Below are 56690 nucleotides of genomic sequence, written 5' to 3'. Positions count from 1 at the left end.
CCGGCAGTTCATGGATTCGATCGCCTCGGTGGCCAACGGCACCGGAATCGACGAGTTCGCGCCTTCGGTCGATCAGGGTCAGCAGTTCGCATTGTTCTGATATCCCCTTCGCTAGCATCGCCACCTGGGGGGTGATGTCAGTGGAGGACCGCAGGGTCAAGCTGCAATCGGCTTTGCCGATTCTGTCCTCGGCGATCGCCTGCCTTCTCCTCGCCCTCGTGTTCGGTTTCAACTGGGGCGGAGACCACACCGTCCTGATCGTGGACGCCTTGGCCTTTGCCGCCTTCGGCCTCTACGCGGCCGCGTGCTCGACCGTCGCGGCCCGTGCCGCTCACGGACGGAACCGCGCGGCCTGGACCACCATGGCGATCGCGCTATACGCATGGGCGGCCGGAGAATTGACCAGGGCCCTGTACACCCTTGTGTTGAACCGCTCGCTGTTCCCGTCGCCTGCGGACTTCCTGTATCTGGTGTTCGTCGTGCTGATCTGCGTCGCGTTCATCCAGTTTCCGCCCGAACCGACCATGGGCTCCCGCATGCGCGTTCTCTTCGACGCGCTGATCGTCGCGATCTCGTTGTTCATCGTGTTGTGGGTGCTGGTGCTCGGCAACGTGTATCAGGCCACCCGGGTGGACAGCGTCATGCAGGGGCGCGCACTGCTGTACCCGTTGTTCATTCTGTTCATCTTCGTCGCGGCGGTGGTGTTCGTGGTCCGGTCGGGGGCGGGCGACAGCGTCGTGATGTGGCTCCTCATGGGCGCGGTCACGCTCATGGCGTTCTCGGGAGTCACCTTCGCCTTCCTGCAAGGTGCCAATCGCTATCACCCCGGACACCTCACGAGTATTGGCTGGGTGCTTGGGATGTCGTGTTTCGGTGCGGCCGCCCTGCTGAGCCGCCGGCCGCGCTCACCGGTGCCGCCGACGAGTTCGCCGCAATCCTCGCTCGCTTTGTGGCTCCCCTATGTGCCACTGCTGTTGGCCGGCACCATCGGGCCGGCAATCGTGATGACCGGTGTCCTGCGGATCGGTGTCCCGATCCTGATGGCGTTCCTCTGTATCCGCCAGGTGCTCTCCGGGTTGGAGAACCGCCGATTACTGACTGCCGCAGCCGATCAGGCGTTACGTGATCCGTTGACCGGGCTGGCCAACCGCACCCTGTTCCAGGACCGGCTGGCGCACGCGATGGCGCTGCGTCGTCGCGACGACCGCGTGGTGGCGGTGGTGTCGCTGGACCTCGACGATTTCAAGCTGATCAACGACAGCATGGGACATCCCGCCGCAGACAGCCTTTTGATTCGCGTGGGTCAGCGCATCGTCGCCAATGTGCGGCCAGGAGATACCGTCGCGCGGCTTGGCGGCGACGAGTTCGCGTTGCTGCTCGAGGGCGGAGCGGACGAAGCACATCTGGTGTGCGAGCAGGTGATCGCGTCATTCGACACACCGTTCATCGTCGACGGTCACGAAGTGCTGGTGCGTCCGAGCGCTGGCATGGCGGTCACTTTGTTGGCCGAAACAGAGCTCGAGCCAGAGGAATTGGTGAAGCGTGCCGATATCGCGATGTACTTCGCGAAGCGCTCGCGCGATGCGACCGTTCACACGTTCAGCTCGGATATGACGTTGCTCGATCCAGGTGTCGAGGAGGTGACGAACACCGGCGAGAACCGTTCGATCTCCAGTGGTGCGGCGCAGGTGCGCTTGCTCGGTGAACTGCGGCGCACCATCGACCGTGGCGGCCTCGAAATGGTCTATCAGCCCAAGCTGGACCTGAGTACCGGCTACGTCGTGGGCGTGGAAGCGTTGCTGCGGTGGCCCCACCCGAGGCTGAAAGTGCTTCGGCCAGCGGCTTTTTTACCACTGATTCTGCGGCATGGATTGATGCGCCCGGTCACGGATCTGGTATTCACGAAGGTGCTCGACGATGCAGCGCGATGGGTGTCGATGGGGCTGGACGTTCCGGTCGCGGTCAACCTGTTCGCGCCATTGCTCCGGGACGCCTCTCTGCCGCAGGCGGTGGGGAGCTTCCTCCACGAGCGTGGTCTGCCGGCCCAGCTGCTGACCATCGAGATCACCGAGGACCTCGTTCTCGACGAGGTCGGACGGGTGACGGCGGTACTGCAACAGCTGCGCGAAGACGGAATTCGCATCGCGATCGACGACTTCGGCAGTGGCTATTCGGCTTTGAGCTATCTACGCGACCTGCCGATCGACGAGGTGAAATTCGACCGCCATTTCATCGCGGCCGTCGCCACCGATGCGCGGGCCGCCGCCGTGGTCAGCGCGGTGATCGAACTGACCCACAATCTCGGCATCACGGTGGTCGCCGAGGGTGTCGAGGACGCCGAAACCGCGGCATGGTTGCGCGAACATGGCTGTGATATCGGGCAAGGCTATTACTTCAGCAGGCCAGTCCCCGCCGCCGAGATCCCGGACCTGGTGGCCGAATACGCGCAGCGCTCCAAAAGCTGACCCTCACAGCCTGCTGTGCGTCTGACCCGAACAGACTGGGGCCTGCGGACATTCGAATCGAGCGGGCGTAGCGTCGAGTTGGGCCCACCGACTACCCGCTTGGAGAAGGCAGTCCCGACATGAAGAAGATATTCGCCGCCACCGTTGGTGGGGCGGCAATTGCGCTACTCGCAGTGTTCGCCGCGGCCAACGGCGCCAGTGGCTCGGGAACCACCCATGTCACGGCCGATTCCGGTCAGGAGTCGAAATTCCCGACGCCGACGCCACCGTCGCCGGCCATGGTGTCGGGAGCCGTGACGACGACCGCTGCATCGATCAAATAGCCGCAGAGGGCTGGCAGCCACTACGCAAGTAGTACGCTGGCGGTTCTGATGCCGCCAAATCCCGAACGCCGCACCGTCATCCTCGACACCGCGATCGACATCGTGGTCGACGTGGGGATCGGCGGCCTCACGCATCGCCAGGTCGACGACCGTGCCAACCTGCCGGCGGGGACCACCTCGAACTATTTCCGGACCCGCCTGGCGCTGCTGGAAGCCGTCGCCGCTCACGTCGTCGACCTGCACTGGCGGCACGTGGAAACGCTGCAGGCGGCTCTTCCGTCACCGATGAACCGGGCGGGCGTGGCGGCGCTGATGACCCGGATGGTCGCCGATCCCGACGACGCCTCACGGCGACGGACGCTGGCCCGGTTCGAGTTGTTCATCGAGGCGATCCGACGGCCTGAATTGCAGCCGTTCATCTATGAATTGCAGCGTGCCGCCATGAAGACCGCCGGCCTGCTGCTGGCCTCGGCCGGCATCGACGCCTCGCCCGAGCAGATCGACCACATGACCCGGCTGCTCAACGGATTGGCGTTCAGCAACCTCACGATCGATCAACCCGACGGGTATGACCCGGCCGGGCTGATCGATCGCTTGCTCGACGCTGTGTTCGCGACCTAGTTCCGGAGTCGCCAGCTCGCCGAATCTAGCTCAGCGCCTTGGCCTTCAGCGCCTCGAACTCCTGTGCCGAGATGGTCCCGGCATCCAGGAGTTGTTTGGCGTGCTCGATCTCCTGCGCGGGCGAACGTCCGGCGGCTTCGCGGATGTAGGCGTCGGTGTCCTTCTTGGCCGCCATCGCGGCCTCCCGAGCCCGTTCGGTCATTCCTCGTCCGCGCGCGATCAGATAGATCAGCGCGGTCAGCCATGGGAACACGATCAGGAAGATCACCCAGACGGCCTTGATCCAGCCGGACGTCGTGTGATCACGCCAGAAGAGATCCACCAGGATCTGGAACAGCACCAGCAGATAGGCGATCCACGCGAAGATGATCAGGAAGTGCCAGAGGAAATCCCATGTCGAACCCCAGTCCATGACCTACTCCTATGTTGTTGGGATAGCTCCGATTCGGGCTGCCCGGTTCACGGCGGAGACCACCGCCCGCAGCGACGCGGTGGTGATCGACGTCGCGATACCGACACCCCACACTGTGCGTCCACCGATGGAGGCCTCGACGTAGGCGGCGGCGGCGGCCTCCTCGCCGGCTGACATCGCGTGCTCGGAGTAGTCCAGCACGCTCACATCGAAACCGACCGTGCCCAGGGCGTCGACGAACGCCGCCAATGGACCGTTGCCCTGGCCGGTGATCTCGGTTTCGACCCCGTCGATCTTCACGACGGCCTCGATGACATCGGTACCGCCGTCGACCTCCGCGCCGAGCACCTTCTGGCGGATGCGCTCCAAAGGCTTTACGGGTGACAGGTATTCGTCGGCGAACGCGTCCCACATCTCCTTGGGCGACACCTCGCCGCCTTCGCCGTCGGTAATCGCTTGGATCGCTTGGGAGAACTCGATCTGCAGCCTGCGCGGCAGCACCAGACCGTGATCGGCCTTCATGATGTAGGCGACCCCGCCCTTGCCGGACTGCGAGTTGACCCGGATCACGGCCTCGTAGGTGCGGCCCACGTCTTTGGGGTCGATCGGCAGATACGGTACCTGCCACAGGATGTCATCGACGTCCGAATCTGCCTCGTCAGCAGCGACTTTCATCGCATCCAGACCCTTGTTGATGGCGTCCTGATGGCTACCGGAGAAGGCGGTGTAGACCAGGTCGCCGCCGTAGGGGTGCCGTTCGTGAACGGGCAGTTGATTGCAGTACTCGACGGTGCGGCGGATCTCGTCGATGTTGGAGAAGTCGATCTGCGGATCCACACCGCGGGAGAACTGGTTCAAGCCCAGTGTCACCAGACAGACGTTGCCGGTGCGCTCACCGTTGCCGAACAGACAGCCCTCGATCCGGTCGGCCCCGGCAGCAAAGCCCAATTCGGCTGCCGCAACAGCGGTTCCGCGGTCGTTGTGGGGGTGCAAGCTCAGAATGATCGAGTCGCGCGGGGTCAGGTGCCGGTGCATCCACTCGATCGAGTCGGCGTACACGTTCGGAGTCGCCATCTCGACGGTGGCGGGCAGGTTGACGATCAGCGGCACCTCGGGGGTGGGCTTCACGATGTCGGCGACCGCGTTGCAGACCTCGACCGCATACTCCAGTTCGGTGCCCGTGTACGACTCGGGGGAGTATTCGAAACGCCACTGGGTGCCGGGATACTTCTTCGCCTCCTCGACGCACAGGCGCGCGCCGTCGGTGGCGATCTTCTTGACTTCCTCACGGCCGGCGCGGAATACGACCCTGCGCTGCAGGATCGACGTTGAGTTGTAGAAGTGCACGATCGCGCGCGGCGCCCCGGCACATGCCTCGAAGGTGCGAGTGATCAGCTCGGGCCGGCACTGCGTCAGTACCTGGATGGTGACGTCGTCGGGAATGGCGCCCTGCTCGATGATCTCGCGAACGAAGTCGTAGTCGGTTTGGCTGGCCGAGGGGAACCCGACTTCGATCTCCTTGTAACCCATGTTGACCAGCAGGTCGAACATGCGGCGCTTACGGGCCGGGCTCATGGGGTCGATCAGCGCCTGGTTGCCGTCGCGCAGGTCGACCGCGCACCACATCGGTGCGTGCTCGATGACCTTGTCCGGCCAGGTGCGGTCCGGCAGGGTAACCGGCTCGACTTCGGCCGCGAACGACCGGTACCGGTCGACCGGCATCGCCGAGGCGCGCTGGGTGTTCCAGGACGGCTGGCCGTCACGGCGCGGGCCGGCGGGCGTGGTGATGGTGCGGGCAGATACGTAGGCGTCTACAGATTCAAACGACGGCTTCTGGGTGGTCACGATTGGCTCCGGGATGTCTTGGGTTGGACTTCAGACCGGCGCATCGCGAAAACCCGCGACGGGAAGCCAGTCTGGATCAGACCCCGTCGCGGCGTCCGAGAAGGAGCACCCGCTGCACAAGTCCGTACTGTACTCCCGCCGGGCCACCTGGCCAAAAGTCGGGGAGCTGAAATTGTGGGGGCAGCCGGGCAGGCAGTGCCCGTTCTGCGCCCAAGAGTTCGCTGACACGGTAAATTGACGACGTTGCAAGCCGTTGATCGGGGGTTTTTGTGCAACTGAGCGTTCGCTCCATGCTCGCGACCGGGGTCTCGGCGACCCTCACCGCCACCGTCGCCCTGGCGCCACTACCCGCCGAATCGCTGCCATCGACTCGCGCCGCGCCCGTCGCGCTGACCGGTGCCTGGCAGGAGTTGCAGACGAACGTCCAGCAGGATCTGGCGAATCTGGCGTCGTTGATCATCACCTATCCCCCCGCGCCGATCCTGACCCAGATCGGCAAGAACCTGACCACCTATTCACGTTGGGCGGTCGGCCAGGACGGGGGCGACCCCGTGCTGATCGCCCAGACCGTGAGCGAACACGTGGCGGCGGTCGGCGGTGTTCTGGTCACCTTCTCGGTGCTGGCGCCGCTCAGCTTCGTTGGGCCGTTCATCGCGCCCGGCGTCATGTTGATCCGGTTGGTCACCGACACCGCGAAGTATCCGTCGACTCCCCAGACCGTGCTGCAGGCGTTCATCGACGCGCCGGCGGTGTTTCTCAACACCGCGTTCAACTGCTGCTCCTCCCCGCTGTTCACCTTGGCCTTCGGCCTGCTGAACCCCGGGCCACTCGGCTACCTGCTGTCGATAGGGCCGGCGATCGCCAAGGCGCTCCAGATACCGGCCACGCCGGAGCCCGAACCGCCTGCCGGCGCGGCAAAAGCGATCGCGGAGTCGACCGCGCAACCGGCCGGTCCGGCTCCCGCCGCCGGCGTCGCCCAGAGCCGTCGGGCGCATTCGCCGACCACCAGACAGAAGACCGTCACCTCGCGCACCGCCAAGCGGCCGAATGCGCCGCGCAAGGCCGATGCGGGTGCCCGAGAGGTGACGTCGTCGCCCGGCAAGGGGCAGTCGGCTAGACCTGCGAGTCCGGGAACGCGATAACCGACAGGAACCGGATCGGCACCTCGATCAGGTCCGCGGGACCGTGTGCGCCCTCGCCGTCGATCTGCAATGAGTCGCCGGGATGCAGCCGGTAGACCGAGCGGCTGTGTGCGTAGTCCATGACGCCTTCGAGCACGTAGATGAACTCGGTGCCGGGGTGCTGGAACAGCGGGTAGGTCTTGCTCTTCTCGGACAGCGTGACCAGCAGACATTCCAGCCGTTTGTGCTCGCCGCGCAGCGAGCCGAGCAGCTGGTACTCGTGGCCCTCTCGGGTACCGGTGCGCACGATCCGCGCGCCGGTTCCGGCCTTGACGAAGGCCGCAGGCCGTTCGACGTCGGCACCGCGGAACAGCGTGGTCACCGGCACGTCGAAGCCCTTGGCCAGCAGCGCCAGCGTGGACAGGCTGGGCGAGGTCTGGGCGTTCTCGATCTTGCTCATCATCGCCTTGGAGATGCCGACCCGCGCCGCCATATCGGCCACCGACAACCCCAGCTGCTGACGCAGCAGACGCACGTTGTGCGCGATCGCCGCCTCGAACTCCAGCTCGACGACCGGCTCGTGCGGTTCGCGATCACGGGCCGTACCCGACTGGTTGCGGAGCAGATCGGTCACAAGCTTCAGTGTCTATCTCATCTGCCCGGCGCCGACATAGGGATACGGGCTCTTCAACAGCTCGCCCTGCGCGAACCGGGACAACCGGAAGTCGGTTTCCGGTATCCGTGGATCGCTGCTTCGGCCGTCGACGACCAAGTCGGCGACCAGGCGCCCGACGGCCGGTGCGATCTTGAACCCGTGACCGCTGAAGCCGGCGGCCACGAACAGCCCGTCGCGGCCACTGGCGGAGATCACCGGGTTCCAATCCGGGGTGACGTCGTAACAGCCGGCGTAGCTCGTGGTTATCGCCGCCTCGGTGAAGCCGGGAAAGCGGGTGCCCACCTTGTCGACGGTGAGGTCGATGAAGTCTTCGGTGGCGCGGTTCAGGTAGTCGTCGGGATCGGCGGTCACCACATCGGACAGATCGCTGTTGCCGAACAGGACGTCACCTCCGAGTTCGGGACGCACGTATTGCAGCGACACCAGATCGGAGAACACCGGCACCGGGCCGAGTTCGACGCCGGGAGAGATCATCACGATCTGCTCGCGAACCACTCGGATCGGGACGTCGATTCCGTAGGGTCCGAGGAACGGACTCGTCCACACCCCGGTGGCGACGACGACGTTGCCGGCGCTGATCCGGCTGCCGTCGGCCAGTTGCACGCCGGTCACGGTGTCACCGTCGGTGAGCAGCCCGGTCACCGTGGCGCCCTGGCGGATTCGCACACCTGCCGCGCGCGCGGCGACGGCAAACGCCTGAGCCGTCTGGTAGGCGTCGCCGTACCCGCCACGGGCTTCCCAACCGAACGCCGCGAACGGCGACAGGTCGGCGAAGGGCCACAGCCTGGCCACCTCGGTGGCGTCGATCTCCTCGGTCTGCACACCCACGGCGCGTTGTGCGGTCATGCTTCTGCGCAGCGAGTCGACGTTGGGTTCGCCGACGCCGACGACGTATCCGGTCTGCCGGAACCCGATATCGCCGCCGAAGATCTCCTCGGCCTTTTCGAACACCTCCAGCCCGACGGTGGCCATCGCTGCCAACGAGCTCACCCCGTAGTGACAGCGCACGATCCCGCTGGACTTGCCGGTCATGCCCGAGGCCACGGTATTGCGTTCGGCGACAACGACATCAGTGATGCCTCGTTGACTCAACGCCCAGGCGGCGGCACACCCCTCGATCCCGCCGCCGACGATCACCACGTCGGCTGTCTCGCTCACAGGCCCGCCCCGGGAATCCACGACGTGCCGGCCAGTGGGACTCGCGCCATCGCCGCTGCCTCGATGGTGACCGCGACCAGGTCTTCGGGTTCCAGATGTTGCAGATGGGCCTTGCCGCAGGCGCGGGCGATGGTCTGAGCTTCCATGGTCAACACCCGTAGGTAATTGGCCAGCCGTCGCCCCGCGTCCACTGGATCCAGCCGGGCCGCCAGTTCCGGATCCTGGGTGCTGATCCCGGCCGGGTCGCGGCCGTCCTGGAAATCGTCGTAGAAACCGGCTGCGCTGCCGAGCTTTTCGTACTCGGCCGCGTACTTCGGGTTGTTGTCACCCAGCGCGATCAGTGCGGCGGTGCCGATGGCCACCGCGTCGGCGCCCAGGGCCATCGCCTTGGCAACGTCGGCTCCGGTGCGAATCCCACCCGAGACGATCAGCTGAACCCCCTTCCTATGCACGCCCAGCTCCGAGAGTGCCTGCACGGCTTGTGGAACCGCTGCCAGCGTCGGAATGCCGACGTGCTCGATGAACACATCCTGGGTAGCCGCGGTGCCGCCCTGCATTCCGTCGACGACGACGACGTCGGCGCCGGCGGCCACCGCCAGCTTCACGTCGTAGTAGGTGCGGGTGGCGCCGACCTTGACGTAGATCGGCTTCTCCCAGTCGGTGAGCTCACGCAGCTCGTTGATCTTGATGGTGAGGTCGTCGGGGCCGGTCCAGTCGGGGTGCCGGCAGGCCGAGCGCTGGTCGATTCCCTCGGGCAGGGTGCGCATCGAGGCAACCCGCTCGGAGATCTTCTGGCCCAGCAGCATGCCGCCGCCACCCGGCTTTGCGCCCTGACCGAGGACCACCTCGATGGCATCGGCCTTGCGCAGGTCGTCTGGGTTCATCCCGTATCTGGACGGAAGGTATTGGTAAACCAGGTATTTGGACTGCCCGCGTTCTTCCGATGTCATGCCTCCGTCGCCGGTGGTGGTCGACGTGCCGACCTCACTCGCACCACGGCCCAGCGCCTCCTTGGCCGGGCCGGACAGCGCGCCGAACGACATTCCGGCAATGGTGACCGGAATCTCCAGGTGTAGAGGATGTTTGGCGTGTCGACCACCGAGAACGACGTCGGTGCCGCAGCGCTCGCGGTAGCCCTCCAGTGGGTAGCGCGACATCGACGCTCCCAGGAACAGCAGGTCGTCGAAGTGGGGGAGTGGACGTTTGGCGCCCCAGCCCCGGATGTCGTAGATGCCGGTTTCGGCGGCCCGCTGGATGCCGGCGATGGTGGCGCGGTCGAAGGTGGCCGATTCGCGCAGGCCCAGGCGGGCCCGGTCGTCTTGGGTGTATGTCATTTAATAGACCGAGCTGTTGTCGATGTGGAAGTGGTAGAGCTGCCGGGCCGAGCCGTAGCGGGTGTAGGCGCCGGTGTCGTCGTCCTCGAACCCGGCCGCCTTGAGTAGACGCCCCAGTTCCTCGTGGTGTTCGGCGCGCATCTCCTTGGCGACGCAGTCTGCGCCGAGCGATGCGACCTCGCCGCGGACATACAGCCGGGCCTCGTAGATCGAATCGCCCAGCGCTTCACCGGCATCGCCGCGGATCACCATCCGACCGGCCTGTGCCATGAACGCACTCATATGCCCGACGCTGCCTCCCACCACGATGTCGACCCCCTTCATCGAGATACCGCAGCGTGCCGCGGCGTTGCCCTCGATGACGAGCAGGCCGCCATGCGCGGTGGCACCGGCCGACTGGGAGGCATTGCCCTTGACCCAGACCGTGCCGCTCATCATGTTCTCGGCGACCCCGGTGCCGGCGTTGCCGTCGATGATGACTTCGGCCTGCTTGTTCATCCCCGCCGCGTAGTAGCCGACGTGGCCGTCGATTCCGATCCGCACCGGGGCATCGACGCCGACCGCCACGTTGTGGGCCCCGGCGGGATTGGTGATCGCGAACTCACCCGAGAGGCCCGGGGTGTGCAGGGCGGCGTTGACCTCCCGCAGCGGTGTGGTGCTCAGATCGAACGTGGCTAGCGTGTCCATGCGTAGACCACCTCGGGCTCGGGCTCCCAGATGACGGCCTTCTCGACACCGGGAAGTCCTGCCAGCGCTCGGTATTCGCTGCCCATTGCCACCCAGTCGTCGGTCTCGGCGATCACCGCCGGCTTGCAGGCGATCGCGTCGCGCACCACAGCGAACGAATCGTGGTTGGACACCAGCAGGGTGTAGAAGCCATCGAATGTGGCACACAGCTCCTTCAATGCTGATTCCACATCGCGGCCGTTGGCCAGCTGATCGGCCACGAAGCGCGCGCCGACCTCGGTGTCGTTCTCGCTGTCGAATGTGACGCCGGCAGCCCGCAGGTCGCGGCGGATGGTGGCGTGATTGGCGAACGAACCGTTGTGCACCAGGCACTGATCCGGGCCGACCGCATACGGGTGGGCGCCCGCCGGGATCACCGCGGATTCGGTGGCCATCCTGGTGTGGCCCACTCCCTGCCAGCCCTGTGCCTTCGCCAGCCCCCACGCCTCGGTGAGTGCGCGGGGGTGGCCGATGCCCTTGAGCACCGCCACATTTGCGCCGAACCCGGCGATGAGCGCGTGTGGGTAGTGCGCGGTCATCGCGGCGTGCAGAGTCTCGGGCGCGACATCAGCCGACACCAGCAGCGTTTCGTCGACGCGATGTACCGACACCTCGCCCAGCGCCGAGTGCAGAGCTGCGGTCATCTGCTCGGGGCTGTCGTCGACGTCCAGCACCGACACCGTGCCCTTGCCGGGCGGCGACCAGTGCGGGTCCCCGTAGACGGCTACACCGGCGGAATCGCTTCCCCGGTCCGACATTTCGCAGAGCATTCCGGTCAGCAGTTCACCGAGCCGGGGGTAGAGCTCCGGGTTGCGCAGGTGCAGACCCACGATCCCGCACATAGCGTTCCTTCCTGACGAAGTCAGAATGCGGTCAGGTACTGGTCGACTTCCCACGGGCTGACCGCACTGTGGTAAGCGAAGAACTCGTCGCGCTTGAGCCCGGCGAAGTAGGCGGCCACCCCATCGCCGACGGCGTCGAGCACGCCGGTGATCACCGCGTCGCCCTCGAATTCATCGACGGCGTGGAGCAAGGTGGGCGGCAAGGCCTTTCGGCCGTCGGCGCCGCCGATCGTGCCGGGATCCAGGCTGCGCTTGATGCCGTCGATGCCGGCGCCCAGCGCCGCGGCGATAGCCAGATACGGGTTGGCCGATCCGTCACCGCCACGCAGTTCCACCCGCTGCGAATCCGGCACCCGGATGTAATGAGTGCGGTCGTTGCCGCCATAGGTCGGCAGCTTCGGCGCCCACGACGCCCCGGAGGCCGTGGTCAGCGCACCGGTTCGCTTGTAGGAGTTGACGGTTGGGCCGACGACCGCCTGCAGCGCGCAGGCGTGGTCGAGGATACCGCCGATGAACGCATAGGCGCATGCCGACAACCCCAGTCCGCGGTCGTCGGCGTCCTCGGGGAACACCGGGGTGCCGCCGCTGGTCAACGACAGGTGCAGGTGCAGACCGCTTCCGGTCCGATCGGAGAACGGCTTGGGCATGAAGGTGGCGATCATGCCCCGTTCGGCGGCAATCATCGACAGCAGGTAGCGCAGCGTGATCACCCGGTCGGCGGTGGTCAACGCGTCGGCGAACTGGAAGTTCTGCTCGAACTGGCCGTTGCCGTCCTCGTGGTCGTTGGCGTAGTTGGACCACCCGAGGGTGTTCATCGCCGTCGAGATGGCGGTCAGATGGTCGTACATCCGGGTGACGCCGCGGGCGTCGTAACAGGGTTGTGCGGCGGTGTCGGCGGTGTCGGCGGTGGCCAGAGTGCCGTCGGCGGCGCGGGTCAACAGGAAGTATTCGACTTCGGCGCCGACCCAGGGTTCGAAGCCGGCGTCGGCCGCCCGCTGGATCAGCGACTTGAGGATGACCCGCGGCGCGTACGGCCAGGGCAGGCCCTCGACATGCGGATCGCAGTGCACGATCGCAAGACCCTCTTTGATGAACGGGACCGGGGTGAACGATGCGGGGTCGGGGATCGCCATCAGATCCGGGTCTTTGGGCTCTTGGCCCATGGCGCCCACGGCGTATCCGGCGAATCCGACGCCCTCGGTGGCCAGCAGGTCGACGGCCTCGACGGGAACCAGCTTGGCGCAAGGCTTTCCGCGGAGATCGACGAACAGCGCGAGGATGAATTTGGTGGCGGACTTCTCAGCCAACTCGGCGAGGGTGGCAGACATGTTCTCTAACAGACTCTTTCGTGGTGCTGGCGAGAGGTTGAGGGGTCGGGCCGGGCGTGGGAAGGAGGCCACGCCCGGCCCGGGTCACCTCAGGCGTACTCGAGCTCGTACGCCGGGTCGCGGTGCACGTGGGTGTCGATACCCTTCTCCTCCTCCTCGGGGGAGATGCGGATGCCCATCGTCTTCTTGATGCCCCATGCGATCGCGAATGCGATCACGAACGAATAGACCATCACCGCACCGGCTGCGACGGCCTGCCGCCACAGCTGGTCGAAACCGCCGCCGTAGAACAGGCCGTTGACCTTGTTCGGCATGCTGTCGCTGGCCAGGAAGCCGATCAGCAGGGTGCCGACGACACCACCGACGAGGTGCACGCCGACGACGTCGAGCGAATCGTCATAGCCGAACTTCTCCTTGAGACCCACGGCGTAGGGGCAGATGGCGCCCGCGACCAGGCCGAGGACGATGGCGCCGACCGGGGTCACCGAACCACAGGCCGGAGTGATCGCGACCAGCCCGGTGATGGCACCGGCTGCCGCGCCGACGCCGGTGACGTGGCCGTCCTTGATCTTCTCCACCGCCAGCCAGGCCAGCGTGGCAGCGCAGGTGGCGACGAACGTGGTGACCATGACGATGGCGGCCGAGTCGCCCGCGGCCAGTGCCGAGCCGCCGTTGAACGCATACCAGCCAGCCCACAGCAGGCCTGCTCCGAGCAGGGTGAGCGGGACGTTGTGCGGCTTGCGCAGTTTGCCCCAGCTCGCGCCCTTGCCCAGGACGATCGCCACCGCCAGTGCGGCCGCACCGGCGTTGATGTGCACCGCCGTGCCACCGGCGAAGTCAATCGCCTTGAGGTTGTTGGCAATCCAGCCACCGACGGAATTCTCGGTCACCACCCCGTCGAACGCGAACACCCAGTGCGCGACGGGGAAGTAGCACAGCACCGCCCACAGGGTCGCGAAGACCATCCAGGCCGCGAACTTCATCCGGTCGGCGGCCGCACCGGAGATCAGTGCCACGGTGATCGCGGCGAACAGCGCCTGGAACAACGCGAACAAACTGACCGGTAGACCGGAGATGGTGGTCTGCGACTCCAGCAGATCCTTCATTCCGGCGAATTCGGTGAAGCTGCCCACGAACCCGCCGTAGGACGTGCCGAATGTCATGGAGAAGCCGAACAGAATCCACAGCACACCGACGATCGCGACGGCGCCGAACGTCATCATCATCATGTTGGTCGAGCTCTTGACCGAGACCATGCCGCCGTAGAAAAGCGCCAGGCCCGGGATCATCATCGTCAGCCCGATGATGCAACACAGCATGAATGCTGTGGTCCCTGTATCCATCTAATCTCCTGCGAGGTGGGCGGCCCCTCCATGGTTGGGCCGTTCACCGGCAGTGAACTTTGTTTCTGTTACGTAGACCCCCTCGTGGTGTTGCCGACGCGTTAAACGTTGGCCCGCACGGCTACGCTGGCTGACCATGCACCGACGACCACGCTGGGTCCTCACGATCACCGTGGTGGTCATTGCCATCGGCGTCTGGGTGTGGTCGACGTGGTTCGACGGGCCGCCGGAGAAGTGCAAGCCGGTGATCGACTTCCTGGACTTCAGCCGGTCGCAGGCCGCGAAAATCGACTCCAAGGGCAACGAAGGCGTTCCGACGGTCGCCGAGGACGCGGCCTATCAGCAGTGGGCCGACGGGCTGGCGGAACGGTCCCAGAAGGTGACCGATCCCGCGCTGGCGGCGCAGACGACCGAGGTGGCCCAGTTGGCCAATCAGTTCGTCGCCGGGTTGCCGACGTTGCGCGCCCAGACCCAGTCGCGCGCCCCGGGCGCCCCCGCGCCGCCCCAGGTCTACGAGATGTCGCTACTCAACGACCGGATCGTCGCCAAGCTCGGGGAGTTGCGCAAGCAGTGCTCCTGAGCAATTGAGCACTGCCTGCGGCTAGATCAGCGAGATGACCGTGACGACCGTCCGGTAGGGATTGGTCGGCGTTCCGGTGCCGGTGCTGCTGGTTTGGTAGGCCGTGCCGTCGGGGCCGATCTGCGCTGCGCCCACCGGCGTTCCGCTGATGGTGAGGTTGGTGACGGTGCCATCCGGTCTTATGACGGTGACGACGGTCCGGTAGGGGTTGGTTGGCGTACCGCTGCCGGTGCTGATGGTTTGGTACGTGGTGCCGTCCGGTCCTACCTGTGCTGAGCCGGCCGCTTGGCCGGAGGCGGTGGTCGTGGTGGTTGTGCCGCCAGCATGGATCACGGTTGTCGTCGTTTGGTAGAGGTCGAAGAGGGTTCCACTTCCGGCGCTGCTGGTTTGGGCGACGGTCCCGTCGGCGCCGACCTGTACCCAGGGATGCTCCGCCAACGGCGATCCAGGATTGGCAGCGGTGGTGATGGTGCCATCGGGGTGGATAACGGTGAGATTGGTTCGGAACGGGTCGTCTTGGGTGCCCGCGCCGCTGTAACTGGTTTGAGCGGTGGTGCCGTCCGGGCCGATCCTCGCCCCTCCGGACGGAGTGCCGGGGCTGGTGGTGCTGGCAGTGGTGCCATCCGGTCGAATGACGAGAGTCGTGGTGACGGGTTGATATCCGTTACCGCCGACATCGGTGTAGCCGTAGCTCGTTTGGGCTGCCGTGCCGTCTAAACCGGTCTGAACGCGGTCGTACCGTTGGCCCGGAGTGGTGGCTGCGCTGGCCGTCCCGTCGGGATGGACGATGGCGACGGTTGTCGGATAGGGGGCGGCATCACCGGCGTGTGGGTTGGTGGTTTGGTACACCGTGCCGTCAGGACCGACATGGTAGAGGTCGTCGGTGAAGCCCGGGACCGTCGTGGTCGTTGTGTTGCCCCCGGGGTGGACGACATTGACATTGATTTCGCCCGCGCTGCTGGCGGTCGGGACAGCCGTGGTGCCGTCAGCGCCGATGTACATCCCGGCAAACCGGCGACCAATGACGGTCGTGCTCGTGGTCGTGCCGTCGGCGTGGATGACGGTGACGATGGTCCGGAAGGGGTCGTCAACCGCGCCCGTGCCGGTGTCAGTGGCTTGGGCGATGGTGCCGTCCGGTCCGGCCGCGACCGCATCCTCGGGTTGACCGCGGCCGGTTGTCGTCGTCGCCGTGAATGTCCCGTCGGGGTGAATAGCGGTGACCGTGATCTGGAAGGGGGCGTCCACTGTGCCGTTGCCGACATAGCTGGTTTGGTAGACGGTGCCGTCAGCGCCAATCTTGGTCGGGGTCGGTTGACCGGCAGCTGTCACAGTGGTGGTGGTGCCGTCGGGGTGGATGACGGACACGGTCGTATCGAACTGGACGTAGGGATAGCCATCGATATCGGTGCGCACAACGGTGATTTGCGCGGTGGTGCCGTCCGGCCCGACGTGAGCAATCGCCGGGCCGCCGGGATTCGTGATCGTCGTAACGGAGCCGCCGGGGTGAATGACGGTGACGGTGGTTCGGTACGGATCGGCCGCTGTGCCGCTGCCTGTGTAGCTGGTTTGTGCAACGGTGCCGTCCTGGCCGATCTGCACCGTGTCCGCCGGGCGACCGGGGCTGGTGGTGCTGGTGGTGGTGCCGTCCGTGTGGATCACCGTGACGGTGGTTCGGTAGGGATCCCCTACGGTGCCGGTGCCGGTGCCCGTTGTTTGGTATGCGGTGCCGTCTGCGCTGGTCTGTACGCCCACGTACAGGACGGCCGGACTGCCGGAGATGGTGATGGTGTTGCTGATGATCGCGGCGGCATGCGAGGTCACGTTCACCGTCACCGTGTTGGTACTGGTGGCGCCGGCACTGCCGAGCAACCCAAACGTAAGCAGGTTGAGCAGGCCGGAAAAGCCGTGGATGCGAAAGCCGTTGCCGGCATCAGAAGCGGTGACGGTGAAGATGTCGGCGTAGTCGGCGGTGCCGTCCCACTGCGGATCGGCGGTGTACGTGTACGTCCCGCCCGACACGCTCAGCGTTCCCCCGCTGCTGCCCACGCCCTGATTGGCCACCGTGTACGTCAGGACATCGCCGTCAGCATCGGTGCCGGCGAACTCGATCGGCTCGGTCGAGCCGCCCGGGGGCAACTGCGCCGACACATCCTGGGCAGCCAGCCGGGGGGTCGAGTTTGCGAACGTGCGGCGTACCCAGCCGAACAGCGATTCCACCAGTGAGGTCTGCGCCGCACCGACCGGTGTCCGAGTCGGGGCCGACATCGACCGCGGTGCCGCCGACATCACCGGTGGATTACGCTGCGCCACAAGCGCTGCGGGACGACGCATCGATTCCGCAGTCGTTGGACGGCCCGCCGATGGCCGGCCGGTTGCCCGGAGATGGCCCGTCGCACCCACTTGGTGATGAGCGGTCCCGGATGTCCGCGGCTTCGCCGACGCTGTCGTTGGTGCGCTATGGCCGGGAGTGGTGCCACCGGACGCCTCGGGAGCCGCGACGGCCACCCCAGATACGCCCGCTATGGCGCTGCCGATGCCCAGGGCCACCGCCAAGGCGCCTACCCGACCGACAAACCGTGCTGCACTCATCGTGCGGTCCCCCGTCCCGCCTGCCCAAGCCATCGGCAATTTCGCAGACAGATCAAAGATTGGGGCACAAAGCCGCCGGAGCCTTCAGTGGCGAACTACTTAACTTTCGACAGCAAATCCTGACCAGTTGAGCACGATCTCCTCCAGCGGCAGCCGCTCCCGTGGCCGGCCGTCGCGCTCGGCGATCTCCGGGGCCACCCGCGCGTAGTCGCCGAGCGTGCCGACCGCGACCACCGCGAGCGCGCGCACCCCGTCCGGCAGTTCGAACGCCGCCCGGGCACCGTCAACGTCGAAGCCGGCCATCGGATGTGCGATCAGGCCACGGGCCACCGCCTCGACCGACAGATTCGCGATCGCCGCACCCGCATCCACCGCGGAGTAGAGGGCCGTGCGATCGTCTTCGCCCTGGTCAGCACAGACCAGGATCAGCGCGCTCGCGGCGTGGGCGTAGCTGTTGCCGCGGCGCAACAGACCGGCGATGGTGGTGAACGTCTCGTCTGTCCTGGCGCCGACGACATACCGCACCGGCTGCCGGTGCCCCCAGGTCGCGGCCCAGCGAGCCGCCTCCAACAGCGCGATCAGCTCCTCGGAGGTGAGCGTCGCGTCGGGGTCGAACGCGCGCGGACTCCACCGGTCGGCGATCGGCGGGTGAATCGGCACCGCGGTCAGGGCGTGACGGTCGCGGGGTTGGTCGGTCACGGCCGCGACGTTACCGCCGATCGGGGCGGGAAAAGCAGGTGCTTCGACCCCTTATCCTTAGAGCCGACATCCGATCGAAAGGGAAGACAGTGGCGCTCGTCGTGCAGAAGTACGGCGGATCCTCGGTATCTGACGCCGACCGGATCCGGCGCGTCGCCGAGCGCATCGTCGAAACCAAGAAGGCGGGCAACGACGTCGTCGTTGTCGTCTCCGCCATGGGTGACACCACCGACGAACTGCTCGACCTGGCCAAACAGGTCTGCCCCGCGCCGCCGCCGCGCGAGCTCGACATGCTGCTGACCGCCGGTGAGCGCATCTCCAACGCGCTCGTCGCGATGGCCATCGAGTCACTCGGCGCCGAGGCGCGCAGCTTCACCGGTTCGCAGGCCGGCGTCGTCACCACCGGCACCCACGGCAACGCCAAGATCATCGATGTCACTCCGACCCGGTTGCGCTCGGCGCTCGACGAGGGCCAGATCGTCCTGGTGGCCGGCTTCCAGGGGGTCAGCCAGGACACCAAGGACGTCACCACCCTGGGCCGTGGCGGCTCGGACACCACTGCCGTGGCGCTGGCCGCCGCGCTGCACGCCGACGTGTGCGAGATCTACACCGACGTCGACGGGATCTTCACCGCCGATCCGCGCATCGTGCCCAATGCGCACCGCCTGGACACCGTCAGCTTCGAGGAGATGCTCGAGATGGCGGCCTGCGGGGCCAAGGTGCTCATGCTTCGCTGTGTGGAATACGCCCGCCGCTACAACGTTCCGATTCACGTCCGGTCGTCGTACACCGACAAGCCCGGCACGATCGTCACAGGATCTATCGAGGACATCCCCATGGAAGACGCCATCCTGACCGGAGTTGCTCACGACCGCAGCGAGGCCAAGGTCACCGTCGTCGGCCTGCCCGACGTACCCGGTTACGCGGCAATGGTGTTCCGCGCCGTCGCCGACGCCGACGTCAACATCGACATGGTGTTGCAGAACATCTCCAAGGTCGAGGACGGCAAGACCGACATCACCTTCACCTGTCCCCGCGACCTCGGCCCGACCGCGGTCGAGAAGCTCTCTGCGCTGCAGAACGAGATCGGGTTCACCAAGGTGCTCTACGACGACCACATCGGCAAGGTGTCGCTGGTCGGTGCCGGCATGCGCAGCCACCCTGGTGTGACCGCGACCTTCTGCGAGACGCTGGCCCGAGTCGGGGTGAACATCGAGCTGATCTCCACCTCCGAGATCCGTATCTCCGTGCTGGTCAAGGACACTGAGTTGGACAAGGCGGTCGCCGCGCTACACGAGGCGTTCGGCCTCGGCGGTGAGGAAGAGGCCGTCGTGTACGCCGGGACGGGGCGGTAGGCATGGTCAATATCGGAGTGGTCGGCGCGACCGGCCAGGTCGGCCAGGTGATGCGCACCCTGCTGGAGGAGCGCGACTTCCCGGTGACCAGCGTGCGGTTCTTCGCCTCGGCCCGTTCGGCCGGCAAGAAGCTGCCGTTCCGCGGTCAGGAGATCGAGGTCGAGGATTCCGAGACGGCCGACCCCTCGGGCCTGGACATCGCGTTGTTCTCGGCGGGCGCGACGATGTCGCGGGTGCAGGCACCGCGGTTCGCTGCCGCCGGTGTGGTCGTCATCGACAACTCGTCGGCCTGGCGCAAGGATCCCGAGGTTCCGCTGGTGGTCTCGGAGGTCAACTTCGAGCGTGACGGGCGCAATCGTCCGAAAGGCATTATCGCCAACCCGAACTGCACCACGATGGCCGCGATGCCGGTGCTCAAGGTGCTGCACGACGAGGCACAGCTCGTGCGGATGATCGCGTCGACCTATCAGGCGGTGTCGGGCAGCGGGCTGGCCGGCGTCGACGAGCTGGCCACCCAGGCCCGTGCGGTGATCTCCGGTGTCGTGGAACTGGTGCACGACGGGTCGGCGCTGGATTTCCCGGCCCCGGTGAAATACGTTGCGCCCATTGCCTTCAACGTGGTTCCGCTGGCGGGCTCGCTGGTCGACGACGGCTCGGGGGAGACCGACGAGGATCAGAAGCTGCGCAACGAGTCTCGCAAGATCCTCGGCATCCCCGATCTCGCGGTGTCCGGGACCTGCGTGCGGGTACCGGTATTCACTGGGCACTCGCTGTCGATCAATGCCGAATTCGCCCAGCCGATTTCGCCTGCGCGGGCGGCCGAGCTGCTCGAAGGTGCACCCGGTGTGAAGCTGGTGGATGTGCCCACGCCGCTGGCCGCCGCCGGTGTGGACGAGACGCTGGTCGGCCGGATCCGTCAGGATCCCGGCGTGCCGGGCGGTCGCGGGCTCGCACTGTTCCTCTCGGGTGACAACCTGCGAAAAGGCGCCGCACTCAACACCATTCAGATCGCCGAGCTGCTGGCTGCTGAGCTCTGAGGGCTGATCCCCCTTGCGCCGAAACCGACATTTGGGCGCGAAAGTGCGAGTAGTATGCGCCATTTCGTCGATCTCGGCGTTGATGGTGAGCCCGACCGCAGTCGCTGACCCGCCCAACCCGGCACCCGATCCGATCCTGGCGCCGCTGGCCCCCGGTCAGGTGGTGCGGATCGGCCCGATCGCCGGCACCGGCACACCGACTCGTGACTACGGCGTCGGCGCCACCGATCTGTGCGAGTTCATGGAATTCCCAACCGAATTGCTGCAGATCTGTGGTGACAGCTTTGCCGGTCAGGGGGTCGGTTTCGGCGGCTGGTTCTCCCCGGTCGCGCTACGGGTCTCCGGCGACTCGGTCGACGATCCAGAGGGTGTGCGCTACACCGGAGTCACCGGCGTGGACAAGCCGCTGCTGGCCGACCCCGCACCGGCGGGCTCCTCGCAGCTGCCGGCCGGGGTGGTGTCGATCAATCGGCAGAACTATTTGCTGGTGACCACCACCAAGGACCTGGTGCCGCAGACCTCTCGGTTGGTGAAAGCCCAAGCCGGACAGGGTGGTTGGCCGACCGTCGCCGGTTCGCAGCGCCCCGCGGCCTACGCGGGCGGACGCCAGACCCAGATCAGCGGCTACTACGATCCCATCCCTACACCGGACTCGCAGTCCGGCTGGGTGTACATCGTGGCCAACAACTTTGACCGGTCCGGCCCGGCGGTGTTGTACCGTGCCACGCCGCAGACGTTCACGGATCGTTCGCGATGGCAGGGCTGGGCGGACGGTCCCGGTGGTGGGTGGAACAAGACGCCGACGCCGTTGTGGCCAGACAAGATCGGCGAGATGAGCATGCGTGAAGTCGACGGCAAGCCGGTGCTGTCCTATTTCAATGCCAGCACCGGGAACATGGAGATCCGGGTGGCCTACGACCCGACCGGTTTGGGCACTGCCCCGGTGACGACGGTGGTACAGGCCGGCGCGTGGCCAGATCCGGTGGAAAGCCTGCCGCCACCCGATGACAACCGGCTGGCGCAGCCGTATGGCGGCTACATCTCGCCGGGTTCGACGCTTGACGAGGTGCGGGTGTTCATCAGTCAGTGGAACACCGCACCGCGCGACCGAGCCCCCTATCGCGTGCTGCAGTTCGCGGTGAACCCGTTCAAGCCGTGGGCGTAGGAGACTCCAAAAGATTCGCTCGTATCCGCACTGCTTGAATTTGAGCAACTCCCACGAGTAACACCGGCCACAACAATCCCGACGCCACGATCAGTGCAATGCGGATCCGGTCGCGGACTGCCTCACCTGCGTGAAATGCCTCGGAGAACACCCAGGCCAGGAACATGAACAACGGCATGCCGGTGGCATAGAGGTAGACCAGCACCGTTCACGCTCCTTACAAGCAACCCCTGAGACATCGTCGCAAAGTTCGCTGACGGTGTCTAGTGGGACTAGCCAAACGGGCGACCTGCCCGTCGGCGCAGGCGGGAGCCGTCTTTCATAGTCAACTCATAGGTGCGACCTAGCCCGCACTGGGCCGCGGGCTCGCATCATCGATTCATGACCGAAACACCCGAGCAGGCCGACGAGCCCGCAACCAGCCCCGTCGCGACGTTGCCGCCACCGCCGTATGTCGCTCCTGTTCCCGTTGCCCAACGACCCAACCGGCTCTACCAAGCTGCAGCCTGGGTCGCAATTGTCGCCGGGACGGTGTTCATCGTCGGGGCCGTGTTCTTCACCGGGTTCGCCCTTGGACGCCACAGTGGGGACGGTGGCTGGCACCACCGCTACGGCGGTGACGGAAACTCACAGCAATTTCACCACCGGGGCGGACCTGGAATGGGGCCAGGGATGGGACCGTGGGGTCCAATGGGTCCAATGGGTCCTGGCGGGCCCGGTGGTCCCAATGCCGGTCCCGGATTCGCACCGGGCGGCCCGGGTAACGCCGGCCCTGGCGCTACCGCCAGCCCAACACCGCGGCCTTAGCGGTCGCTCCGAGCCGCCCCGCGCCCTCACCCCCCGAAGGGCGCGGGGCTTTCGGCTGTGATGGGACCGCACTTGGCGGGTACACGCTCTTCGAACGCCCACAGCCGCAGAGAGGGGCACGAAAGATGACAGACAAGTACGCGACGACCGATGCCGGTGCACCGGTCCCGAGTTTCGAACACTCGCTGACCGTGGGGCCGGACGGTCCGATCCTGCTTCAGGACCATTTCCTGATCGAACAGATGGCGAACTTCAACCGGGAGCGCATCCCGGAACGTCAGCCTCATGCCAAGGGTGGCGGCGCGTTCGGTTCGTTCGAGGTGACGCAAGATGTCAGCCAATTCACCCGAGCAGCTTTTCTCCAGCCCGGCGCCAAAACCGAAATGGTCGCCCGGTTTTCCACCGTCGCCGGTGAGCGCGGCAGCCCAGACACCTGGCGAGACCCGCGGGGGTTCGCGCTGAAGTTCTACACCTCCGAAGGCAATTTCGACCTCGTCGGCAACAACACCCCGGTGTTCTTCGTGCGAGACCCGATGAAATTCCAGAACTTCATCCGCTCCCAGAAACGCCTGCAGGCATCCAACCTCCGCGATCACCACATGCAGTGGGACTTCTGGACGCTGTCGCCGGAATCTGCGCATCAGGTCACCTGGTTGATGGGAGACCGTGGCATCCCCAAGACCTGGCGCAACATGAACGGCTACTCCAGTCACACCTACAGCTGGATCAACGCCGCAGGCGAGCTGTTCTGGGTGAAGTATCACTTCAAAACGGACCAGGGCATCGAGTTCCTCACTCAAGAGGAAGGCGATCAGCTGGCCGGCAGCGACGGCGACTATCACCAGCGTGACCTGTACGAGGCAATCGAGGGCGGCAACTTCCCGAGTTGGACGCTGCACGTGCAGATCATGCCGTTCGAAGACGCCAAGACCTACCGGTTCAATCCGTTCGACCTGACCAAGGTGTGGCCGCACAGCGACTACCCGCTGCATGAAGTCGGCCGAATGACGTTGAACCGCAACGTCACCGACTATCACGCCGAGATCGAACAAGCCGCCTTCGAACCGAACAACCTGGTTCCCGGCACTGGTCTGAGCCCGGACAAGATGCTGCTGGCGCGCGGCTTCTCCTATAGCGACGCCCACCGGCACCGGCTCGGGGTCAACTACAAGCAGATCCCGGTCAACACACCCAAAGTCGAGGTGCGCAGTTACTCCAAAGATGGTGCGATGCGCATCCACAACGTCACCGACCCGGTGTATGCGCCGAATTCGATGGGCGGCCCGGAAGCCGATCCCGCGCGGGCGGCGGAGGCGCACTGGGTTTCCGACGGCGACATGGTCCGCTCGGCGTACGCGCTGCGGGCCGATGACGACGATTGGGGCCAGGCGGGGACGATGGTCCGCGAGGTGCTCGACGACGATGCCCGAGATCGTTTGGCACACAACATTATCGGACACGTCTCTCAGGGTGTGAAGGAGCCGGTGCTGTCTCGGGTGTTCGAGTACTGGCGCAACGTCGACCCCGACCTCGGTAAGAAGGTCGAGGAGGGTGTCCGCGGCAAGACCGAGTAGCGGCCGAAATCGACATGAGGGTTGTGATGGCTGAATTTTCACGACCTTCATGTCGAACTCGCGGCCTGGCATGATCGGTTCCATGAGCATCGAGGTCATCTACACCGCGGAATCGACGGCCAGCGGCGGGGGACGCGACGGACATGTGAAGTCTTCGGACGACCGGATAGATCTGGACACCCGCCCGCCCAAGGCCGCCGGTGGCAGCGGCGAGGGCACCAACCCCGAGCAGCTGTTCTCGGCAGGCTATGCGGCGTGCTTTCTGGGCGCGATCCAGGTGGTCGCTCGCACGGAGAAGATCGCGCTCGACGGTGCATCGGCCGTCACCGCGCAGGTCGGGTTCGGCAAGGACGCCGACGGCGGGTACGGCATCAACGCGCGTCTCATCGGATATCTCCCCGGACTGGAGCAGGGGCAGGCCGAGGAGCTGATGGGCAAGGCGCATCAGGTGTGCCCGTACTCGAAGGCCACCCGCGGCAATATCGACGTCACTCTGACCGCCAAGGTCTGACCCGATGCGAACCACTGTCGCGGCGGTGGCCGCGCTGGTCGCTGGTGTTTGCCTGGCCGCGCCGGCGCAGGCTCGTCCGTCCGATCCCGGTGTGGTGTCCTACGCCGTGCTGGGAAAGGGGTCGATCGGCAATATCGTCGGCGCTCCGATGACCTGGGAAGCGGTGAATACCGACCCGGCACAGACGTTCTGGGTCGACCTCCCGGTCTGCAACAACTGGGCCGACATCGGGCTTCCGGAGGTCTTCTTGGATCCCGACCTCGCGTCGTTCAACAGCGCTGTGACCCAGACGTCGGCGACCGACCAGAACCATCTGGTCAAGCAGGCCATCGGGGTATTCGCCACCACCGACGCGGCCACCCGCGCGTTCCATCGCGTCACTGACCGCACCGTCGGATGCGCCGGACAGACCACCGCCATGCACCTCGATGACGGGACCACGCAGGTCTGGTCGTTCGGTGGCGCTTCGCCGACAGCGAACGACGCGGTCTGGGTCAAACAGGAGGCTCTACCTGATGTCGCCGGCCCGGCGGCTCCGGTCACCGACCGGCGCTGCTTCACGCAAACCCGGCTGCGCGAGAACGTGCTGTTGCAGGCAAAGGTCTGCCAGTCCGGCAACGGCGGGCCCGCGGTGAATGTGCTCGCCGGCGCCATGCAGAACACATTGGGCCAATAGCCGTAACGAAGGGCCGGTTTGGGTACACGTCATCGACGTGTCAGCCGGGGATCGAGGAAATTTGTCGGTGCGGTCTGGAAGATGGAAGCCATGACGTTCGTCGTCACATCTGCGCCGGGTCGAGCACTCAGCGGCCCGGGGGCCGCGCAGCGCGTTCTGACCAGCTCATCGTCGGCCGCACTGCACATCGCCGGGGCTTCTCTGGAGCACGGCCCGATCGGCCGGGTCGGTCTGGAACTCGAGGCGCACTGCTTCGATCTGCACGATCCGCGGCGCCGGCCGGGCTGGTCGGAGCTCAACGACGTGATCGCGACGGTGGGTCCGCTGCCCGGCGGCAGTGCCGTCACCGTTGAACCCGGCGGTGCGGTCGAATTGTCCGGCCCGCCGGGCGATGGCCCGCTGGCCGCGATCGCCGCACTGGCCGCCGATCGCGAGGCCCTGCGTTCCGCCTTCGCCGAGGCCGGCCTCGGCCTGGCCCTGCTGGGCGCCGATCCGCTGCGCCGTCCGCACCGGGTCAACCCCGGAGCCCGCTACCAGGCCATGGAACGGTTCTTCACCGCGTCGCGCACCGGGCGGGCGGGCGCGGCGATGATGACGTCGACCGCCTCGATCCAGGTCAATCTGGATGCCGGTCCCCGAGACGGCTGGGCCGAGCGGGTGCGGCTGGCTCATGCCCTCGGCCCGACGATGATCGCGATCGCCGCCAACTCACCGCTGCTCGCCGGGCGGTTCACCGGCTGGGTTTCCAGCCGTCAGCGGGTATGGAGCCAGCTGGACTCGGCGCGCTGCGGACCGATCCTCGGCGCCAGCGGTGACGACCCGTGTACCGACTGGGCCCGCTACGCGCTCAAGGCGCCGGTGATGTTGGTGCACACCCCGGACGCGGTGGCGGTGACCGAGCACGTGCCGTTCGCCGACTGGGCCGACGGGTTGGTGCTGCTGGGCAATCGCCGGCCGACGACCGCCGACCTCGACTACCACCTGACCACGTTGTTCCCGCCCGTGCGCCCACGGCGCTGGCTGGAGATCCGCTACCTCGACAGCGTGCCCGACGAGCTGTTGCCGGCAGTGGTGTTCGTGATGGTGACGCTGCTCGACGATCCAGTCGCCGCCGAGCTGGCAGCCGAAGCCGTCGAGCCCGTCGCCACGGCCTGGGATCTGGCCGCCCGCATCGGCTTGGCCGACAACCGGCTCTACGAGGCCGCCAACCGCTGCGTGGCGGTGGCGGCAGACCGCGCGCCGGCGGAATTATTCGACTCGATGCAGCGGTTGGTGCAGAGCGTGGAGAGTGGCCGCTGCCCAGCCGACGATTTCGCCGACCAAGCCATTCGCAGTGGTATCGAGGGTGCCGTGCTGCAGATGGCAAGGGCGACAGCGTGATCGGGCGCGAGACACTGGCCCGCGACCTCGAGCGGGCGCGCCAGCGAACGTGGGCGCTCACCGACTTCGACGACGCCGAGCTGCATCGCCAGTACAACCCGCTGATGAGCCCGCTGGTCTGGGATCTCGCCCACATCGGGCAGCAGGAGGAGCTGTGGCTGTTGCGCGGCGGTGACCCGCACCGGCCGGGCATGTTGCCGGCCGACATCGAAGGCCTCTACGACGCGTTCGTGCACAGCCGGGCCAGCCGTGTCGACCTGCCCTTGCTCTCACCCGAGCAGTCACGTGCGTACTGCCGCAGTGTGCGCGCCGCCGCCCTCGACGTGCTGGACACCTTGCCGGACCGCGAGGACGACGCCGAGATCGCGTTCCGCTTCGGCCTGGTGATCAGTCACGAGAACCAGCACGACGAGACCATGCTGCAGGCGCTCAATCTGCGCATCGGGTCCCCGATCCTGGCCCAGCGGACCGCACTGCCGGGCGGGCGGCCCGGTGTGGCCGGCACCTCGGTGCTGGTGCCCGGCGGTCCGTTCGTCCTCGGTGTCGACGCCGCAACCGAACCGCTGTCGCTGGACAACGAGCGCCCCGCCCATGTGGTCGACGTGCCCGCCTTCCGGATCGGGCGGGTGCCGGTGACCAACGCCGAATGGCAGCACTTCGTCGATGACGGCGGCTACGCGCAGCAGCGCTGGTGGTCACCCCGCGGCTGGGAGCATCGGATCGCGGCGGATCTGAGCGCCCCGGAATTCTGGAATCGCGACGGCAGCCGAACAAGGTTCGGCCACCTCGAGGAGATCCCCGGCGACGAACCCGTTCAGCACGTCACGTTCTTCGAAGCCGAGGCCTACGCCGCGTGGGCGGGCGCGCGGTTGCCCACCGAGGTCGAGTGGGAGAAGGCCGCCGCCTGGGATCCCGGCGCCGGTGCGCGGCGGCGCTATCCCTGGGGTACCGACGAGCCGAGCCGGCAACTGGCCAATCTCGGTGGGGAGGCATTGCGGCCCGCACCCGTCGGCGCGTACCCCGCGGGAGCCTCGGCCTATGGCGCCGAACAGATGCTCGGTGACGTGTGGGAATGGACCACCTCGCCGCTGCGGCCGTGGCCCGGTTTCACGCCGATGATCTATCAGCGGTACTCAGAGCCGTTCTTCGACGGGGACTTTCGCGTGCTGCGCGGCGGCTCATGGGCGGTGGCCGCGGAGACGCTGCGCCCGAGTTTCCGCAACTGGGATCACCCGATCCGCCGGCAGATCTTCTCCGGCGTGCGCCTGGCTTGGGACGTCTGATGTGCCGCCATCTCGGCTGGCTGGGCGAGCCGGTATCGGTCGCCTCGCTGGTCCTCGATCCGCCGTGCGGCCTGCGGGTGCAGTCCTATGCACCGCGCAGGCAGAAGCACGGTCTGATCAACGCAGACGGGTGGGGCGTGGGGTTCTTCGACGCCGGCGGGCAGGAGCGAAGCGACCCGGGGATGGGGCCAGAGGTGCGGCGGTGGCGCAGCGCGTCGCCGCTGTGGGGGGACGTGTCCTTCGCCTCGGTGGCGCCGGCGCTGCGCAGTCGATGCGTGGTGGCCGCCGTGCGCTCAGCGACGGCAGGCATGCCCATCGAGGCCAGCGCGTCGGCGCCGTTCAGAGACGGCGGCTGGCTGCTGTCGCACAACGGGATCGTCGACCGCGGGGTATTGCCGGTCAGCCGGGTTGCCGAGTCGACCGTCGACAGCGCGGTCCTGGCTGCGCTGATCTTCGAGCGCGGTCTGGAGAACCTCGGCGACACGATCGTCGAGGTCGGTACTGCTGATCCGGGCGCACGTCTGAACATCCTGGCGGCCAATGGGTCTCGGTTGCTGGCCACCACGTGGGGCGACACCCTGTCTGTGCTCCGCCGGGCCGACGGTGTGGTGCTGGCCAGCGAACCGTACGACGACCATCCCGACTGGCAGGACATTCCCGACCGCCACCTCGTCGAGGTGAGCGGGGACGAGGTGTCGATCACGCCGCTGAAAGGACCTTCGTGACGTTCACACTGTCGAACTATCTGGCCGCCGACGCTGCCACCCAGGCGTTGCGCAACGATGTGCGCAACGGATTGACTCAAATGCCGAAGTCATTGCCGCCCAAGTGGTTCTACGATGCCATCGGTAGCGATCTGTTCGACCAGATCACTCGACTGCCCGAGTATTACCCGACCCGCGCCGAGGCGGCGATACTGCGCACCCAGTCGCCGGCGATCGCCGAAGCCAGTGGTGCCGACACGCTGGTCGAGCTCGGCAGCGGCACGTCGGAGAAGACCAGGCAGCTGCTGACCGCTCTGCGCGACAACGGATCTCTGCGGCGATTCGTGCCGTTCGACGTCGATTCGGGCGTGCTGGAGTCGGCGGGGGCGGCATTGGGAAGCGACTATCCCGGTCTCGAGATCGACGCCGTGTGCGGTGATTTCGAGGAACACCTGGCGAAGATCCCGGTGGGTGGGCGGCGGCTGTTCGTCTTCCTCGGTTCGACGATCGGCAACCTGACACCAGGCCCGCGCAAGCAGTTCCTGGCCACGCTGGCCGAGGTGCTCGATCCCGGGGACAGCCTGCTACTCGGCACCGACCTGGTCAAGGACGCAGGCAGGCTGGTTCGTGCCTACGACGACAGCGCGGGTGTCACCGCGCGGTTCAACCTCAACGTGCTGGCGGTCGTCAACCGCGAACTGGACGCGAACTTCGACCTCGACGCGTTCGAACACGTAGCGCGCTGGAACGCAGAGGAAGAACGTATCGAAATGTGGCTGCGGGCAACGACTCCGCAGCGCGTCGGGGTCGGCGCGCTCGGGCTGGAGGTCGACTTCGCGGCTGGTGAAGAGATGCTCACCGAGGTGTCCTGCAAGTTCCGTCCGGAAGTCGTCACACAGGAACTGGCCGAGGCGGGGCTGCGACGCACCCATTGGTGGACCGATCCGGCAGGCGACTTCGGTTTGTCGCTGGCGGTGAAGTGAGCGCACCCGAGACTCTGGCGCGAGACTGGCGCGACGCCAGGCTGCCCCCGGCGGGTGTGCATCTGGACAGCGCCGCGTGCTCGCGCCAGAGCCTGGCAGCCATCGAGGCGGCCGCTGCCCACGCTCGTCACGAGTCCGAGGTCGGCGGCTACGTCGCCGCGCAATCGGCCGCACCTGCGCTGGACGCCGGGCGAGCCGGAGTCGCGGCACTGACCGGAATGTCGCCGGACGACGTGGTTTTCACCACCGGTTCGGGGAACGCCCTGCAGCTGCTACTCGGCGTGTGGCCGATGGAGCGCACGGTCGCCTGCCTGCCCGGCGAGTACGGCCCGAACCTGGCCGCGTTCGAATCCGGCGGGTTCACCCGGCGCGCGTTGCCGGTCGACGGCCTCGGCCGGGTCGACCCTGATGCCGCGCGCATGGCGTTGGGTGACGATCCGCCGGCGATGGTCCACCTGACTGCGCTCGCCAGCCATCGCGGTGTCGTGCAACCTATCTCAGCGGTCGCGGCGGTCTGCCGCGAGCTCGGTGTGCCGCTCGTCGTCGACGCCGCCCAGGCCTTGGCCCACATCGACTGCGTGGCCGACGCCGACGCGGTCTACTCGTCTTCGCGCAAGTGGCTGGCCGGCCCGCGCGGGGTCGGTGTGTTGGCCGTGCGCCCGGCTCTGGCAGACCTCTTGCAATCTCCGGACTGGGCGGGCCCACTGTCTGCACTGCAGTGCCTGGAGTTCGGAGAAGCTAATATTGCTGCCCGACTGGGATTTTCGGTGGCCGTGGGGCAGCATTTGGCCGCGGGGCCGGAGGCGGTGCGTCAGCGCCTGGCGGAGCTCGGGCGGCTCACACGCACGCTGCTGGCCGACGCTCCCGGCTGGCGCGTGGTGGAGCCGGTCGATGAGCCCACCGCGATCACCACGTTGGCGCCGACCGACGGCGCCGACCCCGTACAGGTGCGGGCTCGGCTGATCGCCGAGCACGGCATCGTGACCACCGCGGCCGGCATCGAGCGGGCGCCCCTTGAGATGACGGCACCGGTGTTGCGGATTTCGCCGCACATCGACGCCTACACCGACGATATCGAGGCGCTCGCCACCGCGCTGCGCGCCCTGACCTGACGCGGCTCAGGCCAGAAACTCCTCAAGAGCGGCACGGATCTGCGGTGCGGCAGCGCCGTCGGCCAGCTCGATCAATGCGGCCTCGGCGGTCATGGCGACCCACAGTTGCGCATTCTCCAGCGGATGACGACGCCCCAAAGCGCCGAAGTCCGCTGCGCACTTCCCGGCAAAGTCGGCGTTGCGTCGGCCGATCTCCTGCGCTACAGCGGGTTCGGCGCGTGCCTCGAGCAGCAGCGCGCGGATTCCGCGCTGCTGCAGACACGTGTCGAGATAGACGCGCGCCCCGGTCGTCAATCGTTCGCGCCCCGGCCGAAGATCACCCATCGCCTGGTCGATCTGTTCGGCGATCCGGTCGTGGAACTCGCGGTGCAGGGCAAGAAGGTAGCTCGCCCGGTCGCCGAAGTGGTGAAAGAAACTGCCCTTCGACACCCCGGCTTCGTCGACCAGAAGGTTCACGCTCAGTCCGGTCAGCCCGGTGCGCTCGGCAAGGCGAAGCCCCGACTCGATCAGCTTGGTCCGGGTGGCCGCGGCCGCGGCCTTGCGGCTGACTGCCTGTTGTGGTGGCACGGATCTGACGATAGCATCTATTTGACCGACCGGCCGGTCAATGAAGGGACGAGCGATGCCAACAGCCAGAACCCGGGTGGGCCCGGTTGCGTACTCCGATGACGGCAGCGGGCCCGTCGTCGTCCTGTTGCATGCCGCGCTGCACGATCGCCGCGACTTCGACGCGATCAAGCCCCACCTCGTCCGCCACTATCGGGTGATCGCTGTCGACTGGCCGGGTCACGGCGAATCCCCGGAGCCCTCGTCGGCTCCGAGTGCGGCGCTGTATGCCGATGTCCTGCAAGACCTGGTGGTCGCGCTCGACCTCCCGTCGGCGGTGTTCATCGGGAGCTCCGTGGGCGGCTACTGCGCGTCGCGGCTGGCCATCACCGATCCCGCGCGAGTCGCCGGCCTGGTACTTGCCGACACCGGCGGATTCCTCGGCGGTCCGTTGGCGCGGGCCTACTGCCGGTTCCTCGGGACCCCCGCGGTGATGCGCCGGGTGCTGCCGCGTTTCGTCCGCAGTTATCTGAAGGCGCAGAGCGAGAACGACGATGCCGTCCTGCGCCGGGTCACCGACCGCGCCCGCACCGCCGAGGGAGTGGCGTTGACTGCCGCATTGTGGCGGAGCTTCGCGGCGCCGGAAGCCGATCTACGCAGGCAGGCCGCACGTATCACGGCGCCGACGCTGATCGTCTGGGGAGCCAAAGACACTGCGATACCACTACGATTCGGCCGGGCCACCCAGCGCGCCATCGCGGGCTCTCGACTGGAAGTGCTCGACAGCGGACACCTGCCGTTCTCGTCGCGGCCGGCGGAATTCCATGCCGTCGTCGCGCCGTTCCTCGGCGAGGTTCAGCCGTGTAGCTCGCGGTAGGCCTCGACGGCCCCCGAATGCAAGGGGATGAAGCCGGTTTGGATCATGGACGGGGTGTCGAGATATTGCAGTCCGCGGATATAGGGCGGAACCAGATGCTCGGCTTCGCTGGCCAGCGTGTCGACAGTCGCACTGACCAATTCAGTGGGAATGCCCTGCCGGCACAGCAGCAGATTGGCCACCCCGATCGAGCGGATGCCGGACGGTACGTAGCCACACGTCGGTACCGGTCGAAGAACATACGGGTAGCCGGACAACTCACTCATCCGTCGCGACAGCCCGCCGATGTCGAGGATCCGTAGCGGCCGTACCGCATCCAGTTCGGCGATCGCCGGGGTGGGAACGCCGCCCGACCACACCAGTGCCGCGATGCTGTTCTCGGCGAGGTGAGCCAGCGCGTCCCGGAGGCGATAGGCCACCGGCTCCATCCGGCCGTCGAGTCCGGCCGCCGTGAGCAGCACCCGGCTGGTCGCCGAGGCACCGGAGCCGTCTGGTCCGATCGAGACGCGGGCGCCCGCCAAGTCTGAAACATGCTGTACCGGAGTGGCATCGGGGACGATGACCTGAAGGTAGTTCTCGTACACCCGCGCCACCGCCGACGGGGCGGTCGGTAGCGGGCCGGTGGCGCGGTCGCGTTCGGCGACGTCGGCCAGCGCAAGGCCCATATCCACTGCGCCCGATCGCAGCAGCGCCAGGTTCTCCACACTGCCTGCAGTGGGCACGACCTTGACGTCGATGCCGGGATATTTGCGGTGCAGCTGTTCGGCGAGGATCTGAGAGAACGCCAGATACAAACCGCCCGGGTCGCCGGCGGCCAACCGGATGTGGCCGCTGGGCTCGGTTTTCAGGCAGCCGGTCGTCAGGGCCGCCGTACCGAGCAGGAAGGCGCGCCGAGTCAGTGTCGGGATGCTCACGATACCGCCTCGTCGGCGGCGGGCAGGCGGAAGCGCACCAGCAGACCACCTTCGGGCGCCTTCTCCAGCGCGATGGTGCCGCCATGGCCCGCGGTGATCTCCGCGGCGATGGCGAGTCCGAGACCTGTTCCGGCGATGTCCTTTTGGCCGCGCCAGAACCGGGTTGCGGCTTTGGACAGGTCGGCGTCGGCCAGCCCCCGCCCGTCATCACTCACGAGAAGCTCGACGTCCTCATCGGTGCGCGCCGCCGACACCGAGACGGTGGTGCCGTCACCCGCGTATCGCAAAGCGTTGTCGATCGCGATATCGAGCAGCTGTTCCACGTCGTGGCGGGCCAGTTGGACGACCGGGCCGGGAAGCTGAGAATGGTTCTGCAGCTGCTGGTCTCGCCGGTCGGCAACCGGCTGCCAGAACGTGACGCGCTCAGCGATCACGTCCGCGAGGTCGGTCGACTCGGTCACGGTGGACAGGCCCGCCTTGCGGGTGCCGGTGAGTTCCTCTGCGCGAGCCAGGCGCAGGAGTTGGTGCAGCAGGTTCTCCAAGCGGTCCAGTTCGGCGCTCATCGACCGGAAGGTCGCCTGGCCGGACTCCGTCACGCTTTCTTCGAGAGTGTCCGCGCGTAACCGGACTGCCGCCAATGGGTTTCGCAGCTGGTGTGATGCGTCGGCGACCAGTCGGCGTTGCCGCTCGAGGGAGGCCCGAACCGCTTGTGACATCGTGTTGAACGCGGCGGTGAAGTGGCGCAGCTCGGGCGGGCCGGCCATGTTGGCGGGCGGACCGGACACTCCTTCGGTCATCTCGGCAACGGCCTGCTCCAGACCGGTCAGCGGGCGCAGCACCCATCGGGTGAGCCCGCGGGCTACCAGCACCGCCAGCATGAGCAGTACCAGCGAACCGAGCGCTACCCACATCCAGGCGATCGCGACACCGCGTGCCGCGACTGAGGTGTCGACGGCGGCGACGACCGCACCGACCAGTTGCCCGTCGCGGCGCACGCCCGCTGTGGTCAAAACGTCGCCCTGGTCCCACGGCCAGATTCTGGTCCACCGGGACGTCGGTGCATCGACAAGGGCGTGGTCGGCCGCGGACCTGACGCCAGGATCTGATCCATCGAGTCCCTTGGCGGCCAGGGGTTTACCGTCGGCGTCGACGATCAGCACGCCCTCCCGGTACACCTCGTAGTAGCGGTCGACCACCTGTTGCAACGGAGCGCCCGCAACGGCGGCCTCGTCGGCCAGGGCGACCGCTTGTCGATCGCGTTCGGCAGCCAGGGTCGAGGTCCGGCGGTCTGCCACGCTCAGGGCCAGCGGTACAGCGAGGGCAAGAACCGCCATCAGCAACAGGACGACGAGGATGAGCCGGACGCGCAGGCCCACGTCAGGCGTCCAGCCGAAAACCGAAGCCGCGCACCGTGCGTAACGGAAGACCCGGGAGCTTGTTGCGAATCTGTCCGATGAAGAAGTCCAGTGACCGCGACCGGCCGACGACCGCGGTGCCCCACACCTGGAGCATGAGCTCTTCGCGACTGACGGCTTCCCCAAGGCGCCCAGCCAGATTGGCGACGATCTGGAACTCGGTCCGGGTCAGCGCTTGCTGTACCCCGGCGACGCTCACCTCCCTGCGGTCGCGGTCGATGGTCACCGGGCCTGCCATGACGGGACCTGCGGGATTGGCAGGCACGTCACCGGTCACCCGCCGGAGCCGCCGCATGACAGCCTCGATACGGGCCAGCAGCACCGCCTTCCGCACTGGTTTGACCAGATAGTCATCGGCGCCGGCCCGCAGGCCCAGCACCACCGCGCCGTCGCTGTCTCGCGCGGTCATGATGATGACCGGAACGGTGGACGCCCGCCGCAGGGTGCGCAGCACATCCAGCCCATCCATATCGGGCAGCCCAAGGTCCAGCAGCACCAGATCGCAGCCCTTGACCCGGTGCAGGGCATCGGCACCGCGACTGGTCCTGATGACTACCGTGCCGGCCTGGCCGAGGAGCTCGACCAGGGCCGATGCGACCCCGTCGTCGTCTTCGACCAACAGGACCTGCATGTCAGCTTCTTACGCCGGCGACGCGCGCATGGAATGTTTCTCGTTGCATGGCCCCGTCCCTCCGCCGCCTCTCAATGCCATTCATGATGAGGCGACCGTCACCAGTTGAGAATAGATAGTGTCCGATCGACCAGCATTCCTTGCACGATTCGCAGATTCGTTTGGTCGCTATCCGAACAGCTGTCCGATAGCGTGTCGCTCCACCAGATTCTTCAGCCGTGCGTTCATGGCGCACAGGTATTGCCAACGGCGAAGTTCCCAGATCGCCAGCACTGCGAGCAGCATGGCCACGATCCAGTGATATCCCGGGGGGTGAGTCAGAATCGCCCACCCGGCGACGATCGAGAAGAAGGTCGCCCAGATCAGTAGCCTCCCATCGGATTGGTGATGGCGCCTGATCCAGTTCCGCCACTGATCGACATCGAATTGAGCCGGCAATTCAGCCGCGCGGAAGGCCCAGTCGTACTGCAGAATCGCATCGATCGTGTCGGCGTTGGCACGGAGACGTGGATCGCCGAACGCCAGCGCGGTCATGGCGATCCCGGTGACGGTCGCGATCACTGTCGCCCACCCGAGATGAGCTGCCCTGGAGTCGCTGTAGACGACGGAATCCAGGTCGGCCACGAGCAAGACGACGAAGGCCATCGCAGTGCCCACCACAGCAGTCATGGTGATCCGCCCAGCCATTGGGGTCTCGGCGTTGGACCGCCAGCGCCGCTCTTCGGCCGGCACAGTGGGTTTCGCGGGTGTCGCGGCCTCTCGACGCTGCCGGATGGCGAGTTCCAGCTGCCTGATCCGCGTGGTCCGCTTGTGCACTGCAACGAAAACCCAGATGATGCCGAGCCCGAACACCCACAGAAGGAGCACCCGGTGCGGTGACCGGCTCGAGTCGGCCGACAGCGCGCCGAATCCGAGGTAGGCGGTGGCGAACCAGGGTGTCAGTGCGGCGCCAACGCGACTTCGGATCAGCCGTCGCCGCCAATCTGCCAGCTCGATCTCGTCGGGCAGATTGCCGGTCCGCAACGCCGTATCCAACAGCGGGCACCTCACCGAGTCGCCGATCACGGTGACTGTCGCACCGACAAGACAAGCACCCCAGATGATTTCGGCGGTTCGGCTGCCGTCATCCAGTGAGTTGAGATTCGACAGTAGTGCACCATAGGTGAGCCATGCGGCGATCAGCAGCAGAGCGCGTATTCCGGAGGGTATCCGAATCCAGATGTTCACCCTCCGCACCCGCCGCCACAGCCACCACCACCGCAGCCTCCGCCTCCGCAGCCGCCACTGTCACTGGAACATCCTGTGCCAGAGGTAAGCTCGGTGCCGGCCGCGAATATGCCCAGCGAGGCTGCGCCCCATACCTGCCGGCGGTTGCGGTCGATGGCGAGGTTCGCGATCGCGTTTCGGCCGCGCTCCTCGACGCTGCTGTTGCGATTCCGGACCGCGCGCCTCACCGTGACCACCAGGAATGCCGAGGCCACCGCGAGGACGAGTGCGAACACAACCCCTGTGACAACCGATCCGTTCATGATGCTGACTCCTCTCTCAACGTTTGGCTAGCTGTTTGGATAGCGCCGTCTCGATAGCCGAGACCCGAACGAGGTCAATGCCCCACGGCTGATCCACGCCGACGCGATGGTCGATATCCCAAAGGACACAACACTCATCGGTTTTGGCAACCAGCGACCACGCGACCACCGTGCGGCCGAGCTGTTCACACGCCGAGTCGGTCGCGCCCGGGATATCGATCGGCGTCGCGCCTTCGGGATGGTGATGCAGGTATCGGCCGTAGGCCCTGTCGCAGAACGCGGAATACATGGCGGTGCAGAGGATGAATCCGTGCCAGGCCTCGTCGACGGCACGCGAGGGCATCCCGATCATCCGCCGCTGCCCGAGCGCCGGGCCGCAGCAGCGCAGCCACTGCCGCAGCCCCGTCTCGATAAGCTCCCTGGGCTGCCACGGGCAGGTCTTGAACACCGCCTCGGGCAGCTCGAGTGCCGCCAGCGCGGCGTCCACCCGTGCCATCCGGCGGTCCTGTCGCCTAGCCACCGCAACCACCGCAACCACCGCAACCTCCGCACCCGCCGCACCCGCCGCCGGAGTGGTCGTACGCGTGGTTGTTTGCGTCCAATTGGGCGTGGACCGCCGCCACCGCCTGATACACCCCGGCGACGGGGACTGCCGCCATGAGGGCCAGGTCGCGCAGCTTGTCGGCGTGCTCCTCGAGTTCGTCCGTGCCCAGTAACGGCAGTTCGCACAGCACGGTCAGCAGACCCAGCGTCAATGCGCGGGGATCTGCGGGCCGATTGGCGACGGCATTGCGGACCGCCTGAATCGCGCGGTCCGCGAGTGCGGCAACCGAAGGCTCATCAGACACCCCGGCGCAGCGGGTCGGGATGACGCCGAGCCTCCACCGTCGTTGAGGCCGGACCCAGCCGTGGTGCTCCAGATGGCGACGCACCATTCCACTGGTGTCTTGGAAGCTCGATGCGACCAGAAGAGACCACGGTTTCGGATCGTCGTCGTCGATTGCCTCGACGGTGGCTCGTAAAACCGGATCGACGGGTAACCGGTCACAAGCCAGGCGAGCCGTGCCGTCGACGTCCCGAAGATGGCCGCTGCCGAGCAGTTCGGTGAGGGTGGCGCCGCGCAGGGCGTGGCCCAGCAGCCAGAGCTTGCCATAGTCGAATCGGCGCCGCTTGCGGTCGTAGGCCAGCAGGTAAAGCTGTCCGTAGAGGGTGTGCGGTAGGTCCATGGCCGATCATGGGGACACCGGCGTCGGCTACGGAAGTGGCGTGAGCTGGATTGCGCTATTCCCTAGCGCAATCCACAGATTCAGCTCTCTTTATGCGCGCTGAGCAGGAACGCGGGCATCTTCACCCGGCCCTTCTCGTCCACATCGGCAGGGGTCGGCGCGCCGGGAATTTCCGGCATGTGTGCGTGAATCTTGGCCGGCCGGATGTCGTCGATCACGAAGTGGCGGGACACCGCGGCCCGCAGCTCGTCCTCGTCGACTTCGTTGGGCTTGGTCTCCACATCCGGCGGGAAGGCGCCCTTGGCGAACACCAGTACGTACAGATGGGCGCCGGGCGCGGCAGCTCGGTGAATCGACTCCAGGTAGGCGTCCCGGCGGTCGACGGGCAGCGAGTGGAAGAGCGTGCTGTCGACGATCGTGGAAAACCGCTCGTCGTAGCCGGTGAAGGAGGTGATGTCGGCGCATACGTACGTCGCATTGCTCAGGCCTCGTTCGCGCGCGGCCTCGCTCGCGGCGGCGATGGCGGTGGGAGACAGGTCGATGCCCACGACGGTGCTGCCCGCAGCCGCGAGCGCCAATGAGAGTTCGGCGTGCCCGCAGCCGGCGTCGAGCACATCGCCGGTGAGCCTTCCGTCCCGCATCAGCGCGGCCAGCTCGGGTTGTGGCTCACCGATGTTCCATGGTGGCGGGCCGTCGAATCCGCCTTCTTGTTTGTAGACGCTGTCCCAATCCATCACCTCAGAATCCATGGCCCCCAACCTACTCCGCGGTGATGTCGTCCCAGGTGTGGACGGGTTCGTTGCTGTGCATCAGGTCGCAGTATCGGCGCAGCATCTCGGCCAGCGCCTGCGGGCGCGTCATGCCCCGACGCTGCAGCGCCTGTACGGTCGCGACCTGCCATGCCGAGCCGTTGCGACCGGTCTTGGCACGTCCTTCGATCACCCCGAGGTAGCGGTCGCGCACCTCTGCGGCCACCCCCCAGCGGCGCAGGCCTTCGTCGGCCATCGGCAGCAGGGTGCGCAACACGAGCTCGTCGGGGGTGATTTCACCCAGGCCGGGCCAATACAGCCGGGCCTCCATCCCGTGGCGTGCTGCCTCGATGAAGTTGTCATGTGCGGCAGTGAAACTCATCTTCGTCCACAGCGGGCGGTCCTCTTCGGACAGGACCCTCAGCGCGCCGTAGTAGAACGCCGAATTGGCCATCATGTCGACGACCGTCGGCCCGGCGGGCAATACCCGGTTCTCCACGCGTAGGTGTGGACGGCCGTTCACGACGTCGTACACCGGCCGGTTCCAGCGGTACACCGTGCCGTTGTGCAGCCGGAGTTCGGGGAGGTGCGGAGTACGGCCGGCAGCAAGCTCGGCCACCGGGTCTTCGTCGGACAGCTCGGGCAGCAGCGACGGAAAGTACCGGACGTTCTCTTCGAACAGGTCGAAAATCGAAGTGATCCAGCGCTCCCCGAACCACACTCGGGGCCGCACCCCCTGCGCCTTGAGCTCGTCGGGGCGCGTGTCGGTGGCCTGCGCGAACAGCTCGATACGCGTCTCCGCCCACAGCTGGTGGCCGAAGAAATAGGGCGAGTTCGCGCCGAGGGCCAGTTGCGGGGCGGCCAGCACCTGCGCGGCATTCCAGTTGGCCGCGAAGTCGGCCGGCGACACCTGCAGGTGCAATTGCATACTGGTACAGGCAGATTCGGGCGCGATCGACTCGGAGTGCAGACTCAGCCGTTCTGGTCCGGTGATGTCGATGAGGATGTCCTCGCCGCGCGCGGTGAAGATCGAGTCGTTGAGCGCCTGGTAGCGCAGGGACGGGCTCATCCAGCTGCCGGCCAGGTGCTGCGGCATCAGCGTCGGCAGGATACCGATCATCACGATGTGTGCATCATCGGTGTTGGCCTTGATCTCGGCGGCATTCAGACTGGCGCGGATCTCGGCCTCCAGCTCCAGCGCGGTCCGTCCGGGCAGCGGGCGCGGCGGGACATTGAATTCGATGTTGTAGGCGCCTAATTCGGTCTGGTAGGCCGGATCGGCGATGGCCGCGAGAACCTCCTGGTTGGACATCGCCGGCTGGTAGTCATCGGTGACCAGGTTGCACTCGATCTCCATGCCGGTCAATGGCCGGTCGAACTCGAAACTGGACTGCGCCAGCATGGTTTCGAACACATCCAGACACAGCTGAACCTTGCGCCGGTACTGCTGCCGATGCGCCCGGTCGAAGTTCGCGTGCTTGACCTCTTCCCCCACGGGGTCGATGCAACCCGGTCAGAGGATGTTGCGCAAGAGAATCGCAGAGATCAGGCGCGCCGCCGGGCCAGCAGCACCTGCCGATCGAACGGGTTGGTGCTGACGTCGACGTCGAGACCGGCGTATGCGCCCAACGCCCGCAGCGCCGAAGGGCTGTACGAACGCAGCGAACTGATCAAGCCGTCGTGGGCGAAGGGCCACCACACCAGCGGCGCCATCACCGCCAGCTTGGCGATGTGCAGCAGCGACGGCATCCGCGGCAAGTCGATGACCAGCATCCGGCCGGCCACCCGGCTGCCCTCGGCAAGGACCTGGGCGGCCTGTGCCGGCGAAAGATGGTGGAACGACAGCGCGAAGACAACAAGGTCGTACGCGCCGTCCGGGGCGTCGATCGCGGTTGCGTCCATCAGGCCGACGCTCGCGCGGGGATGGTCACCCAGGTCTGAGGCGGCCATCGCCACCACGGACTCGGCATTGATGTCGGTGACGGTGAGGTGGGCGGTGGGATGTTGTTCGAGCACTTTGCGCGACAGCGCGCCATGGCCCGCGCCGAGTTCGAGGATCTTGGGGTCGGCGATGTCGGCGACCTCGCGCAGCACCAGTTCGGCGTTGCGGTCGTGCTCGTGGAAGACAGTGCCGATCCGGTCGAGCGCCGTCACGATGCCGCGCTTGACCTCGTCGTCGATGTCGTCGCGGTCGAGGTATTCGAGGCGGTCGGTCTCCAGCAGGCGATCCAGCCAGGAGGCATCCGGACCGCCTCGGGGCATGTCGGCGATGTCAGTGATCTGATCTGCCATGTAGGCCATCATGGACGAAGGGCTGCCGGGTTGGCAGCGTCGCACGTCAGAGGAGCACCGTTGGCTGACTTCGTCGCCTCGATCGACCAGGGCACCACCAGCACCCGCTGCATGATCTTCGATCACAAGGGCACCGAGGTCGGCCGGCACCAGCTCGAACACGAGCAGATACTGCCGCAGTCGGGGTGGGTCGAGCACAACCCGGTCGAAATCTGGGAGCGCACCCAGACGGTCGTGATGTCGGCGCTCAATACCACCAAGCTGGCTGCCGGTGACCTTGCCGCGTTGGGCATCACGAATCAGCGGGAGACCACCTTGGTGTGGAACCGCAAGACCGGCAGGCCGTACTACAACGCGATCGTCTGGCAGGACACCCGCACCGACCGCATCGCGGCCGCGCTGGATCGTGACGGTCGAGGCGACATCATCCGGCGCAAAGCCGGATTACCGCCGGCCACCTACTTCTCCGGCGGCAAGCTGCAGTGGATCCTGGAAAACGTCGACGGGGTGCGCGCCGATGCCGAACACGGGGACGCCCTGTTCGGCACGCCTGATAGCTGGGTGCTGTGGAATCTGACCGGGGGACCGAACGGTGGCGTGCACGTCACCGACGTGACCAACGCCAGCCGCACCATGCTGATGAATCTGGAGACGCTGGACTGGGACGACGAACTGTTGGGGCTCTTCGGGATTCCGCGTGCGATGCTGCCCGAGATCCGGCCGTCGTCGTCGCCGGAGCCCTACGGGATGACCCACCCCGGCGGTCCGGCGGGCGGCGAGGTGCCGCTGACGGCGAGCCTCGGCGATCAGCAGGCCGCGATGGTGGGGCAGGTGTGCCTGGCCCCCGGCGAGGCCAAGAACACCTACGGCACCGGCAACTTCCTGCTGCTCAACACCGGCGAGAAGATCGTGCGAAGCGAAAACGGGCTATTGACCACGGTGTGCTACCAGTTCGGTGACGCCAAACCCGTTTATGCCCTTGAGGGTTCGATCGCAGTGACCGGTTCGGCCGTGCAATGGCTGCGCGATCAGCTGGGTATCATCAGCGGCGCGTCGCAGAGTGAGACGCTGGCCGCGCAGGTCGCCGACAACGGCGGGGTGTACTTTGTGCCGGCGTTCTCGGGCCTGTTCGCGCCGTATTGGCGCTCGGATGCGCGCGGGGCGATCGTCGGGCTGTCCCGTTACAACTCGAATGCGCATGTGGCGCGGGCGACGCTGGAGGCGATCTGCTATCAGAGCCGTGACGTTGTCGATGCGATGGAAGCCGATTCCGGTGTGCACCTTGAGGTTTTGAAGGTCGACGGTGGCGTCACCCAGAACGAGCTGTGCATGCAGATCCAGGCCGACGTGCTCGGGGTGGACGTGGTGCGCCCGGTGGTCGCCGAGACAACGGCACTCGGGGCGGCCTACGCCGCCGGGTTGGCGGTCGGATTCTGGGCGGATCCCGATGACCTGCGGGCAAATTGGCAAGAGGACCGGCGATGGTCGCCGGCGTGGAATGACGAACAGCGTGCGGCGGGCTACGCCGGCTGGCGCAAAGCTGTGCAGCGCACGCTGGATTGGGTCGAGGTCTGACGACTTGGGCGCGGTTTCGAGCGCTGTGTGCGCACGAAACCGCGCCCAAGTTGGGATTATTCGGATTCGCCGAGGATCTGGTAGATCTCACGGCGCGCATTGTTGACGATGTCGACGATGCGCTGCTGCTGCTCTGCGTTCGCCGCGAAAGCGGCCTGACGCACTGCGCCGAACAACTGGCCCACGGCGGCCCGGATGTTGATCTGGCCGGGGTCGGCGCCTTCGGTGATCTCGTCCCACGGTGCGGTCTCGATCTTGTCGGCGGCGGCGCGGCCTTCGTCGGTCAGCTCGAAAAGCTTCTTGCTGCCTTCGGATTCGCTTGCCACCAGCAGGCCTTCGTCGGCCAGCAATTGCAGGGTCGGGTAGACCGAGCCGGGGCTCGGCTTCCACAGATCCTGGCTGCGCTCGGCGATCTCCTGGATCATCTCGTAGCCGTGCATGGGCCGCTCGGCAAGCAACTTGAGGATTGCGGCGCGCACGTCACCACGGCGTCCGCGACCGCGACCGCGGCCGTGTCCGCGGCGACCGCCGCGCGGACCACCGGGTCCGAAGCCCGGGCCGAAACCGGGGCCGAAGCCGGGACCGAAGCCCGGGCCGAATCCTTGGGGACCGTCGTGGCGATCACCGTGCTCGCGGAACTGCTCACGAAGCTGGTCGCGGAACTCGCGACGGCGGTCATGGCGGTCGTGGCGGCGGCCACGCCCCGCGGGTGCGAAGCCAAAGCCGGGACCGAAGCCGGGGCCGAAGCCCGGGCGACCTATCTCGGGGCCGCCGAACTGGGGAAAGGGGGTGTTCATAGACGTTTCTCGTTTCTGGTCTGGAAACGCCGAATGCGCTTCCGATACGGTGACGATATATCGGAAACTATCGCGATGCAACGATTAGGTTGATCTTTTGTCGATTTCCCTGATCAACCAGCGCGCCCAGTCGGCCTCCATCGCCTCGGCGCGCAGCCCGAACTCCAGGGCTGCCCGCCCATAGAAGCCCGCGGGGTTGTCATCCCAGTCGATGGCGTCGCGGATCTGCTCATAGCGCGTCAGCTCGGCGTCGGCGTGCTCGGCCACTGACACCACATAGGCCCTGGCCTGTTCGGTGGTCATCTCGCCGAGCAGGAACACCCGGAGCAGCTCGGCGCTGCGGTAGGGCGGGTCGTCCTGTGGGTTGGTCATCCAGCGCAACAGGTCCTGGCGGCCGGCGGCGGTGACCCGATACTCCTTGCGGCCGCGCGGCCCGATGTCGCTGACCTCGATCAAGCCGCCATCAGCCAGCTTGTTGAGCTCGCCATAGAGCTGACTCTGGGTTGCCGGCCAGACGTTGGCCATCGAGATCTCGAACCGTTTGAGCAGGTCATAGCCGCTGCCGGGCTGCTGTGCCAGCAGCCCCAGTGCTGCGTACCGAAGACTCACTCGACCATCGTAGAGCTCGACATGTCAGTTGTGGACTATCTGACGGTTCATCATTGACATGTCATGAGTGGAGTGTCAGAGTGGTCGGCATGACGGACATCACAACCGACTCAGCCAACTTGCCCACCGAGGGCCAGTTCTTCCAGCGCGGCAACTACGCGCCGGTGCCCGACGAACTCTCCGAATATGACCTGCCCGTCGAGGGGGCGATCCCGGCCGAGCTCGACGGCTGGTATCTGCGCAACGGGCCGAACCCGCGTGAGGCCACCGGGCACTGGTTCACCGGCGACGGCATGATCCACGGCGTGCGCATCGAGGGAGGTGCGGCCAAGTGGTATCGCAATCGCTGGGTGCGCACCGACAGCTTCATCGAGCCGTTTCCGCTCTACCGCGAGGACGGGACACGCGATCTGCGGGCCGCAGTAGCCAACACGCACGTGGTCAACCATGCAGGCAAGACGCTGGCTCTGGTCGAATCGTCGTTGCCGTATGAGATCACGAATGAGCTGGAGACGGTGGGCTGCTACGACTTTGGCGGCAAGCTGGTCGACTCGATGACGGCTCATCCGAAGATCTGCCCGACCTCCGGGGAGCTGCACTTCTTCGGTTACGGCAGCATTTTCGAACCGCACGTCACCTATCACCGCGCAGATGCCAACGGCGAGTTGACGATCAATCGCCCGGTGGACGTGAAGGCACTGACGATGATGCATGACTTCGCGCTGACCGCGCAGCACGTCATCTTCATGGACCTGCCGATCGTGTTCAACATCGACATCGCCCTGGCGGGCGAGAGCGACATGCCCTACCGCTGGGACGACAACTACGGCGCGCGGCTTGGCGTGCTGCGCCGAGACGACCCGTTCGGTGAGATCCGCTGGTTCGAGATCGACCCCTGCTATGTCTTCCACGTCGCCAACGCCCACGAGACCGCTGACGGTAAATCGATTGTCCTGCAGGCGGTTCGGTATCCCGAGTTGTGGCGTGACAACGGCGGCTTCGACGCCAGCGCGGTGTTGTGGAGCTGGACCATCGACCTGCAGACCGGCGCGGTCAGCGAGCGTCAGCTCGACGATCGCGCGGTGGAGTTCCCGCGGATCGACGACCGGCTGGCCGGCCTTCCTGCTCGCTATTCGGTATCGGTCGGGGACGCCAGCCTGGTTCGCCACGATCTGACCACCGGCGATGCCGTCGAACACCGCTTCGCCAGTGGCCTGGTGCCGGGCGGGCCGGGGGAGGCGGTCTTCGTCCCGTCGACGTCCGGACCGGCCGACGAGAGCAACGGCTGGTACCTGGGCTACGTCTACGACGCCGCGCGGGACGGCAGCGATCTGGTGATCCTGGACGCCGCCGATTTCGCGGGTAAGCCGGTGGCTCGTATTCAGTTGCCACGGCGGGTTCCGTACGGCTTCCACGGCAACTGGATTCCTGCCTAGCGGTACGCCTGCGCCCGTCGCGCGGTGGCTCTTGCGACGATGTAGCGCGTGGGTGACTTCAGCGCGCTGCCCGGCACAGCGATCGTCGTGGGCGGTACCGGCGGCATCGGGGCCGAGATCGTCGCGATGCTGGCTGCGCGCGGCTCGCGGGTGGGCTTCACGTACTGCGGCAACGCAAGCAAGGCAGCTGAACTCGTCACCGATGACGTCAGTGCCGAGCAATTGGACGTCACCGATGCCGCGGCAGTTCGGCGGGTCGTCGATGCCTTCGCCCAGCAAGGCGGCGTGCACACTCTCGTCCACGCCGCCGGTGCCCACATCCCGATGCGTCACCTCAGCACCGTCGATCCGGATCGCTTCGATCACCAGCTCGGCACCGACACCGGCGGCTTCTTCAACGTCGTTGCGGCGGCCTTGCCGCACCTGCGCAGCTCGCGCGGCAGCCTTGTCGCGGTGACGACCGCGGCCACCAGGCGCTTCGCCGTCCGGGACGGTCTTTCGGTAGCGCCGAAGGCCGCCATCGAGGCATTGATCCGGGGGATCGCCGCCGAGGAGGGCCGTTTCGGTGTGCGGGCCAACTGTGTCGGCCCCGGCATGCTGGTCGACGGCAACGCGCAGCGGCTGATCGCCGACGGCGACCTCGATGACAAGGCGCTCGATGCCGCCCGCCGCAACACCCCGCTGCGACGTTTCGGCAATGCCACTGATGTCGCCGAGGCGGTGTGCTTCATTGCCTCGCCGCGGGCGGGGTTCATCACCGGCCAAAAACTCGACGTCGACGGCGGTTACGGTGTCTGATCGGCTGACCGATGTTCACGCGATCCGCGATGTGGTTGCCCTCTATTGCCGAGGCATCGACCGGCTCGACTTCGAGCTGGTGCGGCAGGCCTATCACTCCAACGGCATCGACCACCACACCGGATTCGATGGGACGGCAGACGAATTCGTCGCATGGGTGCGCAAGAGCCTCGAGTTCCTATCCGGAACAATGCATTTCATCGGCAACCATCACGTTGACTTCGTCGGCGACGACACCGCGATCAGCGAGACCTACCTGTTGGCAACGCATTGGGGCCGGCTCGATCAGGGCGCACAGACCAACTTCACCACCGGAGCGCGATACGTCGACCTCATGGAACGACGGGATGGCCGGTGGGCGATCGCCGAGCGCTGGGCGGTGCGTGAGTGGACTCGCCCGGACGTGTTCGTCGACCCCGAGCGACCCGGCCCCCGTGGCCGCCGAGACGCTGACGATCCGCTGTCCGTGCTCTTGAAGCGTTTTGGCCGGTAGGCAGCATGAGTTTCACGACCGACGACAACACCCCGACCCCGCGCCGGCTCGTCTCCTGGGTGCGCAAAGAATGAGCTTCGGTTTCTCGACGCTGGCGCTCGTGGCGGTCGTCGGCATCGCCGGGCCGCTACTGGCGTCGGTGCCCAGGCTGCGCGTCCCCGTTGTCATCGGCGAGCTCGCGGTGGGATTGCTCATCGGCAGAACCGGATTCGGCCTCGTCGACGCCGCTGACCCGACTTTCAGCTTGCTGGCCGACATCGGGTTCGCCCTGGTGATGTTCGTGGTCGGCACCCACGTCCCGATCCGCGATGTCACCCTGCGGTCCTCGATTCCGGGTGCGGTGCTGCGCGCGGTCCTCGTCGGCGCGGTGGCGACGGTGTTCGCGGTCGGATTGGCCGCCGTGTTCCACACCGGCCACGCCGCGGTGTACGCGGTGTTGATGGCGTCGTCGTCGGCGGCGCTGGCGTTGCCGGTCATCCAGGCGCTCGGCATCGACGGGCCATCGGTGCAGGGAGTGACCGCCCAGATCGCGATCGCTGACGCCACGTCAATCGTGTTGCTGCCCTTGGTGATCGATCCAGACCGGGCCCTGACCGCGGCATTCGGCGCAGTGGTGATCGCGGCGTGTGCCACGGTGTTGTTCGTCGCGATCCGGGCGTTCGACCGCCGCGGGCTGCGTCAGCGGATGCACCGGTATTCGCAACGCCACGGCTTCGCGCTGGAGTTGCGGATCAGCCTGATCGCGCTGTTCGCACTCGCTGCGCTCGCGGTCGCCTCGCACGTGTCGATCATGTTGGCGGGCTTCGCGCTCGGTCTCGCGGTCAGGGCCGCGGGGGAGCCGCGACGGCTGGCGCGCCAGCTGTTCGGAATCACCGAAGGACTGTTCGCCCCGCTGTTCTTCGTGTGGCTCGGTGCCTCGCTGCAAGTGCGCGAGCTCGGCGACCATCCCGCCTACATCCTGCTCGGTGTCGGCCTCGGCGTCGGCGCGGTGCTCGCCCACTGCGTCGGGCGGCTGACCGGCCAACCGCTGGCATTGGCCGCCCTGGCCGCCGCGCAGCTCGGGGTTCCGGTGGCCGCGGCGACGCTGGGTACCCAGAAGCATCTGCTGTCCCCGGGCGAGCCGTCGGCGCTGATGCTCGGCGCGCTGTTGACGGTCGCGGTCACCTCGGTGGCCAGCGTGATCGCCGCGCGCCGACGCGGCGAGCAACCGGCGTGAGGGCCGACGTGTGCCGGCTGCCCGCCGCGGGTAGCCGACGTCTATGACCGCATCAAACGGCACCCAGACTCCCGAGCAGGCACCCCGGAGTCGGTTGTGGGTGAATTGGCTGTTGGCGCTGTCCACGATCGTGGGCGCGGGGGTCGTCCAGCTGCTCGCCATGGGCGCGGTGATGAGCACGTCAGCCTGCAGCGCACCCAACTGCCCCAAACCCAGCGGATTCGTCTACGGGCTGCTCACCTACGGTGCGCCGGTCGTGGCGGTAGCCGCGATCGTGCTGTCGTTCTTCACCGCGCGACTTCCGCGCGGCTGGCTGGTGCCCGCGGTCGCGTGGCTGTTGCTGATCCTGGACGTCGCGATCCTGGCGGTGACGTTCTCCTAGCCGACGCCACGACGCGCCCGGTAGGCGGCGGGGCTGATTCCGTTGGCCCGCTTGAACGCAGTGCTCAGCGCGAACGGGGTGCTGTAGCCGACGTGGCGTGCCACCGTCGCGATCGTGGCTTCCGAGGCATCCAGTAGATCGGCGGCCAGTGCCAGGCGCCACGCGGTCAGGAATGCGATCGGCGGCTCACCGACCAGCGCGGTGAACCGGCGAGCGAACGCGGCGCGTGAGCTGCCGGACGCGGCAGCAAGATTCGCAACCGTCCAGGGATACGCCGGGTTGTTGTACATCAGCCGCAGTGTCGGTCCGACCACGGTGTCCGACTCGGCGGTCCACCACGACGGGGCGGTGCCGGGCCGGCCGAACCATGTTCGCAGGAAGTCGAGCAGCAGCAGATCGAGCAGCCGATCCAAGAACGCCTCCTGGCCGGGACCGTCGGCCACCGCCTCGGCCGAAAGTAACTGCGGCAGTTGACTGTCCCACTCGGTGGCTCGCAGGATCGCGACGTTGGGCAGTGCGCCGAGCAGTCGTTGGCTGACCGCGCTGTGGCCTTCGTAGGCGCCGACGACCGCGCGGGTGGCGCCCGTTTCGCTGTTGCCCCACGTGCGGACACCCAGTGCCATCGCGAATTTCAGGTCTTCACCCGACACTGTGGTGCATCGCTGGCCCGGGTGGATGACGACCTGTGGCGAGGTGGTGGCGCTGTCGGCGAGGACGTAATGCCCGGCGCCGCGGGCCAGGGCCACATCCCCGGCGGTCAGGTGGATCGGTGCGGTGTCCCCGTCGGGAGACAGCACAGCCGCGCCGTCGGTCACGCAGATGAGAGTCAGCGGCGCCTCGTCCTGGATCCGCATCGACCACGGTGGGTCGAGGACCATGCGCAGCACGAAGGCACCGTGTGCGCGGACCCCGTCGAGCAGGCCTACGAGCGAGTCCACATCCGGCAGCCTAGTTGAGACGAACGCGTATGCAATGGCGACCATCGACGATGTTCTGTCTCTCATCGGCACAGTTGACTGGCGATATGTCGAGTTCACCACTTGTGTACCTGGCCACCGCCGCCGCTGTCGGCGCTGCCGCGATCGGTGGTCTGTTCTATGCCTTCTCAACCTTCGTGATGCGCGGCCTGGATCGGACCGGTCCGGTGCAGGCCGCCACCGCGATGCGTGGCATCAACGCCGAAGCCCAGGCCAACGGGCCTTTCCTGACGATGTTCCTCGGCTCGGCGCTGGTCGCCCTCGTCGTGGCCATCGTCGCTGCCACCCAACTGCGCGTTCCCGGAAGCGGGTGGATGCTGGCCGGCGCCGTGCTCGCGCTGGTTCCGTTGGTGGTCACCATCGCCGTCAATGTCCCGCTGAATGACCGGCTCGCCGCGGGCTTACCGTGGAAGGGTTACTACCCGATCTGGACCCTCTGGAACCACGTGCGCACAGTCGCGCCTGTGCTCGGTTCGGTGCTGATGGTGATCGGCGTGCGACTGCGTTAGCTGGGCGGCACGAAGCCATCGGTTCGGGGCGCGGCCTTGGGTACGACGGCTCCAGGTGGCGGGGTGGCCGGATACGGCGGCGGAGCGGCAGACGTCGGCGGTGGAGGCGGTCCGGATGGCCGCAGCCGGGCCAGCTCGCGGCGATGCCGTTCGGCGAGCACAGCCGCGAGAACGTATTGCGGCGGGACGCCCGGCGGTGGCGGCGGTGAGACCCGGGCGGCGATGTCGGTGGCGATTCGGTAGGCCATCTCGTTACGTACTTGGGGTGTCAATTCCGGTGCCCGCGCGAGGAATTGGCGCGCCAGCTCAGCCTGATCCGGGGTGAGTGCGGAAAGTTCGAGGGATGCGGCCCACCACGCCAGCGCGGGCGGCATCACCGGAGGGGGCGGCAGCTTGGGACCTCGTTCGCTGATCACGACGGTCCCGGCGAAGACGTCGCCGATCCGCTTGCCGCGCGGCGAGATCAGGCTGCAGATGACGGCGGGGCCACCCATGAACGTGAAGATCTCGATGAACCCGGCCAACCCGCGAAACAGGGCTTGCCGGAAGCGTTCTGGGCCGCCGTCGTCGGACACCACGCGAAGGCCCATCGCCATCTTGCCCAGAGACCTTCCCCGAGTGGCGGTTTCGAAGACGACGGGATAGCCGACGATGACCAGCACGGTGAAGATGATCAGGACCGCGGCACTGAGCGCCTCATCGAACTGGGTGAGCGTGGCTGCCCACAGCAGCACGCCGATGACGTAGCCGATCATGACGACGGCGAGGTCGATCAGCGCGCCGACGGCCCGCACCGGCAGTTGCGCGATCTGGACGTCGAGGACGACCGCGTCCCCCGTCACCACGGTCTCGGGCACCATGTCCACCAACGCTACTAGCATCGGCCGAGTGGACGTCGACGCTTTCGTGCTGGCTCACCAGGACACCTGGAAGCGGCTCGAGGAGCTGGTGAAGCGGCGGCGACGGTTGTCCGGCGCCGAAGTGGACGAGCTCGTCGAGCTCTACCAGCGGGTCTCCACCCATCTGTCGATGGTCCGCTCGGCCTCGTCGGACTCCGTTTTGGTGGGGCGGCTGTCCAGTCTGGTGGCCCGCGCCCGCGCCGCGGTGACCGGCGCGCACGCCCCGATGTGGCACGAATTCGCCCGATTCTGGACCGTCTCGTTCCCGGTGGTGGCTTACCGGGCGTGGCGGTGGTGGCTGGCAACCGCCGTCCTGTTCTTCGCGGTGGCGGCGGTCATCGGGATCTGGGTCGGCGGCAGCCACGAGGTGCAGTCGGCGCTCAGCACGCCGGAGGAAATCGAGCACCTGGTCAACCATGACTTCGCCTCGTACTACAGCGAGAACCCGGCCGGCTCGTTCGCGTTGCGGGTGTGGGTCAACAACTCGTGGGTTGCGGCGCAGTGCATCGGCTACGCGATCCTGCTTGGCATCCCCATCCCGTGGGTGCTGTTCCAGAACGCGGCCAACCTCGGTGTCATCGGCGGGCTGATGGTCGACTCCGGTAAGGCAGACGTGTTGTTCGGGCTGCTCATCCCGCATGGGCTGCTGGAGCTGACGGCGGTGTTCCTCGCCGGGGCGGTCGGCATGCGGCTCGGCTGGACGGTGATCTCGCCGGGAGATCGGCCCCGCAGCCAGGTGCTGGCCGAGCAGGGCCGTGCGGTGGTCGCCGCCGCGGTCGGACTGGCCGGGGTGCTGTTGGTGTCGGGATTGCTCGAGGCGTTGGTGACGCCGTCGCCGCTGCCGACCTTCCTGCGGATCGCCATCGGCGTGGCGGCCGAGGTCGCATTCCTGTCCTACGTCGTCTACTTCGGCCGAAAGGGCACCCGCGCCGGTGAGACCGGGGATATCGAAGACGCCCCTGACTTCGTCCCCACAGGCTGAGCGCTACAGCCGGCCGGTGGCCTTCATGGCCAGATAGCGATCGGCCAGGGCCGGCGCCAGGTCCTCCGGCGGGGCGTCGACCACCTCGACGCCCTTGTGTCGCAGCCGGCTGGCGATGGTCCGGCGATCATTACGGGCGCGCTCGGCGGCCGCCGCGTCGTACACCTGCGCGGCATCGGCACGGCCCGCTGCGAGTTCGTCGACGCGCGGGTCGGACACCGCGGCCACGATCACCTTGTGCTTGGCCGACAGCTGCGGCAACACCGGCAGCAGACCCTCGTCCAGTGCGGAGGCGTTGAGATCGGTCAGCAGCACCACCAGGGCGGTGCGGCGCACCCGGCGCTGCACGGCGGCCACCATTGCGGTGGCATCCGACTCGATCAGTGCCGGCTCCAGGGGTGCCATCGCCTCGACCAAGTGGGCCAGCAGCTCGGTACGGGAGGCACCGAACACGGCTGCGCGCGTGAGCCGGTCGTGGGCGAGGAAATCGACGTGGTCGCCGGCGCGCGCGGCCAGCGCCGCCAGCAGCAACGCCGCGTCCATCGACCAGTCCAGCCGCGGCCAGCCGCCCGGATCGCGCGCGGTGGGGTCCACGCCGACGCGCCCCGCCGAGGTGCGGCCGGTGTCGAGCACGATCACCACGCGCCGGTCGCGTTCGGGGCGCCAGGTACGGACCACCACGTCGGCGCGACGGGCGGTGGCCCGCCAGTCGATCGACCGGACGTCGTCGCCGACGACGTATTCACGCAGCGAGTCGAATTCGGTGCCCTGGCCCCGGATCAGCACCGGAAGCAGGCCGTCGATCTCACGCAGCCGGGCCAGCCGGGACGGCAGGTGCTTGCGCGACAGGAACGGCGGCAGGATGCGCACCTGTCCCGCGACGGGATGCGAGCGCTGCCGGCCGGCCAGACCCAGCGGCCCGATCGATCGGACAGTGACCGCCTCGGAACGCAGGTCGCCGCGACGGACTGGACGCAACTGCGTTGTGACGGTGACGGTTTCCGATGACTTGACCGTGAGCCGGTGTGCGCGGGGGTCAGCACAGGCACTCGGCGGCCAGGCATCGCGCAGGGCACCACGGAACCGGCGCGACCCACCATTTTGGACGTGCAGGACGGCATTGACGGGTTGACCCAACCGCGCCGACGTGTCGCCGGCCCGGCTCAGCTGCAGCGCACGCGGGCTGCCCGCCAACGCCATGTCGACGGCGACCGTGGCCAGCAGCATCATCAGCACCACAGCGAATGTCGTTGCCGGCCAAGGTGACAGCGCGATCGGCAGGACGCCCACCAGGGCGATCAGACCGGTGCGCCCGGTGAGGACCACTAGCGTGGCACCGGCACCGCGGCCAGGATGCCGTCGAGCACGCCGTCGGGGGTGGCTCCTTCGAGTTCGGCTTCCGGGCGCAGCGCGATCCGGTGGCGCAGCGTGGGCCGGGCCATGGCCTTGACGTCGTCCGGGGTCACGTAGCCGCGACCGGACAGCCACGCCCAAGACCGTGCCGTGCCCAGCAATGCGGTCGCACCGCGCGGCGACACGCCGAGCTGCAGTGAGGGTGAATTCCTTGTCGCACCGACGATGTCGACGATGTAGCCGAGCACCTCGTCGGCGACCAGTACCTGCTTCACGGCTTCGCGGCCCGCAGCCAGCTCGGCTGCCCCCGCCACCGGGCGGATGGCGCTGAGATCGCGCGGATCGAATCCGCCGGCATGCCGGGACAGGATCGCGATCTCCTGATCACGTGGCGGCAGAGGCACATTGAGCTTCAACAGGAATCGGTCCAGTTGCGCCTCGGGTAGTTGGTAGGTGCCCTCGTATTCGATCGGGTTCTGGGTGGCGGCCACGATGAACGGATCCGGTAGCAGACGGGGCTCGCCATCGACACTGACCTGGCGCTCCTCCATCGCCTCAAGTAGGGCCGCCTGGGTTTTCGGTGGGGTGCGGTTGATCTCGTCGGCGAGCATGAGGTTGGTGAACACCGGCCCCTCGCGGAAGGCGAAGGCCGCGGTCTTCGCGTCATAGACGAGTGAGCCGGTGACATCTCCGGGCATCAGGTCCGGGGTAAACTGCACCCGTTTGAACTCCAGCTGCAGTGCGGCGGACATCGCCCGCACCAGTAGGGTCTTGGCTACGCCCGGAACACCTTCGAGCAGAACGTGTCCGCGGCACAACAGGGCGATCACCAACCCACTGATCACCGCGTCTTGGCCGACGACGGCTTTGCCGATTTCGCCGCGTAACGCCAGCAGCGCCGCACGGGCCGCATCGCTCTCGGCGGTGGAGGGGGGAGGTGGTGCGAAATGCGTCACGACTTCGTGACCTGCCTTTCGATGTCGTCGAGTGCTTGCGCAAGATGGAGCAGATCCGAATCGGTGGACGGTGCTGGTCCGAACAGTAGGTGGTGCACGCTGTTGGCGTCCCCGGCGTAGCGCTGGACGACAGCGCTCAGCACCGCGGCGGGAGAAGGGCTGGGGCCCAGGCCCAGCCGGGGTGTGAGCCGCTGAAGTGTTGCGGTGCGCAGTGCTTCGGCGGCGCGGTCGCGGGCCCGGCGGGATCGGTAGAGCCGGGCGCGTCCCTCCACGGTCTCCGAGGCCCGCACCACCACGGGCAGCTTCTCGGCCACCAGAGGGCCCAGCCGGCGGCCCTGCCAGATGGCCAGCAACAACACGGCCAGGCATAGTTGCCAGACGATCCAGGTCACCGCGTCGGGCATCAGGTCGGTGAGCGACGAGCCGGCTGCGCCGCTTTGACCTTCGACTCGCTGTGGCGCGTACCAAACGACGCGGGGCCGGTTGCCGGCGAGATTCATCGCCAGCGCGGCATTGCCCTCCTGGAGCAACCCACCGTTGGTCATGAAGTCCGCGGTGCCGACGACGGTGATCGTGCGACCGTCGGCGTGGTAGCGCACGAGCGCCCCGCCGTAGCACCGGGTCACCTCTACGTCACGGGCTTTTTCGTAGGTGTCGGTGGCGCCCAGTTGCACGGTCCCGGCCCGAATGGCTTCACGCAGATCGCAATCGGGCTCCATGGTGAGCATGCTGGCGCCGCCGAGGCGGATGTCGGGGGCCAGCGCTTGTCGCACGCGCGAGGTGGGTTCGAGGATCAGCCGGTCGCCCGGAACGTCGGCCAGCCGGGTCAGCAGATCGGTTCCGCGCGTGTAGTAGGTCTCGGCTGCCAGCAGCAGACTGTCCGGCCGGGCGGCGCGTTCCACATCGGCGACGTTGTTGGCCACGACGACGTCGACGCCGCGGTCCCGAAGCAGGGCTACCAGTGCGTGCGCGCCGTCGGAACTGGTGGATTCGGGATCCATCCGGCCACCCGGGCGTGGGGCGGTGAAGTAGGCGCCGATCGCGGCGATGGCCGATATCGCGATCAGCGCCAGGGCAATCCAGCGTCCGGTGCGCCAGCGCTGGCCGATGGTGGTGCTCACCGCAGTGGAGCCCAGGTGTCGGCGACGTGGGGCGCACTCGGGTCGGCGCCGGTCGGAGTGGCGTGGCGGCGCAGTGCCTCGTCGAGTTCGGCGACGAGGCGGTAGTTGGGTTCGGTGCCGGGTTGCTCGCCGTAGGTGACGTCGTTGAACACCGTCGCCGCGCGGCGTAGCGCGCCGCCGAACGACGGCATCAGCTCACCCGCATCACGGGCGAGCTCGTTGGCTGTCCGGCCTGGGACCGGGTTGAGCATTCCGGTCTCTTCCAGGTGGCGCGCCACGGCTCGAAGCCGGTGGCGGATCGCCGCAGCCCAGTTTCCCTGAGCCGCATACGCTTCCGCGGTGGCTCGGTGTTCGGACGCGCTGAGTTCGTGGATGCCGAACAGTCCCGCATCCAGGCCGCGCTTGGTCCGCATGGTTCGTCGGGCGATGCGCACGGCGACGATGAACGCCACCACGACCACGATGGCCAGCACCGTGAGAGTCAACCAGCCGCCCGGAATCGACGATCCTTTGACGATGATCCGGTAGAGCAGCTCCTCGAACCACTCGCCGATCCTGTCCATCAACGACGTCTTGGGGTAGATGGGCTTGGCGAGCTCACGTTGGGCCAATTCGTGGGCCGTCTCACGGTCGATGTCGATGGTGGGCATGGTGATCCGCGGCTACCGCCCCGGGGTGAGCCAGAGGTTGTCGGCCGTCAGGTTGTCACCGGGTGCGGCGTTGGCGCCCGTCTGGAGCACCAGATCGAACGCCTCGGCGCGGATGCGGATATCGGTGTAGAGCAACACCACCACCCCGGCGGTGAACGGTGCGGTGATGATCTGACCGATCGCGCCGCCGATCGCAATCAAGGTGTAGGACAGGACGATCGATCCGGTCGACGTGTCACCGATCTGCATCACCTGTCCGGCGATACTGAACGGAACCCCGACCGCTCCGGCGACCACTCCGGCGACGATCGAAGCGAGCAGCTGGATGCCGAGCACACGCCAGAAGTGCTTGCGCACCAAGCCAAACGAACGGCGGATGGATTCCACGATGGGTTTGCGCTCGAGCACGATGGCCACCGGCGCGAACGAGAGGTTGTTGTACACGTAGACCAGGCCGATGATCGTTCCGAGCACCAGCGGAATCCCGATGATCGCCGCCAGCACGCCGTTGCCGGCCACTGCGAGTCCGGCGATGACGGCCACGACCAATGCGATCAACACCAGCAGTGCGACGAACTCCAGTGCGCTCAACCCGAGTAGCGCCCACAGCCGCCCACGCACTCGTTGCCAGGCTTCGCCGATGCTGATCTTGGCGCCGAAAACAGCCCGCCCGACCACGACGGTGAGCATGCCGGACAGCAGGATTCCGCCCAGGACGGTGGTGACCAGACTGGTGAGTACCGTCAGCGCGTAGCCCACGATGACCGGTGTGGACAGCTCCTCGCCGGACTCCGTGCCGACCTGTCCGCCCATGGCGATCACCGGACCCAGCTGCAGCGCCAGCGCCAGGATCTGGGTGATCACCACGACGGCGGCCGTCAGGCCCAGCGTCGGCTTCGGGTTGGCGCGGATGTATCCGACGGCGCCGTTGAACAGGTCGCTGAGCGACAGCGGCCGCAGCGGGATGACACCCGGCTTCGGTGCCATCGGCATCAAAGGCGGATACCCGGGTGGCGGGTATCCGGGTGGACCGTAACCCGGCGGGGGATACCCGGGCGGTGGGTATCCGGGCTCTTAGTCACCACTGACGCTCCCGACTATACCGCCTT

General features: G+C 67.0%; 58 protein-coding genes (1 of these 58 running past the window's edge). 27 read left to right on the top strand and 31 right to left on the bottom strand.

The genetic code is table 11. The annotated features are described in order from the left end of the window. The 4 genes from HPC46_RS22720 to HPC46_RS22705 all read left to right on the top strand — a co-directional run. On the top strand, positions 1-100 hold the 3' end of the coding sequence (locus tag HPC46_RS22720; protein WP_179474120.1) for a DEDDh family exonuclease. It extends 890 nt beyond the left edge of the window; the window shows 100 of its 990 coding nt (coding positions 891-990); the start codon falls outside the window, past its left edge; it ends in the stop codon at positions 98-100. Positions 101-134: 34 nt separating this feature from the next. Then, positions 135-2465, top strand: coding sequence for a putative bifunctional diguanylate cyclase/phosphodiesterase (locus tag HPC46_RS22715; RefSeq protein WP_179474118.1), 2331 nt, complete (start codon positions 135-137; stop codon positions 2463-2465). Between the two features lie 119 nt (positions 2466-2584). After that, positions 2585-2788, top strand: coding sequence for a hypothetical protein (locus tag HPC46_RS22710; RefSeq protein WP_179474116.1), 204 nt, complete (start codon positions 2585-2587; stop codon positions 2786-2788). 48 nt (positions 2789-2836) lie between these two features. After that, positions 2837-3409 carry a TetR/AcrR family transcriptional regulator gene (locus HPC46_RS22705; protein ID WP_179474114.1) on the top strand — a complete coding sequence of 191 codons (573 nt, stop codon included), beginning with the start codon at positions 2837-2839 and terminating at the stop codon, positions 3407-3409. Between the two features lie 25 nt (positions 3410-3434). Here HPC46_RS22705 and HPC46_RS22700 read toward each other — a convergent pair whose 3' ends face one another. Both HPC46_RS22700 and leuA read right to left on the bottom strand, forming a co-directional pair. Beyond that, a complete protein-coding gene (locus HPC46_RS22700) occupies positions 3435-3821 on the bottom strand; it encodes an SHOCT domain-containing protein (RefSeq protein ID WP_005138458.1) in 387 nt (128 codons plus the stop codon). A gap of 9 nt (positions 3822-3830) precedes the next feature. Beyond that, positions 3831-5666, bottom strand: coding sequence for a 2-isopropylmalate synthase (leuA, locus tag HPC46_RS22695; RefSeq protein ID WP_407665548.1), 1836 nt, complete (start codon positions 5664-5666; stop codon positions 3831-3833). A gap of 290 nt (positions 5667-5956) precedes the next feature. On the opposite strand from leuA, the gene HPC46_RS22690 reads away from it, so the two are divergent. Then, positions 5957-6808, top strand: a complete 852-nt coding sequence (locus HPC46_RS22690) for a hypothetical protein (protein WP_179474112.1) — start codon at positions 5957-5959, stop codon at positions 6806-6808. Here the strand turns inward: HPC46_RS22690 and HPC46_RS22685 are convergent. The 7 genes from HPC46_RS22685 to HPC46_RS22655 all read right to left on the bottom strand — a co-directional run bounded on the left by HPC46_RS22685 (position 6780) and on the right by HPC46_RS22655 (position 14194). Continuing rightward, positions 6780-7421, bottom strand: a complete 642-nt coding sequence (locus HPC46_RS22685; RefSeq protein ID WP_005138464.1) for a helix-turn-helix domain-containing protein — start codon at positions 7419-7421, stop codon at positions 6780-6782. The genes HPC46_RS22690 and HPC46_RS22685 overlap by 29 nt on opposite strands. Before the next feature lie 12 nt (positions 7422-7433). After that, positions 7434-8621: an NAD(P)/FAD-dependent oxidoreductase gene (locus tag HPC46_RS22680; protein WP_179474110.1), complete on the bottom strand. Its 1188-nt coding sequence runs from the start codon at positions 8619-8621 to the stop codon at positions 7434-7436. Continuing rightward, the gene (locus tag HPC46_RS22675; protein WP_179474108.1) at positions 8618-9955 is read right to left on the bottom strand and encodes an FMN-binding glutamate synthase family protein; all 1338 of its coding nucleotides are present in this window, start codon (positions 9953-9955) and stop codon (positions 8618-8620) included. The genes HPC46_RS22680 and HPC46_RS22675 overlap by 4 nt, the downstream gene beginning before the upstream one ends. Further along, complete coding sequence (locus HPC46_RS22670) at positions 9956-10642, bottom strand: protein glxC (RefSeq protein ID WP_179474106.1); 687 nt, start codon at positions 10640-10642, stop codon at positions 9956-9958. It lies immediately after the preceding gene. Then, a complete protein-coding gene (locus HPC46_RS22665; protein WP_179474104.1) occupies positions 10630-11523 on the bottom strand; it encodes a class II glutamine amidotransferase domain-containing protein in 894 nt (297 codons plus the stop codon). The genes HPC46_RS22670 and HPC46_RS22665 overlap by 13 nt, the downstream gene beginning before the upstream one ends. A 20-nt stretch (positions 11524-11543) precedes the next feature. Then, positions 11544-12851, bottom strand: a complete 1308-nt coding sequence (gene glnT, locus HPC46_RS22660; protein WP_179474102.1) for a type III glutamate--ammonia ligase — start codon at positions 12849-12851, stop codon at positions 11544-11546. An 89-nt stretch (positions 12852-12940) separates the two neighbouring features. Next, positions 12941-14194, bottom strand: a complete 1254-nt coding sequence (locus HPC46_RS22655; protein WP_179474100.1) for an ammonium transporter — start codon at positions 14192-14194, stop codon at positions 12941-12943. Positions 14195-14330: 136 nt separating this feature from the next. On the opposite strand from HPC46_RS22655, the gene HPC46_RS22650 reads away from it, so the two are divergent. Then, the gene (locus HPC46_RS22650; protein WP_179474098.1) at positions 14331-14774 is read left to right on the top strand and encodes a hypothetical protein; all 444 of its coding nucleotides are present in this window, start codon (positions 14331-14333) and stop codon (positions 14772-14774) included. Positions 14775-14795: 21 nt separating this feature from the next. On the opposite strand, the gene HPC46_RS22645 is transcribed toward HPC46_RS22650, so the two are convergent. Next, a complete protein-coding gene (locus HPC46_RS22645) occupies positions 14796-17105 on the bottom strand; it encodes a hypothetical protein (protein ID WP_179474096.1) in 2310 nt (769 codons plus the stop codon). A gap of 357 nt (positions 17106-17462) precedes the next feature. Next, complete coding sequence (locus HPC46_RS22640; RefSeq protein ID WP_179474094.1) at positions 17463-18062, bottom strand: nitroreductase family protein; 600 nt, start codon at positions 18060-18062, stop codon at positions 17463-17465. An 89-nt stretch (positions 18063-18151) separates the two neighbouring features. Here HPC46_RS22640 and HPC46_RS22635 point away from each other — a divergent pair, with 89 nt between their 5' ends. The 3 genes from HPC46_RS22635 to HPC46_RS22625 all read left to right on the top strand — a co-directional run bounded on the left by HPC46_RS22635 (position 18152) and on the right by HPC46_RS22625 (position 21619). Next, positions 18152-19417, top strand: a complete 1266-nt coding sequence (locus HPC46_RS22635; RefSeq protein WP_179474092.1) for an aspartate kinase — start codon at positions 18152-18154, stop codon at positions 19415-19417. Positions 19418-19419: 2 nt separating this feature from the next. Then, positions 19420-20454, top strand: a complete 1035-nt coding sequence (locus tag HPC46_RS22630) for an aspartate-semialdehyde dehydrogenase (RefSeq protein WP_179474090.1) — start codon at positions 19420-19422, stop codon at positions 20452-20454. Between the two features lie 82 nt (positions 20455-20536). Further along, entirely contained in the window at positions 20537-21619 is a 1083-nt protein-coding gene (locus tag HPC46_RS22625; protein ID WP_179474088.1) for a DUF4185 domain-containing protein, read from the top strand. Here the strand turns inward: HPC46_RS22625 and HPC46_RS22620 are convergent. After that, positions 21603-21824 carry a hypothetical protein gene (locus HPC46_RS22620; protein WP_179474085.1) on the bottom strand — a complete coding sequence of 74 codons (222 nt, stop codon included), beginning with the start codon at positions 21822-21824 and terminating at the stop codon, positions 21603-21605. The two genes, HPC46_RS22625 and HPC46_RS22620, sit on opposite strands and share 17 nt — an antisense overlap. Before the next feature lie 176 nt (positions 21825-22000). Between HPC46_RS22620 and HPC46_RS22615 the strand changes: the two genes are divergently transcribed. The 9 genes from HPC46_RS22615 (at position 22001) to egtE (ending at position 30649) form a co-directional block, all read left to right on the top strand. After that, positions 22001-22426: a hypothetical protein gene (locus HPC46_RS22615; RefSeq protein ID WP_179474083.1), complete on the top strand. Its 426-nt coding sequence runs from the start codon at positions 22001-22003 to the stop codon at positions 22424-22426. Positions 22427-22551: 125 nt separating this feature from the next. Further along, a complete protein-coding gene (locus HPC46_RS22610) occupies positions 22552-24000 on the top strand; it encodes a catalase (RefSeq protein ID WP_179474082.1) in 1449 nt (482 codons plus the stop codon). Between the two features lie 82 nt (positions 24001-24082). Next, entirely contained in the window at positions 24083-24511 is a 429-nt protein-coding gene (locus HPC46_RS22605; RefSeq protein ID WP_179474080.1) for an organic hydroperoxide resistance protein, read from the top strand. Between the two features lie 4 nt (positions 24512-24515). Next, complete coding sequence (locus tag HPC46_RS22600) at positions 24516-25187, top strand: sensor domain-containing protein (protein ID WP_179474078.1); 672 nt, start codon at positions 24516-24518, stop codon at positions 25185-25187. A gap of 90 nt (positions 25188-25277) precedes the next feature. After that, the gene (egtA, locus tag HPC46_RS22595) at positions 25278-26567 is read left to right on the top strand and encodes an ergothioneine biosynthesis glutamate--cysteine ligase EgtA (RefSeq protein ID WP_179474076.1); all 1290 of its coding nucleotides are present in this window, start codon (positions 25278-25280) and stop codon (positions 26565-26567) included. Then, the gene (gene egtB / locus HPC46_RS22590; protein ID WP_179474074.1) at positions 26564-27850 is read left to right on the top strand and encodes an ergothioneine biosynthesis protein EgtB; all 1287 of its coding nucleotides are present in this window, start codon (positions 26564-26566) and stop codon (positions 27848-27850) included. Before egtA ends, egtB begins: the two co-directional genes overlap by 4 nt. Continuing rightward, positions 27850-28575, top strand: coding sequence for an ergothioneine biosynthesis protein EgtC (gene egtC / locus HPC46_RS22585; RefSeq protein ID WP_179474072.1), 726 nt, complete (start codon positions 27850-27852; stop codon positions 28573-28575). Before egtB ends, egtC begins: the two co-directional genes overlap by 1 nt. Beyond that, on the top strand, positions 28572-29537 hold the full coding sequence (gene egtD / locus HPC46_RS22580) for an L-histidine N(alpha)-methyltransferase (protein WP_179474069.1): 966 nt from the start codon (positions 28572-28574) through the stop codon (positions 29535-29537). The genes egtC and egtD overlap by 4 nt, the downstream gene beginning before the upstream one ends. After that, complete coding sequence (egtE, locus tag HPC46_RS22575) at positions 29534-30649, top strand: ergothioneine biosynthesis PLP-dependent enzyme EgtE (RefSeq protein ID WP_179474067.1); 1116 nt, start codon at positions 29534-29536, stop codon at positions 30647-30649. The genes egtD and egtE overlap by 4 nt, the downstream gene beginning before the upstream one ends. Positions 30650-30655: 6 nt before the next feature. On the opposite strand, the gene HPC46_RS22570 is transcribed toward egtE, so the two are convergent. Beyond that, positions 30656-31216 (bottom strand): TetR/AcrR family transcriptional regulator, encoded by a 561-nt coding sequence (locus HPC46_RS22570; RefSeq protein ID WP_179474065.1) that lies wholly within the window; start codon positions 31214-31216, stop codon positions 30656-30658. A 55-nt stretch (positions 31217-31271) separates the two neighbouring features. Between HPC46_RS22570 and HPC46_RS22565 the strand changes: the two genes are divergently transcribed. Further along, positions 31272-32072, top strand: a complete 801-nt coding sequence (locus tag HPC46_RS22565) for an alpha/beta fold hydrolase (protein ID WP_179474063.1) — start codon at positions 31272-31274, stop codon at positions 32070-32072. Here HPC46_RS22565 and HPC46_RS22560 read toward each other — a convergent pair. The 9 genes from HPC46_RS22560 to HPC46_RS22520 form a co-directional block, all read right to left on the bottom strand. Next, complete coding sequence (locus tag HPC46_RS22560; protein WP_179474061.1) at positions 32051-32986, bottom strand: TAXI family TRAP transporter solute-binding subunit; 936 nt, start codon at positions 32984-32986, stop codon at positions 32051-32053. The two genes, HPC46_RS22565 and HPC46_RS22560, sit on opposite strands and share 22 nt — an antisense overlap. Then, entirely contained in the window at positions 32983-34362 is a 1380-nt protein-coding gene (locus HPC46_RS22555; protein ID WP_179474059.1) for a HAMP domain-containing sensor histidine kinase, read from the bottom strand. Before HPC46_RS22555 ends, HPC46_RS22560 begins: the two co-directional genes overlap by 4 nt. Before the next feature lies 1 nt (position 34363). Then, positions 34364-35032: a response regulator transcription factor gene (locus HPC46_RS22550; protein WP_179474057.1), complete on the bottom strand. Its 669-nt coding sequence runs from the start codon at positions 35030-35032 to the stop codon at positions 34364-34366. Between the two features lie 168 nt (positions 35033-35200). Next, on the bottom strand, positions 35201-36259 hold the full coding sequence (locus tag HPC46_RS22545; RefSeq protein ID WP_179474055.1) for a hypothetical protein: 1059 nt from the start codon (positions 36257-36259) through the stop codon (positions 35201-35203). Positions 36260-36577: 318 nt separating this feature from the next. After that, on the bottom strand, positions 36578-37057 hold the full coding sequence (locus tag HPC46_RS22540; RefSeq protein ID WP_179474053.1) for a UCP032817 domain-containing protein: 480 nt from the start codon (positions 37055-37057) through the stop codon (positions 36578-36580). A 16-nt stretch (positions 37058-37073) separates the two neighbouring features. Next, positions 37074-37787: a GOLPH3/VPS74 family protein gene (locus HPC46_RS22535; protein WP_179474051.1), complete on the bottom strand. Its 714-nt coding sequence runs from the start codon at positions 37785-37787 to the stop codon at positions 37074-37076. An 80-nt stretch (positions 37788-37867) separates the two neighbouring features. Further along, positions 37868-38536 carry a class I SAM-dependent methyltransferase gene (locus HPC46_RS22530; protein ID WP_179474049.1) on the bottom strand — a complete coding sequence of 223 codons (669 nt, stop codon included), beginning with the start codon at positions 38534-38536 and terminating at the stop codon, positions 37868-37870. Positions 38537-38546: 10 nt separating this feature from the next. Next, positions 38547-40031, bottom strand: a complete 1485-nt coding sequence (locus HPC46_RS22525) for a glutamate-cysteine ligase family protein (protein WP_179474047.1) — start codon at positions 40029-40031, stop codon at positions 38547-38549. A gap of 50 nt (positions 40032-40081) precedes the next feature. After that, positions 40082-40837 (bottom strand): class I SAM-dependent methyltransferase, encoded by a 756-nt coding sequence (locus HPC46_RS22520; protein ID WP_179474159.1) that lies wholly within the window; start codon positions 40835-40837, stop codon positions 40082-40084. A 51-nt stretch (positions 40838-40888) separates the two neighbouring features. Between HPC46_RS22520 and glpK the strand changes: the two genes are divergently transcribed. Then, positions 40889-42403: a glycerol kinase GlpK gene (gene glpK / locus HPC46_RS22515; RefSeq protein WP_005138542.1), complete on the top strand. Its 1515-nt coding sequence runs from the start codon at positions 40889-40891 to the stop codon at positions 42401-42403. 56 nt (positions 42404-42459) lie between these two features. Here the strand turns inward: glpK and HPC46_RS22510 are convergent, their stop codons facing one another. Further along, positions 42460-43200: a PadR family transcriptional regulator gene (locus HPC46_RS22510; protein ID WP_179474045.1), complete on the bottom strand. Its 741-nt coding sequence runs from the start codon at positions 43198-43200 to the stop codon at positions 42460-42462. Positions 43201-43284: 84 nt separating this feature from the next. After that, positions 43285-43809: a PadR family transcriptional regulator gene (locus HPC46_RS22505; RefSeq protein WP_179474043.1), complete on the bottom strand. Its 525-nt coding sequence runs from the start codon at positions 43807-43809 to the stop codon at positions 43285-43287. Between the two features lie 89 nt (positions 43810-43898). Here HPC46_RS22505 and HPC46_RS22500 point away from each other — a divergent pair, with 89 nt between their 5' ends. The 5 genes from HPC46_RS22500 to HPC46_RS22480 all read left to right on the top strand — a co-directional run bounded on the left by HPC46_RS22500 (position 43899) and on the right by HPC46_RS22480 (position 48134). Then, positions 43899-45245 (top strand): carotenoid oxygenase family protein, encoded by a 1347-nt coding sequence (locus HPC46_RS22500; protein WP_179474041.1) that lies wholly within the window; start codon positions 43899-43901, stop codon positions 45243-45245. 48 nt (positions 45246-45293) lie between these two features. After that, positions 45294-46043: an SDR family NAD(P)-dependent oxidoreductase gene (locus HPC46_RS22495; RefSeq protein ID WP_179474039.1), complete on the top strand. Its 750-nt coding sequence runs from the start codon at positions 45294-45296 to the stop codon at positions 46041-46043. Beyond that, positions 46036-46536 (top strand): nuclear transport factor 2 family protein, encoded by a 501-nt coding sequence (locus HPC46_RS22490; protein WP_179474037.1) that lies wholly within the window; start codon positions 46036-46038, stop codon positions 46534-46536. Before HPC46_RS22495 ends, HPC46_RS22490 begins: the two co-directional genes overlap by 8 nt. 70 nt (positions 46537-46606) lie before the next feature. Then, the gene (locus tag HPC46_RS22485) at positions 46607-47752 is read left to right on the top strand and encodes a cation:proton antiporter (RefSeq protein WP_179474035.1); all 1146 of its coding nucleotides are present in this window, start codon (positions 46607-46609) and stop codon (positions 47750-47752) included. 43 nt (positions 47753-47795) lie between these two features. Beyond that, positions 47796-48134, top strand: a complete 339-nt coding sequence (locus tag HPC46_RS22480) for a hypothetical protein (protein ID WP_218894542.1) — start codon at positions 47796-47798, stop codon at positions 48132-48134. On the opposite strand, the gene HPC46_RS22475 is transcribed toward HPC46_RS22480, so the two are convergent. Continuing rightward, the gene (locus HPC46_RS22475; protein ID WP_179474033.1) at positions 48131-49072 is read right to left on the bottom strand and encodes an AraC family transcriptional regulator; all 942 of its coding nucleotides are present in this window, start codon (positions 49070-49072) and stop codon (positions 48131-48133) included. The genes HPC46_RS22480 and HPC46_RS22475 overlap by 4 nt on opposite strands. Positions 49073-49158: 86 nt before the next feature. Between HPC46_RS22475 and HPC46_RS22470 the strand changes: the two genes are divergently transcribed. Further along, positions 49159-49620 carry an anthrone oxygenase family protein gene (locus HPC46_RS22470; RefSeq protein WP_179474031.1) on the top strand — a complete coding sequence of 154 codons (462 nt, stop codon included), beginning with the start codon at positions 49159-49161 and terminating at the stop codon, positions 49618-49620. Here HPC46_RS22470 and HPC46_RS22465 read toward each other — a convergent pair. After that, complete coding sequence (locus HPC46_RS22465; RefSeq protein WP_233716577.1) at positions 49617-50501, bottom strand: RDD family protein; 885 nt, start codon at positions 50499-50501, stop codon at positions 49617-49619. The two genes, HPC46_RS22470 and HPC46_RS22465, sit on opposite strands and share 4 nt — an antisense overlap. Before the next feature lie 7 nt (positions 50502-50508). Between HPC46_RS22465 and HPC46_RS22460 the strand changes: the two genes are divergently transcribed. Next, positions 50509-51501, top strand: a complete 993-nt coding sequence (locus tag HPC46_RS22460) for a stage II sporulation protein M (protein WP_179474029.1) — start codon at positions 50509-50511, stop codon at positions 51499-51501. A gap of 3 nt (positions 51502-51504) precedes the next feature. Here HPC46_RS22460 and HPC46_RS22455 read toward each other — a convergent pair whose 3' ends face one another. From HPC46_RS22455 to HPC46_RS22435, 5 genes are read right to left on the bottom strand one after another with little or no spacing between them, the layout of a single operon-like run. Further along, positions 51505-52827: a DUF58 domain-containing protein gene (locus HPC46_RS22455; RefSeq protein ID WP_179474027.1), complete on the bottom strand. Its 1323-nt coding sequence runs from the start codon at positions 52825-52827 to the stop codon at positions 51505-51507. Next, positions 52827-53810, bottom strand: coding sequence for an AAA family ATPase (locus HPC46_RS22450; protein WP_005138562.1), 984 nt, complete (start codon positions 53808-53810; stop codon positions 52827-52829). The genes HPC46_RS22455 and HPC46_RS22450 overlap by 1 nt, the downstream gene beginning before the upstream one ends. After that, entirely contained in the window at positions 53807-54931 is a 1125-nt protein-coding gene (locus HPC46_RS22445) for a DUF4350 domain-containing protein (RefSeq protein WP_179474025.1), read from the bottom strand. The genes HPC46_RS22450 and HPC46_RS22445 overlap by 4 nt, the downstream gene beginning before the upstream one ends. Then, on the bottom strand, positions 54928-55581 hold the full coding sequence (locus HPC46_RS22440; protein ID WP_179474023.1) for a DUF4129 domain-containing protein: 654 nt from the start codon (positions 55579-55581) through the stop codon (positions 54928-54930). Before HPC46_RS22440 ends, HPC46_RS22445 begins: the two co-directional genes overlap by 4 nt. A gap of 12 nt (positions 55582-55593) precedes the next feature. Next, on the bottom strand, positions 55594-56574 hold the full coding sequence (locus tag HPC46_RS22435) for a DUF7847 domain-containing protein (protein ID WP_233716576.1): 981 nt from the start codon (positions 56572-56574) through the stop codon (positions 55594-55596). Between the last annotated feature and the right edge of the window lie 116 nt (positions 56575-56690).

The sequence above is a fragment of the Mycolicibacterium vinylchloridicum genome (genome assembly GCF_013404075.1).
In the GTDB taxonomy this organism is placed as follows: Bacteria; Actinomycetota; Actinomycetes; order Mycobacteriales; family Mycobacteriaceae; genus Mycobacterium; species Mycobacterium vinylchloridicum.
Note: the sequence above shows the minus strand (reverse complement) of the source record. Positions and strands in the feature narration are given on the sequence as shown.

Bases quoted from the DNA above. Each gene is read 5' to 3' on its own strand.
- HPC46_RS22675 (WP_179474108.1), bottom strand. From the start codon at position 9,955: ATGACATACACCCAAGACGACCGGGCCCGCCTGGGCCTGCGCGAATCG.
- egtC (WP_179474072.1), top strand. From the start codon at position 27,850: ATGTGCCGCCATCTCGGCTGGCTGGGCGAGCCGGTATCGGTCGCCTCG.
- HPC46_RS22500 (WP_179474041.1), top strand. From the start codon at position 43,899: ATGACGGACATCACAACCGACTCAGCCAACTTGCCCACCGAGGGCCAG.
- HPC46_RS22465 (WP_233716577.1), bottom strand. From the start codon at position 50,501: ATGCTAGTAGCGTTGGTGGACATGGTGCCCGAGACCGTGGTGACGGGG.
- HPC46_RS22710 (WP_179474116.1), top strand. From the start codon at position 2,585: ATGAAGAAGATATTCGCCGCCACCGTTGGTGGGGCGGCAATTGCGCTA.
- HPC46_RS22690 (WP_179474112.1), top strand. From the start codon at position 5,957: ATGCTCGCGACCGGGGTCTCGGCGACCCTCACCGCCACCGTCGCCCTG.
- HPC46_RS22650 (WP_179474098.1), top strand. From the start codon at position 14,331: ATGCACCGACGACCACGCTGGGTCCTCACGATCACCGTGGTGGTCATT.
- HPC46_RS22435 (WP_233716576.1), bottom strand. From the start codon at position 56,574: ATGCCGATGGCACCGAAGCCGGGTGTCATCCCGCTGCGGCCGCTGTCG.
- HPC46_RS22655 (WP_179474100.1), bottom strand. From the start codon at position 14,194: ATGGATACAGGGACCACAGCATTCATGCTGTGTTGCATCATCGGGCTG.
- HPC46_RS22520 (WP_179474159.1), bottom strand. From the start codon at position 40,837: ATGGCCTACATGGCAGATCAGATCACTGACATCGCCGACATGCCCCGA.
- HPC46_RS22605 (WP_179474080.1), top strand. From the start codon at position 24,083: ATGAGCATCGAGGTCATCTACACCGCGGAATCGACGGCCAGCGGCGGG.
- HPC46_RS22705 (WP_179474114.1), top strand. From the start codon at position 2,837: ATGCCGCCAAATCCCGAACGCCGCACCGTCATCCTCGACACCGCGATC.
- HPC46_RS22600 (WP_179474078.1), top strand. From the start codon at position 24,516: ATGCGAACCACTGTCGCGGCGGTGGCCGCGCTGGTCGCTGGTGTTTGC.
- HPC46_RS22715 (WP_179474118.1), top strand. From the start codon at position 135: ATGTCAGTGGAGGACCGCAGGGTCAAGCTGCAATCGGCTTTGCCGATT.
- egtA (WP_179474076.1), top strand. From the start codon at position 25,278: ATGACGTTCGTCGTCACATCTGCGCCGGGTCGAGCACTCAGCGGCCCG.
- HPC46_RS22535 (WP_179474051.1), bottom strand. From the start codon at position 37,787: ATGGACCTACCGCACACCCTCTACGGACAGCTTTACCTGCTGGCCTAC.
- HPC46_RS22610 (WP_179474082.1), top strand. From the start codon at position 22,552: ATGACAGACAAGTACGCGACGACCGATGCCGGTGCACCGGTCCCGAGT.
- HPC46_RS22480 (WP_218894542.1), top strand. From the start codon at position 47,796: ATGACCGCATCAAACGGCACCCAGACTCCCGAGCAGGCACCCCGGAGT.
- HPC46_RS22530 (WP_179474049.1), bottom strand. From the start codon at position 38,536: ATGGATTCTGAGGTGATGGATTGGGACAGCGTCTACAAACAAGAAGGC.
- HPC46_RS22440 (WP_179474023.1), bottom strand. From the start codon at position 55,581: ATGCCCACCATCGACATCGACCGTGAGACGGCCCACGAATTGGCCCAA.
- HPC46_RS22615 (WP_179474083.1), top strand. From the start codon at position 22,001: ATGACCGAAACACCCGAGCAGGCCGACGAGCCCGCAACCAGCCCCGTC.
- HPC46_RS22540 (WP_179474053.1), bottom strand. From the start codon at position 37,057: ATGGCACGGGTGGACGCCGCGCTGGCGGCACTCGAGCTGCCCGAGGCG.
- HPC46_RS22625 (WP_179474088.1), top strand. From the start codon at position 20,537: ATGGTGAGCCCGACCGCAGTCGCTGACCCGCCCAACCCGGCACCCGAT.
- HPC46_RS22630 (WP_179474090.1), top strand. From the start codon at position 19,420: ATGGTCAATATCGGAGTGGTCGGCGCGACCGGCCAGGTCGGCCAGGTG.
- HPC46_RS22670 (WP_179474106.1), bottom strand. From the start codon at position 10,642: ATGGACACGCTAGCCACGTTCGATCTGAGCACCACACCGCTGCGGGAG.
- HPC46_RS22550 (WP_179474057.1), bottom strand. From the start codon at position 35,032: ATGCAGGTCCTGTTGGTCGAAGACGACGACGGGGTCGCATCGGCCCTG.
- HPC46_RS22470 (WP_179474031.1), top strand. From the start codon at position 49,159: ATGTCGAGTTCACCACTTGTGTACCTGGCCACCGCCGCCGCTGTCGGC.
- glnT (WP_179474102.1), bottom strand. From the start codon at position 12,851: ATGTCTGCCACCCTCGCCGAGTTGGCTGAGAAGTCCGCCACCAAATTC.
- HPC46_RS22665 (WP_179474104.1), bottom strand. From the start codon at position 11,523: ATGTGCGGGATCGTGGGTCTGCACCTGCGCAACCCGGAGCTCTACCCC.
- HPC46_RS22645 (WP_179474096.1), bottom strand. From the start codon at position 17,105: ATGCGTCGTCCCGCAGCGCTTGTGGCGCAGCGTAATCCACCGGTGATG.
- HPC46_RS22510 (WP_179474045.1), bottom strand. From the start codon at position 43,200: ATGAACACCCCCTTTCCCCAGTTCGGCGGCCCCGAGATAGGTCGCCCG.
- HPC46_RS22700 (WP_005138458.1), bottom strand. From the start codon at position 3,821: ATGGACTGGGGTTCGACATGGGATTTCCTCTGGCACTTCCTGATCATC.
- HPC46_RS22565 (WP_179474063.1), top strand. From the start codon at position 31,272: ATGCCAACAGCCAGAACCCGGGTGGGCCCGGTTGCGTACTCCGATGAC.
- HPC46_RS22485 (WP_179474035.1), top strand. From the start codon at position 46,607: ATGAGCTTCGGTTTCTCGACGCTGGCGCTCGTGGCGGTCGTCGGCATC.